Annotated in this window: 36 protein-coding genes and 2 pseudogenes; 26 read left to right on the top strand and 12 right to left on the bottom strand. The window is 44.3% G+C overall.

Annotated features, from left to right (window positions below; all coding sequences use genetic code 11):
- Positions 1-153, top strand: a pseudogene (locus tag H9653_RS08265) (IS982 family transposase); the annotation flags it as partial.
- 126 nt (positions 154-279) lie between these two features.
- Here the strand turns inward: H9653_RS08265 and H9653_RS08270 are convergent.
- Positions 280-942 (bottom strand): OmpW/AlkL family protein, encoded by a 663-nt coding sequence (locus H9653_RS08270; RefSeq protein WP_191691815.1) that lies wholly within the window; start codon positions 940-942, stop codon positions 280-282.
- 666 nt (positions 943-1,608) lie between these two features.
- Here H9653_RS08270 and H9653_RS08275 point away from each other — a divergent pair.
- Positions 1,609-2,589: an ion transporter gene (locus H9653_RS08275; RefSeq protein ID WP_191691816.1), complete on the top strand. Its 981-nt coding sequence runs from the start codon at positions 1,609-1,611 to the stop codon at positions 2,587-2,589.
- A gap of 130 nt (positions 2,590-2,719) precedes the next feature.
- Here the strand turns inward: H9653_RS08275 and H9653_RS08280 are convergent, their stop codons facing one another.
- The 3 genes from H9653_RS08280 to H9653_RS08290 form a co-directional block, all read right to left on the bottom strand.
- On the bottom strand, positions 2,720-3,385 hold the full coding sequence (locus H9653_RS08280; protein ID WP_191691817.1) for a TerD family protein: 666 nt from the start codon (positions 3,383-3,385) through the stop codon (positions 2,720-2,722).
- A gap of 135 nt (positions 3,386-3,520) precedes the next feature.
- On the bottom strand, positions 3,521-4,687 hold the full coding sequence (locus tag H9653_RS08285) for a helix-turn-helix transcriptional regulator (protein ID WP_225211671.1): 1,167 nt from the start codon (positions 4,685-4,687) through the stop codon (positions 3,521-3,523).
- 118 nt (positions 4,688-4,805) lie between these two features.
- Entirely contained in the window at positions 4,806-7,628 is a 2,823-nt protein-coding gene (locus H9653_RS08290) for an ATP-binding protein (RefSeq protein ID WP_191691819.1), read from the bottom strand.
- Positions 7,629-8,000: 372 nt separating this feature from the next.
- Here H9653_RS08290 and rsmG point away from each other — a divergent pair, with 372 nt between their 5' ends.
- The 10 genes and pseudogenes from rsmG to H9653_RS08340 all read left to right on the top strand — a co-directional run bounded on the left by rsmG (position 8,001) and on the right by H9653_RS08340 (position 17,889).
- Entirely contained in the window at positions 8,001-8,717 is a 717-nt protein-coding gene (gene rsmG, locus H9653_RS08295) for a 16S rRNA (guanine(527)-N(7))-methyltransferase RsmG (protein WP_191691821.1), read from the top strand.
- A 180-nt stretch (positions 8,718-8,897) separates the two neighbouring features.
- Entirely contained in the window at positions 8,898-9,683 is a 786-nt protein-coding gene (locus H9653_RS08300; protein ID WP_191691823.1) for a ParA family protein, read from the top strand.
- 103 nt (positions 9,684-9,786) lie between these two features.
- On the top strand, positions 9,787-10,908 hold the full coding sequence (locus H9653_RS08305; protein ID WP_191691825.1) for a ParB/RepB/Spo0J family partition protein: 1,122 nt from the start codon (positions 9,787-9,789) through the stop codon (positions 10,906-10,908).
- A gap of 70 nt (positions 10,909-10,978) precedes the next feature.
- Positions 10,979-11,711, top strand: a pseudogene (locus H9653_RS12655) (MotA/TolQ/ExbB proton channel family protein).
- Between the two features lie 58 nt (positions 11,712-11,769).
- On the top strand, positions 11,770-12,210 hold the full coding sequence (locus H9653_RS08315) for an ExbD/TolR family protein (protein WP_191691826.1): 441 nt from the start codon (positions 11,770-11,772) through the stop codon (positions 12,208-12,210).
- 143 nt (positions 12,211-12,353) lie between these two features.
- Positions 12,354-14,141 (top strand): lipid A export permease/ATP-binding protein MsbA, encoded by a 1,788-nt coding sequence (gene msbA, locus H9653_RS08320; RefSeq protein WP_225211674.1) that lies wholly within the window; start codon positions 12,354-12,356, stop codon positions 14,139-14,141.
- 89 nt (positions 14,142-14,230) lie between these two features.
- Positions 14,231-15,358 carry a tetraacyldisaccharide 4'-kinase gene (gene lpxK, locus H9653_RS08325; RefSeq protein ID WP_191691827.1) on the top strand — a complete coding sequence of 376 codons (1,128 nt, stop codon included), beginning with the start codon at positions 14,231-14,233 and terminating at the stop codon, positions 15,356-15,358.
- Between the two features lie 21 nt (positions 15,359-15,379).
- Positions 15,380-16,222 (top strand): 3-deoxy-manno-octulosonate cytidylyltransferase, encoded by an 843-nt coding sequence (kdsB, locus tag H9653_RS08330; protein ID WP_225211675.1) that lies wholly within the window; start codon positions 15,380-15,382, stop codon positions 16,220-16,222.
- Between the two features lie 146 nt (positions 16,223-16,368).
- On the top strand, positions 16,369-17,499 hold the full coding sequence (locus H9653_RS08335) for a DNA polymerase III subunit delta' (protein ID WP_191691828.1): 1,131 nt from the start codon (positions 16,369-16,371) through the stop codon (positions 17,497-17,499).
- A gap of 42 nt (positions 17,500-17,541) precedes the next feature.
- On the top strand, positions 17,542-17,889 hold the full coding sequence (locus tag H9653_RS08340) for a PilZ domain-containing protein (RefSeq protein ID WP_191691829.1): 348 nt from the start codon (positions 17,542-17,544) through the stop codon (positions 17,887-17,889).
- 137 nt (positions 17,890-18,026) lie between these two features.
- On the opposite strand, the gene ppk2 is transcribed toward H9653_RS08340, so the two are convergent.
- Positions 18,027-19,040, bottom strand: a complete 1,014-nt coding sequence (ppk2, locus tag H9653_RS08345) for a polyphosphate kinase 2 (RefSeq protein ID WP_263612369.1) — start codon at positions 19,038-19,040, stop codon at positions 18,027-18,029.
- A gap of 241 nt (positions 19,041-19,281) precedes the next feature.
- Positions 19,282-20,856: an acetyl-CoA C-acetyltransferase gene (locus H9653_RS08350; protein WP_225211676.1), complete on the bottom strand. Its 1,575-nt coding sequence runs from the start codon at positions 20,854-20,856 to the stop codon at positions 19,282-19,284.
- A gap of 628 nt (positions 20,857-21,484) precedes the next feature.
- On the opposite strand from H9653_RS08350, the gene H9653_RS08355 reads away from it, so the two are divergent.
- The 4 genes from H9653_RS08355 (at position 21,485) to H9653_RS08370 (ending at position 26,282) form a co-directional block, all read left to right on the top strand.
- Positions 21,485-22,885: a 3-oxoacyl-ACP reductase gene (locus H9653_RS08355; protein ID WP_191691832.1), complete on the top strand. Its 1,401-nt coding sequence runs from the start codon at positions 21,485-21,487 to the stop codon at positions 22,883-22,885.
- 318 nt (positions 22,886-23,203) lie between these two features.
- Positions 23,204-24,118 carry a MaoC family dehydratase gene (locus tag H9653_RS08360; RefSeq protein ID WP_068408242.1) on the top strand — a complete coding sequence of 305 codons (915 nt, stop codon included), beginning with the start codon at positions 23,204-23,206 and terminating at the stop codon, positions 24,116-24,118.
- A 48-nt stretch (positions 24,119-24,166) separates the two neighbouring features.
- The gene (locus H9653_RS08365; protein WP_068408240.1) at positions 24,167-24,694 is read left to right on the top strand and encodes a phosphatase domain-containing protein; all 528 of its coding nucleotides are present in this window, start codon (positions 24,167-24,169) and stop codon (positions 24,692-24,694) included.
- Positions 24,695-24,863: 169 nt separating this feature from the next.
- On the top strand, positions 24,864-26,282 hold the full coding sequence (locus tag H9653_RS08370; protein ID WP_191691835.1) for a serine hydrolase domain-containing protein: 1,419 nt from the start codon (positions 24,864-24,866) through the stop codon (positions 26,280-26,282).
- Between the two features lie 123 nt (positions 26,283-26,405).
- On the opposite strand, the gene H9653_RS08375 is transcribed toward H9653_RS08370, so the two are convergent.
- The 3 genes from H9653_RS08375 to H9653_RS08385 form a co-directional block, all read right to left on the bottom strand.
- On the bottom strand, positions 26,406-27,659 hold the full coding sequence (locus tag H9653_RS08375; RefSeq protein ID WP_191691837.1) for a cation:proton antiporter: 1,254 nt from the start codon (positions 27,657-27,659) through the stop codon (positions 26,406-26,408).
- Positions 27,660-27,871: 212 nt separating this feature from the next.
- Positions 27,872-29,782 carry a dihydroxy-acid dehydratase gene (ilvD, locus tag H9653_RS08380; protein ID WP_191691839.1) on the bottom strand — a complete coding sequence of 637 codons (1,911 nt, stop codon included), beginning with the start codon at positions 29,780-29,782 and terminating at the stop codon, positions 27,872-27,874.
- A 179-nt stretch (positions 29,783-29,961) separates the two neighbouring features.
- On the bottom strand, positions 29,962-30,738 hold the full coding sequence (locus H9653_RS08385; RefSeq protein WP_191691841.1) for a hypothetical protein: 777 nt from the start codon (positions 30,736-30,738) through the stop codon (positions 29,962-29,964).
- Positions 30,739-30,985: 247 nt separating this feature from the next.
- On the opposite strand from H9653_RS08385, the gene H9653_RS08390 reads away from it, so the two are divergent.
- The 6 genes from H9653_RS08390 (at position 30,986) to H9653_RS08415 (ending at position 39,290) form a co-directional block, all read left to right on the top strand.
- On the top strand, positions 30,986-31,423 hold the full coding sequence (locus H9653_RS08390) for an HIT family protein (RefSeq protein ID WP_191691843.1): 438 nt from the start codon (positions 30,986-30,988) through the stop codon (positions 31,421-31,423).
- A 298-nt stretch (positions 31,424-31,721) separates the two neighbouring features.
- Positions 31,722-33,767 carry a BCCT family transporter gene (locus H9653_RS08395; protein ID WP_191691845.1) on the top strand — a complete coding sequence of 682 codons (2,046 nt, stop codon included), beginning with the start codon at positions 31,722-31,724 and terminating at the stop codon, positions 33,765-33,767.
- A 229-nt stretch (positions 33,768-33,996) separates the two neighbouring features.
- Positions 33,997-36,036, top strand: coding sequence for a BCCT family transporter (locus tag H9653_RS08400; RefSeq protein WP_191691846.1), 2,040 nt, complete (start codon positions 33,997-33,999; stop codon positions 36,034-36,036).
- A 110-nt stretch (positions 36,037-36,146) separates the two neighbouring features.
- On the top strand, positions 36,147-37,184 hold the full coding sequence (gene dusB / locus H9653_RS08405; protein WP_191691848.1) for a tRNA dihydrouridine synthase DusB: 1,038 nt from the start codon (positions 36,147-36,149) through the stop codon (positions 37,182-37,184).
- Positions 37,185-37,348: 164 nt separating this feature from the next.
- Positions 37,349-38,236, top strand: a complete 888-nt coding sequence (locus H9653_RS08410; protein ID WP_191691850.1) for an SDR family NAD(P)-dependent oxidoreductase — start codon at positions 37,349-37,351, stop codon at positions 38,234-38,236.
- Between the two features lie 199 nt (positions 38,237-38,435).
- Positions 38,436-39,290 carry a patatin-like phospholipase family protein gene (locus H9653_RS08415; RefSeq protein ID WP_068408222.1) on the top strand — a complete coding sequence of 285 codons (855 nt, stop codon included), beginning with the start codon at positions 38,436-38,438 and terminating at the stop codon, positions 39,288-39,290.
- Between the two features lie 258 nt (positions 39,291-39,548).
- Here the strand turns inward: H9653_RS08415 and H9653_RS08420 are convergent, their stop codons facing one another.
- From H9653_RS08420 to H9653_RS08430, 3 genes are all read right to left on the bottom strand, one after another.
- Complete coding sequence (locus H9653_RS08420; RefSeq protein WP_068408220.1) at positions 39,549-40,013, bottom strand: hypothetical protein; 465 nt, start codon at positions 40,011-40,013, stop codon at positions 39,549-39,551.
- Positions 40,014-40,192: 179 nt separating this feature from the next.
- Positions 40,193-40,723 (bottom strand): inorganic diphosphatase, encoded by a 531-nt coding sequence (locus H9653_RS08425; protein ID WP_025651820.1) that lies wholly within the window; start codon positions 40,721-40,723, stop codon positions 40,193-40,195.
- Between the two features lie 195 nt (positions 40,724-40,918).
- Positions 40,919-41,776: a lipoyl protein ligase domain-containing protein gene (locus H9653_RS08430; RefSeq protein ID WP_191691852.1), complete on the bottom strand. Its 858-nt coding sequence runs from the start codon at positions 41,774-41,776 to the stop codon at positions 40,919-40,921.
- Positions 41,777-42,168: 392 nt separating this feature from the next.
- Here H9653_RS08430 and H9653_RS08435 point away from each other — a divergent pair, with 392 nt between their 5' ends.
- The 4 genes from H9653_RS08435 (at position 42,169) to msrAB (ending at position 49,143) form a co-directional block, all read left to right on the top strand.
- Positions 42,169-43,671 carry a coniferyl aldehyde dehydrogenase gene (locus H9653_RS08435; protein ID WP_191691854.1) on the top strand — a complete coding sequence of 501 codons (1,503 nt, stop codon included), beginning with the start codon at positions 42,169-42,171 and terminating at the stop codon, positions 43,669-43,671.
- Positions 43,672-43,987: 316 nt separating this feature from the next.
- Complete coding sequence (locus tag H9653_RS08440) at positions 43,988-45,946, top strand: glycine betaine ABC transporter substrate-binding protein (protein WP_191691857.1); 1,959 nt, start codon at positions 43,988-43,990, stop codon at positions 45,944-45,946.
- A gap of 34 nt (positions 45,947-45,980) precedes the next feature.
- Positions 45,981-46,892 (top strand): ATP-binding cassette domain-containing protein, encoded by a 912-nt coding sequence (locus H9653_RS08445; RefSeq protein WP_191691859.1) that lies wholly within the window; start codon positions 45,981-45,983, stop codon positions 46,890-46,892.
- 400 nt (positions 46,893-47,292) lie between these two features.
- A complete protein-coding gene (gene msrAB, locus H9653_RS08450; protein ID WP_068408212.1) occupies positions 47,293-49,143 on the top strand; it encodes a bifunctional peptide-methionine (S)-S-oxide reductase MsrA/peptide-methionine (R)-S-oxide reductase MsrB in 1,851 nt (616 codons plus the stop codon).
- Positions 49,144-49,337 lie beyond the last annotated feature (194 nt).

Raw genomic sequence — 49,337 nt, forward strand, 5'->3', positions numbered from 1 at the left:
CTTAAAAACTTGTGCCAAATCGAACACTCACGCCATCGTAGTGTCACGGGGTTTATCACAAACTTGCTGTCAGGTTTGATTGCTTATTGCTGGTTTCCCTATAAACCCACCATCAAAAACATGCCTCAGAAGGAGCAGGTAGCCACATTGTAAATAGTATCAATAAGTTACAATGTGGCTTATCCCGAACTGGGGTTAAGTAATAAAAGGCATTCACAAACACAAAGAAGCCAGCTATTAAGCTGGCTTCTTTTACTTATATTATAGCAATGGACTATATTAGAACTGTTTTACGAAAGCAACGCCATATACCCAAGGGCTGATATCAATTTCACCAAGCTCATAATTAACGCCCGCACCATTTACTACGGTAGCGTCTGTTTTGATGTCCATATAGCGGGCATCAATACGCAAAGACTCAGTAGGCGCAAATGGGATATCAAGACCGATATGACCAGCAACACCAACGCTATCATCAAGTTTTAACTCAAGACCTAAGTTGTTATTAAGTTTTTCTTTGAAGAAAGTTGTATAGTTCACACCAACACCAACAAAAGGTTTCACATTCATAGGCAGGTTATAGCCATCGAAGTGGTATTGTAGAGAAAGAGTAGGTGGTAAATGTTGAGTCTTGCCTGTAAAAATCTCTTTACCATCAGCATCATTTAAAGTGAAATCATGATGAAATGGAATCGCTGCTAGTAGTTCAATACCAACGTTATTGGCGATAAAGTATTCACCACTGATGGTTGGACGTACATCGCCATCAACATCGACATTAGCAACTAAATTAAGATCAGTGTTTGCTAGAGTACCGTTATCACTTTTTGGATCAACATAGTGAGCACCAGCAGCCACAGACCAAGTACCAGCAGGTACAGCGAAAGCAGTGGTCATAGTAAGTGCAGTTGCAGCAGCTAAAACTAGGGATTGTAGTTTCATCGTTAAGTTCCTCAACATAATAGATGTTATTGGTCAGTTTCTAATGAGAGATGGCATCAGTGACCATTAGATAACGTGAGAGTCAGGATATAACTCGTAACATTATTTCTCTATTATAGTACAAAAACCTTACGAGGAGTAAGGTTTTAAACAGGAAATTGGCTTAATTGTATTTTATGTTACAGTCGTGACGGATTTTATGGGTTAAATTACCCTTTCCATTTTTAAATGCTCGTCTTATGCTACATCTGCGTTTTTAAACATTAATATTAAACAATGACATGGATAGATTGGATATTATACTCGGTTATTGTAGTAACTCTCCGCTGCGCTGCGAAAATGCCCGCTCAATTAAGCTTTTAAACCAAATAGATGCCTGTTGTCCTAAATGCGGCTCGTTTTTATTACCAGCCCAAAACTTAAGCAATCAATTACGAGCGGATGAGCGTTTTTTACGTTTGGTCTTTTTTGTCACGGCGCTGCTATTGGTAATCACGACCTACATTTATTACATAAATTTTGTATAATCATAACGTCTGAAGCAAAAATTGCGATAAATTGTTTAAAAAACCCTCATTGAGTCTGCAAGCGCAACTGCCTTTTTGTTGATATCTCCCACCTGATTTTTAATAATATAAAACCGGTATTACACCACATAGGGACGGCATGCTATTCCAATCTATTCGGCGCTTGCGTCTTTTCGTCTATAATATTTTACAAAACGATGAGCATGACACGCTCTTTAGTCGCTATGTCGATTACTTTCTCATTTTTTTGATTATGGCGAACGTCACGGCGGTTATCGCTGAGTCGGTTGACAACTGGTATTACCCGTATCAAGCGTGTTTTACGTGGTTTGAAAACTTCTCTATCGTGATCTTTTCTATTGAGTATTTACTGAGGCTATGGAGTGTCGCTGAAGCCAAACCTGATAATACGACGTGGCGTCAGCGCTGGGATTGGCTAAAAAGTCCGTCGGCGTTGATTGATATCGTTGCCATTGCCCCCGCATTTTTGAATTTCTTTGTCAGTATCGATTTGCGCTTCTTACGTATTTTGCGCCTGTTTCGAATTTTGAAACTTACCCGCTATTTTGTCTCATTGCGTATTTTATTGGTGGTTATCAGTAAGGAAAAAGGCTCGTTTCAAGCGGTCATTTTTATCTTAATTATTATGATTGTGACAGCGTCGAGCGGCATTTATTTGGTCGAAAACCACGTCCAGCCCGAGGAGTTTGAGTCGATACCCAAAGCTATGTGGTGGTCGGTGGTCACCCTGACGACGGTAGGCTACGGCGATGTCACACCTATCACCAATGCTGGTAAGATACTAGGTGCACTTATCACCATACTAGGCGTTGGTCTTGCGGCTTTGCCAGCGGGTATTTTGGCGACGGGTTTGGCAAATGAGCTGAGTCAGCGCCGAGAAGAGCTCGAGCAAGATTTTCGTGAGCAACTGGTCGATAGTAATTTTGATTTGGTGCAAAATCAGATGATGATTGAAAAGATTCGCCGCGAGCTTGGATTGGATAAGGAGCAAGCACAAGAAATCGTACTGCAAGTACTGCGCGAAAAAGAGCTTGAGCGCCGAGAAAAGGAAGTGCGGCAAAAGAATTTTTGTCCGCATTGCGGTGAGCCGTTAGAATAAAGTAAGTATTTAAAATTTTTTGGATGAAAATGGAAAGGGTAAAACGTGAAATCTCAACAGCGTTTTGTCCTTTTTTAATTGATAGGTTTTTTAATTGGTAGCTAAAAACCAATCTAATACTGGTTATGCATCAGTTATACATAGTTGGCGTAATCGGTAGAGCGCGTGCCAATTCATGCGCCACTTCTTGCGCGGCGGTTGCTAAATCTTTTGCAGGTAGCGGTAGATTTTGCAGGGTCAAATGCCAATCATCCACTTCTCGCTGCAAGTGTGCCGCCCAAAGCGTTACACAGTCACGTGGTAGCTGCTTTAAATTAATCTCAAAAACGCGATTGCCTTCATCATCGCTTAAATGAATCTCGCCTTTTTTGACTCTGCTAAACGGTAGGTTGTGGTAAGAGTTAGCGATTAAGGCAATGTGGGTAATGTGCGCAGGTACTTTATCCAAATAAATTCTGATTTGCTCTTGGTCAAGGGGCGCAAGATACATCGCTTGTTCACCGCGGTCCTTACCGTTGAGACTATCGCCTTGATGTTTGACGGATTCTGCCTTATCCCGTAACTGTTTAAACCAAACGATATCGCTGATGGTGCAGTTGTCGTTATATAGTACGCAGGCCAAATCAATATCAATCGCGCCTTCATTTTTCTTAAAGCGTTTTTTTAGGTTTTTAAATAAGCCTTCTTGCTCAATCTTAGTAAATTCATAATTGAGCGCAAAAAATAATGTCCCCGTGTCTAAACCCAGCGCTCTTAAACTGTCTGAAAGTAACGGTGATGGGGTAGTGGCTGACATAATATTCCTTTTGGGTTTTTAATTTTGTATTAGGTTTTTAATTAAGATAAACGTTGGCTTATTGGCTACAGCGGTTAAATTTTTATCATCGTTAATAATTATCATAAATAATCATTCATCGTCTTTTTATTGCCGCTATGCATGATTGATGGGTTTGTCTAAAACCGCTTGATATAGGAGGGCGGGTTTGGCGTCTAATAGACCACTGCCAAAGCCACGTAGCCACCAAACCAGCTGTGAGGTTAAGTTGACGGTTGCGCGTATGGTTAGGGTTTCATCACTATTGATGGTCACGGTCTGGTCGTCACTCAGCTTGCTTTCCGTTAAGCTTTTCCCTGCTTGTTTGGTAAATTGTAGCTCAACTGCGGTATGTTTGCCACGATCGGGTAGCTGGCTAAATAGAGGATGGCTAAAGCCCATGCCACCTGCATCTAAATAGTTATCGAGGTGGAAATTATCAGGGGTTTGAGCCGCGCTTTCTAGTATCTCAACGCTTGCAAAGCGGTGGAGGGCAAAGGTACGAATAATCACGTCTGGGTCATCGGTACGCGTCGCCAATAAGTAAATAATCACCCCACGCTGAATGATAGCAATGGGATTTAGAATGTATTCGCTGGCTTGTGATTTATCGCTGCGAGTATAACTGGCTTTTATTTGTAGTTGATAAAACAACGCATGATAAATATTGTCTTTACTTTCCAAATCAATATGCGGCGCAATCAAAGGCTGCGAGGCAGGCTCGATACGTACCCTATCAATCCATGAATGGGTGACTTTGCTGTTTCTAAGTTGCCGGCGTGCCAAATCAAACCAAGGAAAAAGCTCATCTAAAATAACCGGCGGCAGCAGCTGGCTTAGATTGGCTTCGACCATATTAAAGGCAACCGCTTGCGATAAATTCATATGCGGCAGACTTTGTAGCGGCGCATCATCTTTCCAACGCCAGCCTTGTGGATTGGCATTGTTTTTTTCGATAGGAAAGCGTTTGGCAAGGGCATTTAAATCGCGTTGCACGGTGCGTAAACTGATATCAAAACCTGCCAATTTAAGCTGCTCGTAGACATGGGTGGTACCTACCCAACGATTGCGCTGCAACTGCGACAACACTTGCCATTGCCGCGCGGTTGTCGCGGCGCCATGACGATTATCTGCTGCTTCCTCAGACGCTTTATTATCTGTCACAACCTCGTCATTTTGCTCAGTAACTTTTTTAGGCACGTCTCCTAGCACTAGGGCAGTTGCTGACTCATCAACAGCTGATTGCGATTGAAGAGCATTGGCATCAGTAGAATGTACAGTCATTAAAGATAACCTTTATTCAGTCACGAGTTTAATTTTTATAAGGGTATTATTTATGAATACAGCTTATTAAAACAGCAAAGCGCAAAAAACTCATCATCGCAGAAAAGCATATCAGCGTCTAGAGTTGCTCTGGTGTATTTGGGCAGCAGTCATCTTGTTCTTTCTTGGCTTTTTTTTGCTTATCTTGTTTTTTTTGACGTTTGGCCTTACGCTTTTTTTTCTTCGATTTTTTATCATCGACTTCGTCATCAGCGTTTTGATTTTCATCCCAAAGCATCAACCGACTTAATACTTTACCAAATAGAGTGTCTTTACGGTAGCGACCTTTTTTATTCATGGTGTCGACAGACAGACCCGTCATTAAGGTCAAGGCTTCACTAAGCGTCTGCACGCCATAAATATGAAACTGGCCGGCTTTGACGGCGGCAATAATGTCGTCACGCAGCATTAATTGTTTGACGTTGGCCATCGGAATGACCACGCCTTGTTGTCCCGTCAGCTCTTGCTCACGGCAAGCGTCAAAGAAACCCGCGATTTTAGAATTGATACCGCCGACTGCTTGGACTTCGCCTAACTGATTCATTGAGCCGGTAATCGCAAAAGATTGATTGATCGGGATGTTTGCTAAAGCGGACAGCAGCGCGCAGCCTTCACTGACTGTGGCACTATCACCATCGATATGAGCGTAACTTTGCTCAAAAGCGAGTGAGGCGCTAAAGTTGAGCGCATGATGCTGACTAAATAAGGCGCGCAAATAGCTGGTCATAATCAGCATACCTTTTGCGTGTAAGCTGCCGCCCAAGTCCACATCGCGCTCGATATCGAGGATTTCACCCGCGCCAATATTTGGCTGAATGACGGCAGTCAGACGCGCAGGCATACCAAACTCGCTATCGGCATAGCTGACGACGGTGAGTGCATTGACTTGCCCGACCGCATCACCTTTGGTCTGAATCAGCTGTTGGCCATTTTTTAGTTCATCCCAATATAGGTCGCGCAAGTATCCTGAGCGCTCGTCCATATCGTCAATAGCGTGGGTCACGTGTATGGCGCTAACGATATTTTTACCGCTCAAACGTGCATGGCGGTTGGATTCATGCAACAGCTTAATCAATAAATCACTATGCAAACTCAAGCGGTCTTGGTCTTCGGCTTGTAAGCTTAAATGCTCAAGTAAGGTAGCTTGGGCGCTACTATCAAACGGATAAAGGCTGGCATAATCAATGATGTCTGCCATTTTTGCTACCAATGCCAATTCATGCTCAGGGCTACGTGTTACATCGTCGTGAAAGTCGGCACGAACTTTAAATACCGCATCAAATTCCGGCTCAAGCTCTAATAATTCGTAATATAAATCTGCTTCGCCAAGCAAAATCACCTTAATATCAAGGTCAATCGGTGCGGGCGCAAGCGACAAGCTGCCTGTCAAGGTTAGCATCTGCTCAAGGCTAGATAGTCTGATTTTACGTGATTGCAGGGCGCGCTTAAGGCCTTGCCAGGCGTAAGGGTGCTCAAGCAGATGACTGGCTTCTAATAACAAATAGCCGCCATTGGCACGGTGCAGGGCGCCGGCTCGAATCATACTGACATCGGTGGTTACTGTGCCCAATTGGGTGATTTGCTCGACATGACCCAATAGGTTTAAATGCGTCGGCAAATCTTCAAAGATGACGGGGGCGCCACTATCTGGCGTATGACTGACAATGACGTTGATCGCATAACGGCTCGGCGTTGTGGCAAGAACGGCCGTCACAAACTCCTCATCATCACCGTTAACGATGCGCTCGACATGCGTAACCATATCGGCAAATACGGTTTTTAGATACTCGACAACCAAGGGATGAGCAGCAAATTGCTCATAAATAGGCGCAAATAAAGGTTGTAGCGCACGGCGTGCAATATTGCGATGCAATGCTTCAATGGCATCATTGGCTTCGTCTTCTAATTGCTCTAAGGCGATGGTTAGCTGACTTAAGCGCTTTTGCATATGGTTTTTTTGGGCAAAATTATTCAGCTCAGCTTCATATTCGCTTTTGCCGTATTCGTTGCCATACTCGCTGTTAGCATTATCATCATCAAGATTATTTTTAGTAGGGTGCGCAGTCTTTTCTACTGTTGTTTGATTTTTTTGGCTACTAGAAATTTTTAAATGGTCAATGCTCTGATTGTTTTCTTCGGTAGATAACTTGCTAGGATGGACAAATACCGCTTTATTATCAAATGCGCGAAACGTCAGTGCCAAATCGTACTGTTTACCTTCGGTATTAAGGTCATCGTAAGCCTGACTTTCTTTTTGATGGGTGTCATTTTTAATCGCTTCGATTTTGCTTTGATACTGGTCGCTACGAAAACGTTGGCTAAGTCGTTTTTTTGCTTGCTGCCATAATTGGTTGACCTGCTGTTGCAATATCTGCCCTTGCCCGGCAGGTAGGCGCAGTGCTTGCGGTGTACGCGGATCAGTAAAATTGTGCACATAAACCCAATCATCAGGCGTCGGTGCATCAGCGGCAATGCGTTGTAGTAAGCGACTGATCACTGTGCGTTTGCCTAAACCATTTTCGCCCGCGGCAAAGACGTGATAGCCGCTGGCATGAATGTCTAGCGCCGTCTGCAAGGCTTTCAGGGCGCGCTGTTGCCCAAAGCCGACATCTAGATCAGGGGCAGTGCGGGTATCGGTCGGTAGCTCATCAGGATTGGTATAACGCTTAAGCTGCTCGGCACTAATAAGGCAGCGCTCATTAACCTCGATAAATACTGGATGAGGCGTACTAGGCGTATCTAAGGTGCGCTCTTGCTCATCAGTCTCGTTCGCCTTTATTGCTGTCGGCTTTGTATTGTCTGGCTTAGAAGCTTTTGTTACTGCTGAATTTTTAACAGGTGTTGCCATAGATTTGCTGTCTTTTGAGTCTTGATTTATAGGGGTGTTTTGCGGTTCGGTCATAGTTATATAGTAGGTCGTTTTAAAAGGGTGGAATGGTTATTGATTTTTTACTGTTTGCGCTTTAAGTTTAGGAATGTATTTTTAATCATGCTTACATTTATAATAGTAAATAAGAACATCTTACAAGATATCGGCGCGTTTTAGACAAGACATTCAGCGCAGTTTTGTATCATAGTAAAGTGAAAGTTTTAGCTTATTAGGCTGTAATAATAGAGATTTTATTACGTTGACTTGCTGGTTATTGAAGAAGATAAGCCCTCGACATAGGCGTAGATAGTATAAGATGGCGTACATTGGCGCAATCTGCAACTATTCAATGGGCAGAGCGCATGATAAAATAGACGGTTCACATGTTAAAACTGGATAACCCGTATGTCAGATTCTACTAAAACCTCTTCATCGTCTGCTAGCACGGGTAACAGTCATATTGACCCGACAGGCTTTGTAAAGCTCGGTGCGCAATTACCTAAGCTGGCCACTATGCTCGCGCAATCAATAGACGAGTTGGGTCTGACGTTAAGCGCACAGCAGCAGCGCACGTTATTATTGTATTTAGACCAGCTTTTATTATGGAATAAGGCGTATAATCTGACCGCGATTACCGATCCAGTCGAGGCCCTTATCAAACATATTATCGATTGTTTGGCTATTATAACGCATTTACCGTCAGGGTCGCTGCTTGATATTGGTACGGGGGCGGGCTTGCCAGCGGTGATTATTGCTATCTGTCAGCCTGAGCGCCAATGTACCGCCCTCGATAGCAATCAGAAAAAAATTCGTTTTATTAAGCAAATCAGTAGCGAGCTTGGTTTGAGTAACATGCACCCAATCGCCTCGCGTATTGAGGCGCATGAAGCCAGCTACGAGGTGGTAACCTCAAGAGCCTTTGCCAGTCTGATTGATTTTGTCGAAGTGGCTAAGCCGCGCTTGGCAGAAAATGGCTATTTATGCGCGATGAAAGGCAAGGCCCCAAGCGATGAAGAGCTACAGGCGCTAAGTGACGCTTGGCAGATAAGAACGATTGCATTAAAAGTACCGCGTTTACAAGATAGTCGTCATTTAATTGAATTATCTTATAAAAATGTCTAAGCTATGAGCACGTCACGCTATGTGAGGCAACAATTGTTCTTTAGTCATAAGTGGCGTGTACGCTGGTGTCTAAATAGACTTATAGGTAAGCGTCAGGTATTTGAGTAATATAATAAGCTTGAGCGGCAAAAATACTGTAGTAAAAATCAGTAACAGATTCTAATTAAATTGAGTGAGTGTATGGAAATCATAGCGATTGCGAATCAAAAAGGCGGCGTGGGGAAAACCACGACGGCAGTAAATTTGACCGCCAGCTTAGCGTCCAAGCGCAAGCATGTACTACTGATTGACTTAGACCCACAGGGCAATGCGACCAGTGGCGCAGGTGTCGACAAGAACGCCTTGGACTTGACCATCGCTGATGTACTGCTCGATGGCGTTGCGCTATCTGAGGCGATTGTGAGTAGTCCAGCTGGGTTTGATGTCATCGGCGCCAATCGTGATTTGGCAGGGATGGACATTACTTTAATGAGCAAAACCAATAGTCATGAGCTCTTTAAGACGGCAATGGCGCAGTTGGCCAAGGATCAAATCGCGACCAATAAATCTGCTTACGATTATGTCATTATCGATTGTGCACCAAGCTTAAATTTATTAACGATTAATGCATTAGTTGCCACCGATAGCGTTATTATTCCCATGCAGTGTGAATATTATGCCCTAGAAGGTTTGGCGGATTTGTCGCAGACGATTGAGCGTCTCACTGAACTTAATCCTAAGCTCTATATTCGCGGTGTGGTCAGAACCTTGTTCGATGCGCGCAATACCTTGGCGCGTGATGTCTCTGCTGAGTTAGAGGCGCACTTTGGTGATATTATGTATAAAACTCATATTCCAAGAAATATTCGTTTGGCTGAAGCACCCGCACATGGCTTGCCAGTTATTGCTTACGAAAGATGGTCAAAAGGTGCGCGCGCCTATCAAAAACTGGCGGCTGAGGTGATAAAGCAGAGCGCATCATTATAAGTTCATGTTGCAAGTTAATAAAAGAACAGCAAATTATATTTATCAGTAAGCCGGTATTTAGCAATATTTGGCTTTTTATTTTAGCGTTAGAGGATAGGTAATCATGGCAAAGAAAAGAGGGTTGGCTGCCAATCGAGGCTTAGATGCCTTATTAGGGTCAATCAAAAAAGAAAAGCAAATTGCCGCCTCTGCCTTACAAGATGACACGGTAGTGCGTGAGCATACTGAGTCAACCAAAATACCACAACCTATTGAGCAAGAAGATAGCGCAGCTGCGGCTGTTAACAAGCCTTCTGCCTTGCCAGTGTCTGAACAAACCAATGACAATAATAATCGTAAAGCGCGGACGATAAAAAAAGCCCCTGTTAATAAAGCGCGCGCGAACGCCACAGAAAATAGCGCTTCTGAAGACCAAATCAGCTTGGTGCAAATCGATGTCACGCGTCTGCAAGCAGGTAAGTATCAGCCGCGCCGTGATATGAGCGAAACGGCGCTGGCAGAATTGGCTTCTTCTATTGAGCAGCATGGCGTCATGCAGCCGATTGTTATTCGTCCATTACTGGCGAATGAAGATAAAAGCGAAGCCTTGGTGACGCATGAGATTATCGCTGGCGAGCGCCGCTGGCGTGCGGCAAAAATGGCGGGTAAATCGGTTATACCAGCGATTGAACGTGCACTATCTGATGAATTGGCCATAGCATTAGCCTTGATTGAAAATATTCAGCGCGAAGATTTATCGGTGATTGAGCAGGCGGCTGCCCTGCAGCGCTTTCATACAGAATTTGGTATGAGCCATGCCATGATTGCCGAAGTCGTTGGTAAAGCGCGTACCACGGTATCGAATCTTTTGCGCTTGAATCAGCTGCACGATACAGTTAAAGATCATTTGGCAAATAGTGCTTTAGATATGGGACATGCGCGTACCCTGTTGGCGCTATCATCAGAACAGCAGCCTATTATTGCGCAAAAAATCATTGATGCAGGCATGACAGTGCGCGAGGCTGAGAAATTGGTTAAGTCAATCTTGCAGCCAGCACCAAAAGCCAATCGCACCGAGCAAGTACAGTCTCGCGATGTTGAGCGCTTAACCCAGCGTTTAACTGATATGTTAGGCGCAGAAGTAAAGCTTAAGCATAAAAAAGATGGGCAGGGTAGTGTTGAGATATTTTTTCACAGCCAAGATCAGCTAGCGGCTTTGATTAAGCATATAGAAGCGCAGGCTTAATATTTTTATTAAAAATACAAACGTAAAACCATCTTTTGACGACTTTATAAAAACATAGAAGAGAGTGCGTATGTGGGAGCTGGTAAAAGCAGGTGGTTGGCTGATGACACCTATCGTGGTGTGCTCAATATTGGCATTGGTGATTATTATCGAGCGCAGCCATACGTTGCAGTTTAATAAAATTGTACCTAATAGATTGCGCGAACAGCTGATAACCCGCCTACGTGAAAACGGTGATATTGGCCGTACGCAGCTGATGAATGTCAAAGAAAAAACTCCTTTAGGCGATATTTTGGCAACTGGCCTGCTGTATCGTCAATACGGCCTCGACTCAATGACAATGCATATGCAAAACCGCGCCAGTGTACAAGTGCATCAGTTAGAAAAAAAATATCAATATGCTCGGCACCATTGGGGCGATTGCGCCGCTGCTTGGTTTGCTAGGTACGGTATTGGGTATTATCTCGTCGTTTTTGGCGATTACTGATGGCGCGATGCAAGACCCAACGATGCTAGCTGCTGGCGTGTCACAAGCATTGATTACCACGGCGGCTGGTATGATTGTGGCTATCCCAGCTCTGGTTGCTTATCGTTATTTTCAGCGCCGTATTATCGATATCAATGCACAGTTTGAGACGCAAGCGGGACTGATGATTCAAGAATTGTATGATTATCAATTGCTGGACAATACGCAAGCCTCTACCATCTCTCTACCTACTAATGGTGCAGAAACAACTAAAACTAAAGGTTATGAGCTTTCACTTGATACCTCAGATTTAGAGACAGCCGCTACAGCAACTTAATTGTGTGATGTCACTTATTTGTTGAATCTGTACATTGCAGCCCATTAAAGAGAGCGATATGCGTTTTAGAAAACCGACCGTTGAGCCACTTGAAATCAATCTGACGCCGATGATTGATTGTTTATTATTTTTAATCGTATTTTTACTGCTTGCTACTTCGTTTAATCACTTTAGCCGCTTAAATATTATTCTTCCTGAAGCGGAAGGGGTAGCATTAACAGAAGAGAAAAACAGTATTGAAGTCGCTGTAGAAGATGGCAGTTATCTTGTTAATGGCATCACCCTTGCGAGTAGCGATGAGGCCGAGCTGACCAGCATGCTTCAGCAAGAAGCGGGAAGCAATCGTGATATGCTATTTGTCATTGCTGCTGATGCAAATGCCACTCATCAATCGGTGGTACGGGTCATGGATATCGCTGGTAAACTGGGTTTTTTAAATCTCAATATCAGTACGGTTGTGCCACTTGGGCAGCCTTTACCAGAATCTGCGCCGCAGTAAATTTTAGGGCGTTTGATATATTGCTACAGTAAAAGCATCAAACGCCACTATCATTACCCTTGAGGCTTTTACTGCTGTATTTTATGTTCACTTGCCACTGCTGCATTTGTGTCATTTCTTTTTATACCTAAATTGAGGCTTTTATGAGCCAAGCTTATCAACCTGACTCTAAAAAAAATTCTGCTAAAAAGTTGTCAGCAGCGCCATCAAATACGCCCAGGCATAGGACTTTATTGCGGCTATTAAGCTACCTTAAACCTTATTGGTGGGCGCTAATCTTGGTCATAATAGGCTTTGCGATTAATGCGGCAACAGAGATTTGGATTGCCAAGTTATTGCAATATATCACTGATGCCATCAATCAAAACGATCAAAGCAAACAGGACTTATTTCCATTTATTATCGTGGCGCTGTTTTTTGTCCGCGGCGTGGGCAGTTTTTTGGGTAATTACTATACGGCTTTGGTATCGCGCAATCTTGTTTATGAGTTACGCGTTCAAGTGTTCAATAAGCTTTTGCGTTTGCCAAGCTCGTTCTATCTGGCAAATCCAGCAGGGACCATTTCATCCAAGCTTATTTTTGATGTTGAACAGGTGACTGCCGCCAGTACTGATTCAATGAAAACCTTGTTGCGCGATGGTTTGACCGTGGTGGCTTTGATAGGTTTTTTGCTTTATAGCAACTGGCGTTTAACTTTGATTTTATTTGTGGTGCTACCGCCGATTTTATGGCTGATACGGGTGGCCTCAAAGCGTTATCTAAAGCTGTCTAAAGGCATTCAAGAAACCATGGGTAGTGTCAGCCACATCACCAATGAGGTCATCGGCGGCTATCAGGTAGTGAAAAATTATGGCGGACAAGCGTATGAAGCCAAGCGTTTTGATATAACCTCAAAGAAAAACTTGCGCCAAGGGATGAAGGTCGTGGTGACCAATAGCATCAATACCCCAGCGGTGCAGTTATTGATGGCGATGGCGATGGCGGTCGTTGTATGGCTCGCGCTGCGTCCTGCGGTAATAGATAATATCTCGGCAGGTGAGTTTATCTCCTATATTGCTGCCGCAGGATTATTAAGTAAGCCGGTGCGCTCACTCACTGATATCAATCAAAAATTGCAAAAAGGGCTTGCCGCGGGCGAGTCAATCTTTACTTTGTTGGATGAGCCAGAAGAACAAGACACAGGCATACTTAGCCCGACTTTAGCAGGTGACATTCAGTTCGATAATGTCAGTTTGGTTTATCCTGATTCAACAGTAGCGCTGCGTGATTTTACTTTGGATGTGCGTGCAGGCGAGACGATAGCACTGGTCGGCCGTAGCGGCGCTGGTAAGTCTTCACTCGTTAACTTACTCACGCGTATTTTAAATACGTCCTCGGGGCAAATCACTCTTGACGGTATGCCAATTGACGACATCAAGCTTGAAAGCTTGCGCGCGCAGATTGCGATGGTCAATCAGCAAGTGGTACTGTTTAATACCACCGTGTTTAATAATATTGCCTATGGCAGCCTAGCAAATAAAACCCAAGCTGAGGTCGAGCGCGCTGCAAAAGACGCTTTTGCCCATGATTTTATTATGAAAATGCCAAATGGCTATCAAAGTGAGATTGGCGCTGAAGGCTTGCAGCTGTCAGGCGGTCAACGTCAGCGTATCTCGATTGCGCGTGCGTTATTGAAAGACGCACCGATTTTGATTTTAGATGAAGCCACCAGTGCCTTAGATAATGAGTCAGAATACTATATTCAAAAAGCACTCGATAACGTCATGAAAGATAGGACGACACTGGTGATTGCCCATCGTTTAACAACGATTGAATCAGCTGACCGTATTGCGGTGTTAGATAGTGGTCAAATTGTCGAATTAGGCACCCATGAAGAGCTAATGCAACTACATGGCCATTATGCGCAAATGTACGCGCGTGATTTTGAATAAAGCTACTGTTTGATTAAAGCCACTGCAAGCCGTGATGGTACTTTGTAGTATAAAGATGGCTGCATAACTAGGATAAATAACACATCATCATGAGTATTGAAACCACAATGACGCGTGCCTGGCAACGTCAGGCTGCTTGGCTCTGGCTGCTACTGCCTGTCAGCTGGTTGTATGGATTCATTACGATGGTGCGCCGTCAGGCTTATAAGATAGGCCTATTTTCCAGTTATCGTGCGCCTGTTGCAGTGATGGTAATTGGTAATATCACGGTAGGCGGCAGCGGTAAGACACCGTTGATTATTGCCTTGGTTACTCATCTGCAAAAACAAGGCATAAAAGTAGGCGTTATCAGCCGCGGTTATGGCGGTGATAGCAGCAAAATGCCCGCTTTGGTGCATGCCGATAGCTTACCAAGCATCGTAGGGGACGAGCCATGTTTAATCGTCAATATGACAGGCGCGGCGATGGCCGTTTGCCCCAATCGTAAGCAGGCTATTACCATCTTATTAAATGCTTATCCTGACTTACAACTGATTATTGCTGATGATGGTTTGCAGCATTATGCGCTGCAACGTGATATCGAATGGATTGTGGTCGATGCGTCGCGCGGCTTTGGTAATCAGCAATTGCTACCAACCGGTTTTTTACGTGAACCTATGTCGCGCTTGCAAGGTGCCAATGTGGTTTACCATGAAAAAACCGATAGGACGACCGAAGATAGTAAGCAAGCTCAAGCTAAGCGTTTAACGATGCATCTACAAGCGGATAAATTGCAGCCTTTATGGCCTTCTGCTGTTGAGATAGATGGTTTAAGTGTCGCAGCAAAAACGTCTATGCCACTTATGCCACCTATACCAAATGGTCGGGTACATGCGGTAAGCGGTATCGGTTATCCGCAACGTTTTTTTGATACTTTATTGTCGCTTGGCTTTGATGTCATTGGGCACGCTTATCCCGATCATTATGATTTTAGCTTGACTGAGCTTTTACAATATAGCGAGCTGCCGATCATTGTCACCAGTAAAGACGCGGTCAAAATCAGAGCGTTACTAATAGATACGTCTAGCCGCCAACCACTTAACGATGAATATCAAGAACTCGTTAATCGCTTATGGGTATTGCCAGTGACTGCGGTGTTATCAGACAGTTGCTATGTCAACTTACAGCAGCAATTAAAAGCTTTAAATATTAATTTATCTAAAAGCACAAAAGCGTAAATGATTTTATAGGAATAAACCATGTCGTCAGACTTAATATCAGCTGAAACAATGCCAATTGAAGCTGCGCCAGCCAAAACTCATATTGTTATTCCTGCGCGCTTTAAAAGCACGCGCTTACCCGGTAAGCCATTATTAAAGATTCATGGCAAACCAATGATACTGTGGGTGGCCGAAAAAGCACAGTTGGCTGATTTTGCTGATGACATGTGTATTGCGACTGATGATGAGGCGATTGCTAAAGTTTGCACAGAGGCAGGTTTTGATGTGGTGATGACCAGTAATGAGCATGCGTCAGGGACCGACCGTTTGGCGGAAGTTGCCGCTATCAAAGGCTGGGCTGAGCATGATATCGTGGTCAATATGCAGGGTGATGAACCTCTGGTACCGCCGTTATTATTACAGCAAGTCAAAGCACTGCTAGTGCAAGATAGCGACAGTGTGATGGCGACTTTATGTGAGCCTATCGAGGACTACGAGACTTTTATGCGCCCATCGGTCGTAAAAGTTGTCAGTCAGACGTCAAACCATTTACAGCGCGCATTATATTTTAGCCGTGCACCGATTCCGTGCGACCGTGATGTGGTTTTGGCAAACGATAAAAATATACAGCAGCAAGCACCAAAAAACGCTTATCGTCATTTGGGGTTATACGCTTACAGAGTTAGCTTGTTACAGCAGTTTGTGCATTGGCCGCAAACGCCGCTCGAGATATCAGAAAGCCTAGAGCAATTACGAGTTTTAGAAAATGGTGGTCATATTGCTATTGCCACTGCAAGCTGTCATCTACCAGCCGGCGTCGATACCCAAGAAGATTTAGATCGGCTAAATGCCATGAGCTTAGTCGATTTTCAAAATTGCTGATACAATATAATTAGTAATAGCCTAAGTAAACTAGTCGGTATGATCAATTATTCAAATATTTTACGTGTATTAGCGTGTATAGCATACTAAAGGTATTGAGCGGCGACTAGGCGATTATGAGTAAGATAACTGAAATGACAACTGAAATGACAACTGAAATGACCAGCGCATTGCCTTTGACGGATAATATATATTTTGCACCACTATTACCATGGCAAAACGAGCTATGGTTACAGCTGACCAAGCGGGTGTTGATGCCGCAGCAATCTTTGCCGCATGCGCTTTTAGCCGCTGGTATGCAAGGTATGGGCAAGCGTGCTTTTGTTTGGCGTTTGGTGGCGTGGTTATTATGCCGAGAGCGCGAGCACAATCCGCTTGGCGCTTGCGGTATTTGCGAGAGTTGTCAATGGCTCAGATCAGGGACGCATCCAAGCTTACAAGTTCTGCCACTTATTAGTATGCCAGTCAGTGCCGAACATGCTGATGCTAAACAAGCAGCAACTAACAGCGCAAAAGACAAAAAATCTGCCAAAGCTGCTAATAATGCTGCGTTAAAAATAAAAGTTGATGATATCCGTGCTTTGCAGCCATTTATTTATCAAGGCGGGCAGGGCATGCGGATTTGTGTGCTCGATTACGCAGAGCAAATGACGGTTGCTGCTGCTAATGCGTTGCTCAAAACCTTGGAAGAGCCGCAAGCCCAAGTACATTTATTCCTCATCAGTGATACTCCAGTGCAGTTACTGCCAACCATAAAAAGCCGTGTTCAGCAGTTGGCACTACAGACCATTGAACCTGCCGTTGCAGTTGACTATGTGACTCATGCTTTAGGTAGTATGGTCAATCGTGAGGCGGTCGGCACAGCGGCCATTGAGCAGCTGATACAGTTGGCAAATGGCGCGCCTTTAGCCGCGGTCGCCCTTGCGCAAGCACCATGGTATAGCAAGCGCGCACTATGGCTGACAACGTGGCAAGCGCTGTGTAGCGGCAAGCGTAGTAGCATAGCGGCAAGCGACTATTGGCAGACCCAGCTTAGTATAAGCGAGTTTATTCAATTGTCGGAGCTAATGCTCGTTGATATACGCCGCGTATGCTTGGGTCTTGATGCGCTGCAAAAGGATATTGATTTACCAGCGTCTTTACACAGTCATCAACCTACTGAAAACGGGTTAGAGGTCTTTATAAATAGTATGCAAGAAATAAAAACCGCTCTACAACAAAATGTGCAAGAAAAATTCGCTTATGATAAGCTGATGCAAGAATTGGCTTATTTATAAATCAGATTAAAAAATAAACCTCACTTATAAAGGAAGCGGGCTATGGCAATGCCAGGACGTGGCAGGATTTTAACCTGTCATATTGAAGATATGGAAACGTTATACGCAAGCTATTTATCCTTTGTGAGCAATGGCGCGTTATTTGTGCCGTCTGACAAAACCCAAAAGCTGGGCGATGAGGTGTTTATTGCTGTCACTTTACCCAATTCTAGCGAACGCTTACCGATGAATGGTAAAGTGGTTTGGATCAATTCAAAAAGCCAAAGCGGCCGTCCAGCGGGTTTTGCGGTGCAAATAGGCACTGATGTCGCTGGGCTAAGAATCAAAAACGAGGTCGAGCGCTTATTGGCCGGTAAGCTTGATAGCTTGCAGTCGACTTATACGATGTAGTGTTTTTACAGAGCTTGAAATGTATTTGCTATTAGCATAATAAATTTAGCGAAAAAATGAAAAAAGCAGCCTTCTATATTGATGAGGCTGCTTTTTTATGCGCCGTATTTTGTTAAATAATACTTGCATACATTTGGCTAATAGCGCGGTGGCACGTACATATCATCGGGAATTGGCTCGCGGTAATATTCATCATCGCGCTTGCGTTCGGGCAATTCAATCTCATCGCGCGGTACTTCTTTATAGGGGATTTGCTCAAGCAAATGAGCAATACAGTTTAGCCGAGCGCGTTTTTTATTATTGCCTTCGACCACCCACCACGGCGCTTCAGGGATATGGGTGCGCTCAAACATGGTCTCTTTGGCTTTGGTATAATCCTCCCAGCGCCGACGTGATTGTAAGTCCATCGCTGACAGCTTCCACTGCTTAAGTGGGTCATGAATCCGGCTCATAAAACGCGAATGCTGCTCGTCATCGGTAATCGAAAACCAGTATTTAACCAAGCGAATACCTGAGCGCACCAGCATACGCTCAAATTCAGGCACCGATTGAAAGAACTCTTCGTACTGGGCATCAGTACAAAATCCCATGACGCGTTCAACGCCCACACGGTTATACCAGCTGCGATCAAACAAGACAATCTCGCCAGCGGCGGGCAAGTGCGCTACATAACGCTGGAAATACCACTGCGACTGTTCGCGTTCGGTTGGTGCGGGTAGCGCAGCAACGCGGCAAACACGGGGGTTTAGACGCTGAGTGATACGCTTGATAGCGCCACCTTTACCCGCAGAATCGCGCCCTTCAAATATCACCACAATGCGCTCGCCGTATTCGACCACCCAATCTTGCAGTTTGATAAGCTCTCGCTGTAGTCGCAGTAATTCTTCAAAATAAGTACGCCGATCGAGCTTTTCTTGCTCGCTCATCGCGCGGCCATCAAAACGAAAGTCGCGCACGTAATCGTCTATCTCATTCTCCAGCTCTTCGTCATAACTGTCGATCAAATCTTGATGCATTTTGCGTCGCAGCTCATCGCCAAACACTTCTTTATCCATACGGGTAATAAAACTGTCTTGTTCGAGTGCTGACCGCGCTTGCCGCTTTGAGGTATTTAAGGTTTGTCGGTCAATCGATGAGGGTCCTTTGCTCATAATAAGCTCCTAAGCAATATTTTTATGGTTATTATTCATTATGATAGTTCTATATGTGGTTTATTACTCTAGCACATTTACAATAACGCTATGAGTATGCCGTGTTTACTTGTTGCAGTCTTTTTAATATTTTTTCAGCCCCAAAAAAAACACCCTTTAATCGTTGGATTAAAGGGCGTATTAAAAGCTTAACGCTATTTATTTAACTAATGGCTTATTGCTAATTACATCAGTGAGAATTTTATTTCTCTAAGATGCAAGTAACGCCTTGACCGCCAGCGGCGCAGATTGAGATAAGCGCGCGACCTGAACCTTTTTGGTCTAACAATTTGGCAGCAGTGGCTAGGATACGACCACCGGTTGCAGCAAATGGATGACCTGCGGCAAGTGATGAGCCATTGACGTTTAGCTTGCTACGATCGATAGAGCCTAGTGGCGCATCAAGACCCAAACGCTCTTGACAGAACTTCTCATCTTCCCAAGCTGCTAGCGTTGATAACACTTGTGAGGCAAACGCTTCATGAATTTCATAGAAGTCAAAATCTTGCAGCGTTAAACCAGCGCGCTCAAGCATACGCGGTACCGCATAAGCTGGCGCCATGAGTAAACCTTCTTTATCGCCAGATTTACCGATAAAGTCAACGGCAGCCGTTTCTTGATGAACGATGTATGCTAGTGGTTTAAGACCACGCTCTTTGGCCCATTCGTCATTGGCCAATAGCACACAAGAGGCGCCATCGGTTAGCGGCGTCGAGTTAGCGGCTGTCATGGTTGGGTTGGCGTTCTTTTTACCAAACACGGGTTTGAGTTTAGCAAGCTTGTCTAACGTCGTATCTGGGCGCAAGTTGTTATCGCGCGTCAAACCTTTGTATGGCGTGATGAGGTCGTCAAAGAAACCTTCGTCATACGCGCGTGCTAGATTCTTATGGCTGTTAAAGGCAAGCTCATCCTGATCTTCACGGCTGATGTTCCACTCAAGGGTGGTAATCGCTTGATGGTCACCCATGGATAAACCCGTACGCGGCTCGCCATTTTGTGGTGAGTCGATCAAATCTTTAGGATTTAAACCCATTAGCGCTTTTAGACGTTGTTTGTTGTCTTTAGCCGCGCCCAATTTGATTAGCACTTTACGTAAGCCATCGCCAACCGCGATAGGGGCGTCAGAGGTGGTATCCACACCGCCAGTAATCGCCGAATCAATGATACCAAGGGCGATTTTATTAGCAGAAGCAAAGGTTGCTTGTAAGCCAGTACCGCAAGCTTGTGAGATATCGTACGTTGGTGTATGTGGGTTCAAGGCAGTACTTAGCGTTGCTTCACGCGTCAAGTTGATATCACGGCTCAATTTCATCACCGCACCAGCAACGACTTCACCGACTTTTTCGTCCTGTAAGTTAAAACGTTCAACCAAACCATCTAATGCTGCAGTTAGCATGTCAGTATTGCTGTCATCAGAATAAGCACCGTTTGAGCGCGCAAACGGGATACGGTTGCCACCTAGGATAGCGACGCGATGTTGACCCGAGCTCAGGCCAGTTTTGCTCGATTCTTTAGCGGTCGTAGCAGTTGTTTTTGTACTAGCTGTGTCAGTCTTTTTATTGGCATCTTTAGCCGCACTATCATCTTTAGTAGCGGTAGTGCTTCTGCTGTCTTTTGAGCTTTTTTCAGCGGTGCTCTCCTTTTTTGAATCATCTTTTTTAGACTCGTCTTTCTTAGAATTATCTTTATTAGAGCTGTCTGTTTTCGTATCCGCTGCTTTTGTATCAGACTTTTTATCGTCCGCTTTTTTTGGCTCAGCCGCTTTTGAATTTGCCATTGTGTCAAAAACATTTGGCTGCTTGGCGTCTTCAGTTGTTGCTTTTTTAGTTGCTGCGTCAGTCGCTGTTTCGGTATTTTGGCTATCACCAGCTTTTACGACGGTCGTTTCAACAACAGGGCTATCAGGGTGATTGTTTTTAGTACTCATAATATTATCCTTAAAAAATATGGGTAGAAGATAAAAGGGAAAAACAAAATAAAAATAAAAGAGAAAAACATAGTACACGGCAGAGAAGGTTAGCATAAGGCGCTTTTTACGCGCTTACTGTATCTCTTTAGCAAACGATGTGACGCTAATTTTAAGCTCATGCCTTCAATGCTAACTATCAAACGCTACTGATTATACTGGTTAGTATTGATTAATAACATTGCATAACGGCGCTTTTGATAATATATTGTTATCTATAAATGCATTTGCCATAACTTATACGTTAGATTTTAACATAAGTGGGGTGTTTTTAAGGCGAGAAAAAGTTGCTATCTTGTATACTGGCTTGTCTACAGATTATGATAGACAGGCGCGGCTTTTGGACTTGTTTTGCATGGAAGTGTATAGTTAGAGCAGTTTTTAACCTGTTTACTCATATTAATAATTTTTTTCTTCTCATTAATTATAGGATTATATTATGTCAGACCGTTATGGTAATTTTGTGCAGTCTTCTATTGGCCGAAAAGTGGCAAAAAATCTAGGCTTGCCGATGCCAGTAGAGCTAGACCGTTTTGATAGTGGTCAGCCGTCAGTACGCGGTAGTGTATTGGTTGGCCGTGCTGATGGCGACAATACTGCCATCAGCGAATCAGTTGCTCGTATTTTGTCAGACCTGCACGCTGATGTATTTGTAAACAGCCGTGATGCGGTAAAAGACGCGCTGGCTGATGCAGGCGTGAAAGCCAAAGCCAATACCGGCGGCGATGACAAATTTAAAGTTTTATTGTTTGATGCCAGCAATATCAGTAATGCTGATGAGCTCAAACAAGTGTATGAGTTCTTTCATGCAGTAGCGCGCCGCGTCGAAAAATCAGGTCGTGTTATCGTTATCGGTCGTCCACCAGAAGATCTAAAAGATATTGAAGCGGCATTGGCACAGCGCTCGCTTGAAGGTTTTGTGAAATCTGTTGGTAAAGAGTTTAAGCGCGGTATCACCGCCCAGCTTATCTACGTGGCAGAAGGCGCTGAAAAGAACCTAGACTCAACGTTACGCTTCTTTGCCTCAGCGCGCTCAGCTTATGTGTCAGGACAAGTGGTACGTGTTACTAATGGCGCCAACGTTGATGTCGATTGGACGCAGCCTTTAGGCGGTAAAACCATGCTCGTCACTGGCGCAAGTCGCGGTATCGGTGAAGCCATCGCTCGTGTGTTGGCACGCGAAGGCGCTCATGTTATCTGTCTTGATGTACCGCAGCAGCAAGCGGACTTACAAAAAGTCGCCAGCGAAATCAGTGGTTCAGTATTAACCGTCGATATCACCAGTGAAGATGCGGGCAAAGAAATCGCAGAAGCGGCGCAAAAGCGTGGCGGTTTAGATGCCGTTATTCATAATGCTGGCGTGACCCGTGACAAGACACTGGCAAAAATGGATGAGAAAAAGTGGGACATGGTTATCAACATCAACTTGGGCAGTATTGCCAAGCTAAACCGCTACTTGCTAGATAATGATGTACTAAAAGACCATGCACGTATCGTCTGCGTTTCATCTATCTCAGGTATCGCTGGTAATCTAGGTCAAAGTAACTATGCTACTTCTAAAGCGGGCGTTATCGGTTTGGTAAACGCGACTGCTAAGCAATTAGAAGACGGTTCTAAAGGCATGACTATCAACGCTGTAGCGCCAGGATTTATCGAAACGCAAATGACAGAAGCGATTCCGTTCGCCATTCGTGAAGCCGGTCGCCGTATGAACTCAATGAGCCAAGGCGGTTTACCAATCGACGTTGCTGAAACCATTGCATGGCTTGCGTCACCAGCTTCTGGTGGTCTAAATGGCAATATTGTACGTGTTTGTGGTCAAAGCTTGTTGGGTGCATAATTGAGAGAATATAGATAAAATATTGCTCGATAAATGACTAAATCATAGTGAGCAAGCCTATGTTAAGTAAGTAGGGTGTATGAGGTTTTTAAATGGACCTCACATATGCTTACGAAAAATTGCTGATAAATTGTAATAAAGCTGCCCGAGGGTGGCTTTTTTATGATAAAAACAGGTATGAATAAAAGCATGTGCCAGTAAATGAACCAGTAAACCAACCAGTAAACAAATAAGCCGACAAACGAATGCTTCACTGTTTACAAGTAGCCAGATAATTTGCTCCAGCCTCAGTTAGCTCAACCCCATTTAGGATTTATTATGTCAGACAAACATTATGATGCGTTGCCAAAAGCGCATACCACCTACGCCAATATCGTCAAGAGTCTATTGCCTATTGGTAATAACGAAAAGGTCAGCCGCGATCAGTTGCCACAAGCGACGTATTATGTAGATAATTTGCACATCGACCAAAATAATCTTGACGATTATCGTAAGATTTGTGGTTTCGCCGACAATGGCAAAATACCGATTACCTATTTTTCTGTTTTATCACAGACGTTACAAATGAATATGATGGTCAAAGAGCCATTTCCCTTTGCTATGCTAGGTTTGGTGCATGTGGATAATAGCGTGACGCAGTATCGTCCTATCGGTGAGCGTGAAACGGTAGCGATGGCGGTGAAGTTTGATAATCTACGCGACCATGCGCAAGGCCAGCAGTTTGATTTTGTCACCACCGTTAAGTCAGATGACGAGGTAATTTGGGAAGGCACTTCTACTTATTTGTCACGTGGAAAAAAATCAGGTAGCAAAGATAAAAAAAGCACACCGCGTCCAGTGACCGTTAAGCCTTTGGTGAATGAAGAAGGCGTGCACAGTATCTTTGAAGTACCAGAAGATATCGGCCGTCGTTATGCGTTTGTTTCAGGGGATTTTAACCTCATCCATCTCCATCCATTATCGGCACGCGCATTTGGTTTTCCAAAAGCCATCGCCCACGGCATGTGGTCAAAAGCTAAATGTCTAGCGCTGGTGGATGAGCTACCAGATGCTTGCACGGTCAATGTATCATTTAAGCTGCCTATCTTTTTGCCAGCTGAAGTAGAGCTGATCGCTGAGCCGATAGCGCAGTTAAAGAGCCCAACCGACACTTGCGAGTTTGGCTTATTTAGTGCTAAAAACGACAAGCCGCATCTTGCTGGTGTGATCAAACTGCAAAGCGAAAATCAATAGATTGCGCCATATTTTTAACCTTTATATTTTATTAACCAATTATTCATTATGACTTTACATGACAATGCAACAAGCGTAGCTGCGCCCGATAACTCAGCTACCATAGATGAATCTACTGCTAAAGATAACGGTATCGATTTGGAAAATATGTTTGAGCCGTATTTTCGCCCTGATGACAACACCATCGTGTGCGGCGCCCTCGACGACGAAAAGGTCGCTACTTTAGCGGCGGCTGGCGTTGAGTTGGTGCTTAACTTGCAGCCAGATGATGAGCTAAATTTTGATGAGCGCGCGGCGGTAGAGCGCGCTGGTATGCATTATGAGCAGCTGCCTATCAGCGGGGCCAAGGATTTAAAACAGTTAAATATATTGGCGTTTGATAACATCTTGCGTCAGTACCATGGCAAAAAAACCGTCTTGCACTGTGGTTCTGGTAATCGCGCTGGTGCAGCGGTAGCATTGCGTGCGGGCTGGTTACGCGGACGCAAAATGGATACGGCAATGGAGCGCGGGCGCAGTCATGGTTTGACGAAGCTAGAAGAAGAGGTTCATAATCGTTTATTGGTTCCACGCTAGACTCATGGCATACTAAGCATGTATGGCAAACTGTAGGCGTTACATATGAGCGACATGCAACAAAAAAGGCGACCAATAGGTTGCCTTTTTTATGAGCAAATTTCGTGATTAATTAGCTAATGAATTTTTTGACTATAAAAAATGTTTTTATAAATAAAGCGAGTGAATAATGAAAAATAATAATGAGAAAGCTGATAATCAAAACGTCTATACGTCTATTAATCCTGTTATTCAGCAAAAATTACAACAATTGCTAACATATTTGCAGCTTGATGACGCACCAGCTGGCGGTGCCTTGGTGGTTTATCAAGCGGGGCAATGTATTGCTCAGGCTAGTGTGGGAATGGCGCGCGCGGATTTGTCATGGAGCCCCGATACCCTATCGCTGAATTTTTCAACAGGGAAAGGGGTGTTGGCGACATTGGTGCATGTGTTGGTCTCCGAGCATATGCTTGATTATGACCGAGCGATTGCGGATTATTGGCCTGCTTTTGCCGCGCAAGGAAAAGAACAGATTACTTTACGTAGCGTCATGTCGCATCAAGGCAACTTGTTTTCGATTCAAAGTATCGATGTCGATAATGACATGGTGCTCGATTGGCAGCTCATGCTAGAAAAGGTTGCTGCTATGCCAGTAACAGCGCCTGAAGACAGCGCCTTATATGAGAGCGCTTATAGCGCCTTGGTTTACGGTTGGGTACTGGGCGGCGTGATAGAAGCCGTTACCCATATGTCATTAGCCACAGCGCTGCGTCACTATTTGACTGAGCCGCTAGGAATTGCAGACAGCTGTTATTTTGGGGTGCCAGACGATAAAGTAGATGAAGTGGCTCATTTGGTTAAATATTTCCAAACAGACGAACACACAGCCCAGCAAATAAGCAATCAGGAGCTGTCGCAAGCGCGACCTCGCCGCAGCAAACCCGTGTTAAGAGCGGATTCTGAAAATACTTTGCGTATTTATTCAAGCCTACCAAGCTATACTTGTTGGCAAAAAAGAGCGCTAACCAATCAAGCAGGCGCAAATGAAAGCGCAATGGCAGATGAGCTGCCTAATTTGGATACAGCAAAAATTAACCGTTTATACTTTAATAACAGCCAGCTTAATCTAAAAAACTATAAATCGGCTCTTGTGTTGGCTAATAAACAACCTATCGATTATTACGATAAACGGACGCTACAAGCCATCATTCCCGCTGCCAACGGCGTGGCATCAGCGCAAGCATTAGCAACTATTTATGCCATGCTAGCCAATGGCGGTACATGGCAGGGGCAGACATTAATTGACGACGCAACATTTAAGCAGCTTTCAACCCCGCAAACCACTGGCATGGACGCGGTAATGCCGGCGAAAATGAACTGGCGCTTGGGCTATCATCGCAGGTTTAGCATTTGTCAAAGTGAAGCTTCTAATATGAGCGCGCAAGGTTTTGGGCACATGGGTTATAACGGTTCGGTTGCGTGGTGTGATCCTGCGCGGCAATTGTCGTTTACCTTTATCCATAATTTTGATGTAACAATGCTCAATGATGTCCGCCAGTTTGCGCTGACGGAAGCGGTATTAGATTTGATTGACGCTGGAATCTAGTAGACGTGACTCTTGAACTTACCTCAATATTCTTGTTGCCAGTATGAAAAACAGAAATACAGGTGCTTAAAGGATAAGTAGCAATATTATAACTAACAAAAGTATTGAGGTAGTCGTCCGAAATTATCCATGGCGCGGCTTATTAGGCGTGAGTTTAAGCAACCTTGGGGAAATCAAACCATGGATAAAGATAGAGGCCAAAATGACAATTGAGCAGACTATCCAAAGTTTAACAGCGTCTACTTCATCAAAGAAGCCTTGATTGAGGGCGTAAGACAGATAATATAAGGTGCCAATACCGCGTATACCGAGCGCAGAAATGGCATACTTTTCAGTATAGGGCAGCTTTAATCCTGATAGAGCAATCAATCCGCCAATCGGTCGAATCAATAATAAAAAGGTAAAGCTGACGATATAGACGCGCCATGTCAGCTCAACGCCCGCTTGCAGTCCTTGACCTAAAAACATGCCAAAAACCACAAGAACTAAGGACATCAGTAAGCCTTCTGACTGCTCAGCAAAATCGTGCAGCTTTTGGTGATAACTGTGTTCACGCTCCGAGCGTCGAAAGGCAAAGGCGGCGACAAATACTGCAATGAAGCCATAGCTGTGCACATATTCTGCCAAACCATAGGCCAGCAAGGTGAGAGCTATCACCACATAACCTTGAGAGATGGAGGTATTGTGGCTGTATTTTGAAAAGACCAATTTTGCTAGTAATTTACCAACCACAATCCCGACCACCAAACCTGCGCCAATTTTCCACAGCACATCAGTCGTAAACCATTGCCACAGCATCTCACCTGTGAACTGCTGCCCGCCGCTATAAGCTTCCGCGACCTTAATCGCCAGATAGACAAACGGGAACGCTAAGCCGTCATTTAACCCTGCTTCTGAGGTCAAGGTAAAGCGCGGTGTATCCTCGCCGCCAGTATTGGGCGGTCCGACTTGGATACTAGAGGCTAGCACAGGATCGGTCGGAGCCAGTACCGCACCGAGCAAGATGGCCGCGCCTAATGTCAAACCAAAAGCATAATAGCCTAAGAGCGCCATGGCAAAAATACCAATCGGCATGGTGATAAGTAGTAAGCGCACAGTCGGGCGCCATAAGTGCCACGACAGCTCAGTATCTATCTTGATACCTGCACCAACCAGCGAAACCAATACCACGATTTCGGTCAGTTTTTCGATAATTAAACCGTTATCTATCGGATTTAAAAAAGATAAACTGGTCCACCAATAGCCCATGAATAGACCAAAGCTTACTTGCAGCATGGGCAGCGAGATGGGCGTACGTTTAAAAAGAATAGGAAACAGTGCCCCGAATAAAAAGGCAATACCGCAGACCAATAAGAATAAATTATAGTTTTCAATCATAAGTTTGGTGCACGCTATTTTTTGGTTTTAAAAAGATAAAGTTACAAGAGGTTTAATCGCTATTAATAATGAGCGCAAATGCTTTTTATTACCGCAAAAAAACGTTAACAGAACGGCGGTAGCGTTGTTTTTTGGTGAAAAAAAGCCTGCATGGCGCAGGCTTTGGGTAATTCTATAAGGTTAGTGATAAATCATTGCGTTTACAGATTTATTTAACGCTCAACTTGGCTCACATCACGGACGGCACCCGTATCAGCACTGGTAGTCATAGCTGCATAAGCACGCAGCGCAGGCGAGACGTGACGCTCACGGCTCACAGGCTTCCATGCGTTACGTCCACGCGCTTCCATCTCTTCGCGGCGCGCAGCAAGCTCGGTATCGCTGACTTGCATATTGATGGTACGGTTCGGGATATCAATATGAATGGTATCGCCTTCTTGTACTAAACCAATCGCGCCACCTTCAGCTGCTTCTGGGCTGGCGTGACCAATGGATAAGCCTGAGGTGCCGCCAGAGAAACGACCATCTGTGAGCAGCGCACACTCTTTGCCCAAACCTTTAGACTTAAGATAAGTGGTTGGATAAAGCATTTCTTGCATACCAGGCCCACCTTTTGGGCCTTCATAGCGAATGATGACCACATCGCCGGCGACAATTTGGTCATCAAGCACGGCGGCTACGGCAGCGTCTTGTGATTCAAAGATACGTGCGCGTCCGGTAAAGACTAAGATGCTTTCATCGACGCCTGCGGTTTTAACCACGCAGCCGCGCTCAGCAATATTGCCGTACAGTACTGCTAAGCCGCCATCGGTTGAATAGGCATGCTGAGCACTACGAATACAGCCCGACTCACGATTGACGTCAAGGTTTGGCCACTCTTTTGATTGCGAGAAGGCCTGCGTGGTACGGACGCCACCAGGAGCGGCAATATAGCGCGCACGTGCCTCAGTATTATCAGGATTCATGATATCCCATTTATCGATAGCATCTCTCATGCTTGCGCTATGAATGGTTGGGATATCGGTGGTCAGTAAACTGGCACGGTCAAGCTCGGCAAGTAACGCCATCACACCACCAGCACGGTGGACATCTTCCATATGATATTTTTGTGAAGCAGGAGCGACTTTCGACAGGCAAGGGACACTACGGCTTAGGCGGTCAATATCATGCATTTTAAAATCAACTTCCGCTTCATTGGCGGCGGCAAGTAGATGCAAGATAGTATTGGTCGAGCCACCCATCGCAATATCTAAGCTCATCGCATTTTCAAAAGCGGCTTTGGTAGCGATAGAGCGCGGTAATACCGAATCATCATCTTGCTCATAACGGCGCTTGGCCAATGATACAATCGTGCGACCCGCTTCTAAAAACAACTCGCGGCGTAACGAATGCGTGGCCAATAGCGAGCCATTACCCGGCAATGATAAGCCTAATGCTTCGGTCAAGCAGTTCATTGAGTTGGCGGTAAACATTCCAGAGCATGAGCCACAAGTTGGGCAAGCCGAGCTTTCAATCGCTAAGACATCTTCATCGCTGATATTATCGTCGGCGGCGTCCATCATGGCATCGACCAAATCAAGCTTACGAATGGCATTGCCTTTACTGTCAGTGGTATGGACGTCGCTACCGCCATCATTATTATGGCTATGAGCGACAGTACTAGCGATGACCTTGCCAGCTTCCATCGGGCCGCCAGAGACGAAAACAACAGGGATATTGAGGCGCATGGCTGCCATCAGCATACCAGGGGTGATTTTATCGCAGTTAGAAATACAGACTAGGGCGTCGGCGCAGTGGGCGTTGACCATATACTCAACCGAGTCCGCAATCAAATCACGGCTTGGTAATGAATACAACATCCCGCTATGACCCATGGCAATACCGTCATCGACCGCAATGGTATTAAACTCTTTTGCCACGCCGCCCGCTTTTTCAATCTCACGCGCCACCAGTTGCCCCAAGTCTTTTAGATGCACGTGACCGGGGACAAACTGGGTAAAGGAGTTGGCAATGGCGATAATCGGTTTGCCAAAGTCGCCATCTGTCATACCCGTCGCACGCCATAGGGCACGAGCACCTGCCATATTACGACCACCAGTAGAAGTTTTTGAGCGATAATCCATGTGATATTCCTTACAAATAAGCGAGATTTATAAACGTCTGCAGCATCCGCTGTCATACGGATAGTTTGCTTTTTATGCTATGAGAGTACTAGTGAATAATACTAAGGCGTTACCATACCATTAGATATGGATAACTGAAAATCATTAACCAATAATCATAAAGACTTGAGGGTCAATATTTAAACGAGGCGCTCTAAAATAGCGCTCTCAAACCAAGGCAAATCGGCTTTATCGGTTTCAAGTTTGGCGATGACGACTAAGGCGTGAGGCGCTGGCAAGAATTGATAGTCAGGACTGGCAGCAATAGTCAGTAGCTGTTTATCGTTTTCGGCTTGCTCATCAATACTGATAAGTGTTTGCTTAGTATTCTTATAAAGCACATCAATACGACCAAAAAACTGCCACTCTTTAAAAGCAGCAGTAAGCGCATCGGCTTCATCTTTGGTATAAATTTGCTGGGTGTCTTTACCAGTATTGGTCCAATGCAGGCGTACGGCCAATTGCAGCGCTTCGCTAAACACCACCAATGAGCCAATCACTTTGACATGCCAAGGGCTGGTGATCAGCGCCTTATCAATACCGATAAGTTTCGCTGCCTCGTCAGCTGTCATGGGGGTATTAAACTGGGCAAGTAGGGCAGGTGTTAATGAATAAGTCTGTTTAATGCTGTCATCTAAACTGTCGTAATGATACAAAAAGGGCAGTGGCATATCCTGCGTCATGATTTTTTTGCTGATTTTACAATTATGGATGCGCCAACTGATCGTTTTATCAGTCAATGCTTCAGCTAAAATAATGGCGTTTGGCTCAATGCTTGACAAGGTTGACGGTGCGCTATCTTCAAGCGTTTCATTAACCGCAGTATGATTTCTCATAGTGTCATAAGCGTGGTCGCTATGAGCGTCAGTAGTGTTTGATGATTGGGGTAATTGGGTTGGCAAGGCAGTCAAATCCATAAACCTGAGGTGATTAAAATAGAGGATTAATATAACATTTAAAGCGCACGGCTCGCCAATAAATTAATCGTATCACTTATAGAATTGTTGGTAGCAAAACTCAGTAAAATTGAAAGTGGCTAGTGAATGTATCAGCCACTTGTACTCAATCCAAATTTCGTCCACTATATTTGCTGAGCTATTTACCCTTTAGTACTGATAACCACGTAATGATAAATAATTAATGACCACCAATTAAGGAATAAAAATGAGTCAAGATAATCAAACCAAATACGATGATAATAATATCTTTGCCAAAATGTTAAACGGTGATATTCCTTATCATAAAGTGTTCGAGGATGACAAAACCCTTGCCTTTATGGATATCATGCCGCAAGCAAAGGGTCATGTATTGGTGATTCCTAAGCAAAAAGCCGTTGATTTGGCCGATCTTGAGCCAGAATACGCCGCCGCTGTGTTAATGACGTCCAAAAAAGTCATGCAAGCGCAGCGTCAAGTATTCGAGCGTGAGGGTATTATTCAAATGCAGTTAAATGGCGCACAAGCCGGACAAACTGTTTTTCATTACCATGTGCATCTGATTCCATCGAGCATTCATGAGCTAGGTCGTCATGCGGTCACGCAAGCAGATCAAAGTGAGCTTGCTGAGATGGCGAAACAGTTAGCAGGCGCTATTAATCCTTAATGTCTTAAATTGAGCATTCATAATGCAATCATCAAAAAAAAGGCAGCTAACAAGTTGCCTTTTTTATTGCTGAGTAATAGTCATGTAACAAACGTTAAAATAGTGTTACGAGTCAGGCACTTGCCTAGGGTTTTTGCAGAGAGTGTGATAAAAATTATATTTGCTTAATAAGCGGTTTGATAAGAGCCGAACGAGATACTGCCTTTATTCGTACAAATTCATAAAGTGGGCAGTGCTACCTTTTCTTGTTGTATTTAGCTTTTTTATTGATTGTTATTTTTTGAGGACATCATTTTTTATGAGTAAATTACCTCGCTCCACTATTTTGTTACCCGTCTTTGTGCCCGCCGCCACCATTATGTTGTTATTGGTGATTGGTACAGCCATTAATCCTGAGGCAGCTGGTGAGTTGTTTAGTAAGGTATTGGCATTTACCACCGATACGTTCGGCTGGTTTTATATGTTGGCAGTTGCCATATTTTTGATGTTTATTATTGCCTTAGCCTTCTCGCCGTATGGCAGTATTAAGTTGGGCCCTGACCACGCGGATGCTGAATATAACTTCCTTGAATGGTTTGCCATGCTATTCTCAGCGGGGTATGGCATTGCCTTACTGTTTTATGGCGTTGCAGAGCCAGTATTACATTTCGCCAGTCCACCCCTGTCCACACCGCAAACTATTGCGGCGGCAAAAGAGGCGATGCAAATTGCTTATTTTCACTGGGGTTTTCATATTTGGGCGATTTATGGTGTGGTTGGCTTGTCACTGGCGTACTTCTCGTTTCGGCATGGTCTGCCATTGTCCGTGCGCTCAACGCTCTATCCACTAATCGGTGACAAAATCCATGGCCCCATTGGGCATACCGTCGATGTGTTTGCGATTGTCGGTACTATGTTTGGTATCGCCACCAGTTTGGGATTGTCAGTCGCGCAAATTAATGCAGGTTTAAATTATCTGTTGCCAAATACGGTGCCAGTCAGTACCACGGTACAAGTGATTATTATTGCCTTGGTGACGGCGGCGGCACTCGTTTCTGTACTAGCAGGTATGGACAAAGGGGTAAAGCGCTTATCTATCTTAAACATGGTGCTCGCCACTGCCTTGATGCTATTTGTATTTGTTGTCGGACCTTCAGTATTTATTCTAAATGCCTTTATGGAAAACACAGGCAGTTATTTGGGTAATATCGTCGAGCGTACCTTTAGTTTACAAGCCTATCAATCGAGCGATTGGATCGGTAGCTGGACGCTATTTATTTTTGCATGGACCATTGCTTGGGCGCCTTTTGTTGGGCTATTTATCGCCAAGATTAGTCGTGGACGTACCATTCGTGAGTTTGTTCTTGGTGTAATGCTGGTGCCAACGTTGTTTACCTTTTTCTGGTTCTCGGTATTCGGTGATACTGCGCTACACATGATTATGGTCGATGGTTATGAGGCACTGATTAGCGAGGTACAAAACAACCAAGCCATTGCGTTATTTAAGCTTTTAGAGCAACTACCATTTACTCAGATTGTCTCGTCATTGACCGTGCTATTGATCATTACCTTTTTTGTGACTTCGTCAGATTCAGGCTCATTGGTGATTGACTCGCTCGCGGCGGGTGGACGTAGCGATACGCCTTGGTGGCAGCGTACGTTTTGGGTTGTCACTGAGGGTGCTGTCGCGGCGGTGCTACTTATCGCAGGTGGTTTGAGTGCATTACAAACTGCCGCTATCGTCAGTGCCTTGCCGTTTGCGGTGATTATTTTGATTTCGACCTTTGGTATGTGGCGAGCGCTGCGTATCGAAGGCCATCGTAACGAGAGTTTGGTCAACGACAATCATTTACCGCCGCATCTGTTAAAACTAGACGCTTGGCGTGACCGTATTGATTATATGACCAATCAGCCAACGCGCGATAAGGTGCTGGGTTATATTAAAGGTACAGTGCTATCGTCGATGCAAGAGGTGGCAGAGAAATTTGCCGAAACCGGCTGGTTACCTGAGGTTAACTATGATGAGATTAATAATCGCGCCGTACTAGAACTAAGACGCGGGGATAATGTGGAATTCTGGTACGAAGTGCGCTTGTCAGAGCACGAGGTGCCTGATTATTATACCGAAGACATGGCCAATGAATTACCACAAGAGCATCATCACCGTGCCGAAGTCTATCTGCGCCGCGGTGGTCAGACCTATGATTTATATGGCTATCAGTCTGAATCGGTGATTAATGATATTATCGATCAATTTGAAAAGTATCTACACTTTGTCAATGTTTCGCCAAATATCTTGCCATGGCGTATGCAGCAACATGATGATGACATCACGCTGGAGCAAGGCAGTGTGTTTGATAAGTAAATGTGTATTCGTGTGATAAAAAAGGCAGCTAAGCAGCTGTCTTTTTTCGTTAAATAGCGATGTTTTTCAATATTAATAAAAAAGCAATGTTAATGAATAAAGCAATATTTTTTATCATTATTAGGTAATGTAACTATTGGCTCGGTGATTTAAAATTTATTTGAATAACTGGGCGTTATATAACAATATTAGACGCATACCCAAATTTAAGATTTTTTGAGAATTTTTTATGAGTAAACCTCGCTCTACTATTTTGATGCCAGTATTTATACCGACGGCCATTGTCATGTTATTGCTGGTAGTGGGGACATCGGTCAACCCACAGCTGGCGAGTGATTTGTTTGTCCAAGTACTAGAGTTTACCACCGAGACATTCGGCTGGTTTTATATGCTAGCAACCGCGCTGTTTTTGATGTTTGTGGTGGTGCTCGCATTTTCGCCTTATGGCAGTATCAAACTAGGGCCTGACCATGGTGAGGCACAGTACAATTTTATTGAATGGTTTGCGATGTTGTTTTCGGCAGGGTACGGGATTGCTTTGCTATTTTATGGGGTAGCGGAGCCAGTGACGCATTTTGCCTCGCCGCCGCTATCAGAGCCACAAACTGTAGCTGCGGCAAAAGAAGCCATGCAAATTGCTTATTTTCATTGGGGTTTTCATATTTGGGCAATTAATGGCGTGGTCGCTTTAACCTTGGCGTATTTTGCTTTTCGGCACGGTTTGCCGCTATCGATGCGCTCGACGCTGTATCCCATCATCGGTGAAAAAATTCATGGACCTATTGGTCATGCGGTTGATGTGTTCGCCATTTTGGGTACTTTATTTGGTTTGGCCACCAGTCTTGGCATTTCAGTGTCGCAGATAAATACGGGACTCCATTACCTATTACCAAGTATTCCAGTCAATACAACCGTGCAAGTAATCGCCATTGTTTTGATTACGGGACTGGCCTTGATATCAGTGCTTGCAGGTATGGACAAAGGAGTCAAACGTTTATCTATCTTAAATATGATACTGGCAACGGCGCTGATGCTGTTTGTATTTGCGGTAGGGCCGACGATATTTATTCTCAACGCCTTTATGGAAAACACGGGTAGTTATCTAGGTAATATTGTCGAGCGTACCTTTAGTCTGCAGGCGTATCAGCAAGGCGATTGGATTACCAGTTGGACGCTATTTATTTTTGCGTGGACGATTTCTTGGTCGCCTTTCGTCGGTATTTTTATTGCCAAGATTAGTCGTGGTCGTACCATTCGCGAGTTTATCGTTGGCGTGATGCTAGTACCTACCATCTTTACTTTCTTTTGGTTTGCGGTGTTTGGTGATACAGCACTAAATATGATTATGATTCAAGGCTATGAATCGCTGATTACTGAAGTGCAAAATAACCAAGCGATTGCTTTATTTAAACTGCTTGAGAACCTACCGTTTACCCAAGTGGTATCTGTACTGGCTGTGGTACTTATCATTACCTTTTTTATCACCTCATCCGATTCAGGTTCATTGGTGATTGACTCGCTCGCAGCGGGCGGGCGCAGTGATACGCCGGCATGGCAGCGTACGTTTTGGGTATTGATACTTGGCGTTGTTGCCTCTGCGCTGCTCTTAGCAGGTGGCCTGCAAGCGCTGCAAACAGCGGCAATTGTTAGCGCCTTGCCCTTTACGATTATTATTTTGATTGCGATGTTTGGTATGTGGCGAGCGCTGCGTATCGAAGGTCATCGCAATCAAAGCCTGGCCAGTGACAATCACCTGCCGCCACATCTGTTGAAACTAGATGCTTGGCGTGACCGCATTGACTATATGACCCAGCAACCAACGCGCGATAAAGTTTTGGGTTATATTAAAGGAACGGTTTTATCGTCGATGCATGAGGTTGCCGAAAAGTTTGCCGAAACGGGTTGGTTGCCTGAGGTGAATTTTGATGAAGTCAATGACCGCGTGGTATTTGAGCTCAGGGGCGGCGATAACGTCGAGTTTTGGTACGAAGTGCGTTTATCAGAGCATGAAGTGCCAGATTATTATACGGAAGAGATGGCGAGTAAACTGCCGCAAGAGCATCATTATCGGGCGGAAGTTTATCTACGCCGCGGCGGGCAAACCTATGACTTATATGGCTATCAATCAGATTCAGTGATTAACGATATTATTGATCAGTTTGAAAAATATTTGCACTTTATTAATATATCTCCTGACATTTTGCCGTGGCGTATGCAAGTACATGATAATGATATTACCTTAGAGCAGGGCAGTGTTTTTGATAAATAGGCATTTTTTCCTTGACGTGCGCTAAGCAAATGATTGCCTCTATCACTTGCAATAAAGTTAAGAACCCTTAGAATAACGGCTTGTTTTCACTACGAATCAAGCCGTTTTTTATGCTTATAAATAATATAGAGTCCGATCAAGCATCAGCAGAAGCTAATAATGATCATCCCTTATTACAACCATTGGTCATTGGTGGCTTGACGATTGAAAACCGTCTGATGGTCGCCCCGATGGCTGGCGTGACCGACAATCCGTTTCGTAGACTGTGCAAATCCTTTGGCGCGGGTCACGCGGTGAGTGAAATGATTATCGCTGATACCGCGCTTTATGCGCGCAAAAAATCGCTCTATCGTGCCAATTTTGATAATGAGATTGCACCGATTTCGGCACAAATTGCCGGCGCAGAACCGGATAAACTGGCAGAAGCGGCGCGCTATCAGATTGATAATGGCGCGCAGATTATTGATATCAACATGGGCTGTCCTGCCAAAAAAGTGTGCCGTAAGTTGGCAGGATCTGCGCTCTTACAAGACGAAGATTTGGTCGCGCGCTTACTGGATGCGGCGGTAGGAGCCGTTGATGCGCCTGTGACTTTAAAAACGCGTTTGGGGTTTGAAAATGGCCGCGAAAATATTTTGCGCGTGGCCAAGCGAGCAGAGCAAGCGGGTATTGCTGCGATTGCCATTCATGGTCGAACGCGTGAGGATATGTATACTGGGGAAGCGCGTTATGAGCTGATTCGCGAAGTCAAAGAAAGCATTAATATTCCTGTGATTGCTAATGGCGATATTGATAGTGCCCAAAAAGCGCAGCGTGTCTATGAGCTGACAGGATGTGATGCGGTAATGATTGGACGCGCCGCGCAAGGGCAGCCGTGGATATTTCGCGATATCGAACATTTCTTGCGGACTGGCGCACGCCTTGACGCGCCAAGTGTCAGCGAGATAAAAGAGATTGTCCTAGCGCATTTACAGGAGCTATATGGGTTTTATGGCGAATACTCAGGTTGCCGTATTGCTCGCAAGCATATTGCGTGGTATACCACCGGCATTCCCAATTCCAACGCCTTTCGCCAAGCTATGTATGGCGAGGAGAGCACCGCTGGACAGTTTCGCGTGGTCGAAGACTTTTTACATACTCATCAATAGGTAGTGAAAGTCAACTGCCGAGCATAAATTGTTCAACAATTCAGTAAATAAAAGTATCCGACGAGTTAAAGTGTTTTTATTGCTGATTTATTCCCTTTATTCTATATTTCTTTGCTATGATTTAGACAAATATTAACGAAAGTCTAATTTTAAAAGGATTTTTTATGGCTAACCCTTCAAAAAAAGCAATCAGAAAAGCGGTTAAAGACAAAAACGTGATTATCACAGGAGCATCCAGCGGTATCGGCGAGCGTACAGCCTATCTGCTCAGTGAATGCGGCGCGCATGTTATCTTGTTGGCGCGTACCGAAGACAAATTAAAGGCTGTTAAAGACAGTATCGAGGAGTTTGGTGGTAAGGCTACTTACTATCCTTGTGACTTGACCAATATGGATGCTATCGAATCAGTTAGCGCACAAATTTTGGCAGATTTCGGTCATGTAGACGTCTTGGTCAATAACGCGGGTCGCTCAATTCGTCGCTCGGTGCACGAGTCTATAGATCGTTTCCATGATTTTGAGCGTACCATGGATATCAATTACTTTGGCGCCGTTAAAATAGTGCTTGGATTTTTGCCGACCATGATTGAACGCCAAACTGGACAAATCGTTAACATCTCATCGATTGGCGTCTTGGCGAACAGTCCGCGATTTGCCGCTTATGTTGCATCAAAATCAGCACTTGATGCTTTTAGCCGTTGCCTAGCTGCCGAAGTCAAAGGTGACAATATTACAATCACTAATATATTTATGCCCCTAGTTCGTACACCGATGATTGAGCCTACTAAGTTATACCGCTACATGCCTGCGCTGATGCCTGATGAAGCGGCGATGATGGTCGCCAAAGCGATTGTCCATAAACCAAACAGTATTGCCAGTAACATGGGCAAATTTGCGTCGGCGACTTATTCATTAGCACCAGCCATTAACGTTGGTATTCAATCGATGGGTTACCGTATTTTCCCAAGCACCCGTGCTGGATTGACTAGCAATAAAAAACCAAACCTTGCTCAGCGTGCCTTTGCTAGAATTTTACCGGGTGAGCATCATTAGAGTAGGTTTATTTCACCTTGACCTAAAATGGAAAAAGGATACTGCGGTGTCCTTTTTTAACGCTCTAAAAAGTATGAATGCTTATATCAATGAGTAAAGCAGGGGTTTTTATTGACGCTAACGCTGCTTGTAATATTTTTTGATAGGTTGGCTTAGCGTACTCAATAGGGTATTTATAATGATTAACTCGAGGTTTTCAATGCTTAAACACCAACGGCAAGCACTAGTAGTAGAGGGTGGTGGAATGCGCGGCGCATTTACCAGTGGCGTTTTAGACGCATTTTTACAACAACATTTCAACCCTTTTGATCTTTGTGTGGGCGTGTCCTCAGGCTCTACCAATGTTGCTAACTATTTAGCTGAACAACAAGGTCGCACCCTGCATATTTATCTAGATCATTCACTGCGATCTGAGTTTATTCATTATGGCCGTTTTTTTAAAGGCGGTGATTTACTGGATTTGAAATGGATGTGGAACGTGGTGGAACAAGAATATCCACTGAATCAGGCACAATTATTGACTAATAATGCTGAATTTTACATGGTGCTAACACACGCTGTTTCAGGTGAAGCGACCTATATAAAAGCTTGTGAGGACAATATTTTGGATGGTCTAAGAGCATCAAGTTCTATTCCCGTGCTCACCCGACAAGCAGTAGAAATATCTGGCGAGCCATATTTTGATGGGGGCGTGGCCGATGCTTTACCTGTACATTGGGCTGCTCAACAAGAGGGGGTTGCTAAGCTGATGGTTATCCGTACTCGTCCTAAAGATTACTATAAAGCAAGTCACAAAGGTGATCAGTTATTGGCCAAGTATTTTTCTAAGCAACGCCAGGGTTTTGCCCAAAGCTTGTTGGCACGAACAGAACGTTATAATGCGGCTGTACAATTTTTACATTCTGCATCCTCACAAAAAATCGTAGAGGTTTGCCCACCTGACTTAAAAAATATGGCAAGTCGATTGTCCAAAAACAAAGCTAAGATCCGTTATAGCTACGATGTGGGATTGGAAGCAGGTTACAAAGCCATTGAAGATTGGCACAAAGTTTAATCTGCTCAAGGCGTGGGAGTTCGAAATGACTGGCTGTCTTAAAAAACGTTTCTCAGTTTAAGAAAAGGCCTGTTAATACTCATGCTTATAAGGGTGTAGGATTGATACAGCTCCCTAATTAAGACTTGAGCCTTTAGCTATGGGCAAGCCATTCCCAATCCTCCATACGGCAATATACATTTAGCCGTGCAGGAAGATATTCCCAACGAAACCAGTCCTTTCACTCTTCAAACCTATTAATAGACCACTTATAACAGACTAGCCAAACACACGCCACATTATCCAAAATAACCCTGCCATCACCGCAGCAATGACCAATAGCCGCTTTGCCCAATAAGGAATTAACGGCTTTTTATAGCCCAAATCATTGAGCTGACTGTCGACACCATCTTGTAGACTTTGGAAGCCTTGCTCCGTTGGCGTGGTTTTAACGCGAGTCTTTGTCAGACGCTCTGTCTCTTCTTCAACTTGTTCTCTATCAAAGCTAAAGGCTTGGCTTGGGATACCTTGTTTGTTGGCGATAGTCGTGAGGGTTTGCTGCTGCTGGTTCTTTAGCGCAAGCTCATAAGCATCTATGCGAGATTTGGCGGCATCCATACTGATATTTTCATCAGCGGCCAAGGTTTTAATTGCCTGCACCAAATTGCCTTTTTCGACCATCATCATAACGGCTTTTGGCAGTTTTTTATTGGCGGGCGTTGAGCCTGAATCAGAGTCAAACATGACAGTCCTTATTTGGGTGTGATACTAGGTAGGTGAGGGTATTATAACCATTTTATCGGCGCAAAATTCAAGCAAAAAAATACCGCAACCATTATCATGTCTGCGGTATTTTCATGGCGCTTATCCTATTTTAATAAAAAAATGGCAATAAACGCTTCTTATAAATTATCTAGGACAATTTATAGGTCTTTCCAGCGTTGGATAGACTCTTTGATGACTTCTTTAGCTTCTGCAACGTCACCCCAAGATTCGACCACCGTTGTACCGGCTTTTTTAAGGTCTTTATAGTGGCTAAAATGGAATTGTAATTGGTTGATCAGCTGCTTTGGTAAGTCTTCTAGGCTGTTGTAAGCATTGCCTGTATCACGGTCGTCAGCAGGTACGACGACGATTTTGTCATCGACTTCGCCATCATCAACGAATTTCATCACGCCGATAACTTTCGCTTTTAAGAAAATGCCAGTAGGCAAAGGCTGTTCTGTGATGATAAGCGCATCTAACTCATCGCCATCTTCATCAAGGGTTTGCGGGATAAAACCGTAGTTACAAGGTTTGGCGAAAATCTGTGGGTCAACACGGTCAAGCTCAAATACCGCCAATTCGCGGTTCCACTCAATTTTATGGCTGCTACCAGTTGGGATTTCTACGACCACATTAATGATGCCACCATCGACGTCGCCTGCGTCCAAAATTTTATTAAAATCTGCCATAAATTGCTCCAAGGTGCTTTTGTTATGAATGCTTCAATGATAAAGGGTTAGATGTTGGCGCGCTAAGGTTTTTGCTGCGCCCAATTTGTGCGCCTGCGATTATAACAAGTTTGACTCAAATTTTCTCACAATGCTTAAGTCTAAGCGTGCACGATATTATGCAAAAAAGGATTATGCAAAAACAGTAATTAAAAACTATTTAGGAGCGAGGGCACGTAATTGGATATGTCCAGCATGACGCTTGGCAATATTAGAGATAAGTTTTTGCGTCACTTGTTCATAGCTTAAACAGTTGGTCATTGCTGGCATAGATTGCTCTGCTGCCTGCGCTGCCAGTTGTTTATCCTGCGCTTGCTTATCCATGGCGGCAAAGTCAGCCAGTCGTAACATTTGCATGCCCGCATAGCCGCAAGGGTTAATGGCATTAAAGGCCGATAAATCACAATCTAAATTAATCGCGACCCCATGATAACTAAAACCATGCTTGATTTTAAAGCCAAGTGAAGCGATTTTACCCAGCATAATGGCGTCATCAATCGGAAGCTCAGTGACTGGTTGAGCCTTGTCATTGCTGGCAGTATTCAGATGGCTATATAAATAAACCCCGGGCGCATCGCGGCGGGCATGGGCGCTGATAAGACTGCTATTAGACGCGTGGCTTTTTAGGCAGTCATTGACCACATCTTCAATCGCTTGCTCGGCGTGCGATACCATGTTACGCACACTCCAGCCCAGACTTTCCAAATCAAACAACCAATAGATAACCAACTGTCCATGCCCGTGCCATGTCACCTGACCGCCGCGGTCGGTCTTGATAATCGGGGTATTGGTACGTTGTAGGATATGCTCTTCTTTACCGGCTTGTCCAAGCGTATAGACATCATTGTGATCGACAATCCAAAGCTCGTCAGGCGTGCGTAGACCTTGCTCTTTTTTGAGCGCGATACGTGCTAACGTACGCGATAGCATAGCATCAAGGGTAGGGACGTAATCAGCAGCTGAGAGTGATTTGCTGACCAGCATATCATTGAGTGGTTGCGCGGTATTTTGCATGAGAGTGATTGTCTTATGGTTTTGTTATTAAAAAAGGGGCTTCTTATTGATATTTAGTGTAGCAGTTTTAGCTTTTGTGCCCAAATCTAAATTTTGCTGTTTAATGTATGAATTAATTGTCCGAGCTGCGTTAAAAATACGGTTAAATTGCGGCAATATAACCCTTGCCTGACACGTATTTCATACAAACCCAGTAGTCAATCAAAGGTGCTGTTCATTGATTGGACAATGCGCTACATTAAACGGCATTGAATAAAATACTGTTTAGCAGCATTGAATGGAATCTCAGGCGCTTTTCGTACTTTAGAGACTGCTTATTTTAACGACCATAGATTCAGAGTCCTAAATCGATAATAGCGTACTGACTCTAACGCTCATAACAAGGAAGACAAATGACTGATAGTAATCAAAATACACCCTCTCAAAATGAGCCTACGCCAACCAATCAAACTCAAAAACCAAATCATGCTCATAATGCAGATGAGTCTCTTAGTATCATTAAAACGGTCGCTGATATGCAAGCGCAATTTGCGCGCTTACAAAAGCTGAGCCGCACGCAGCCTATCAATGATTGGACCACGCGTGAAAATCAACTCGATAATTTAGAGGTGATGCTAAGCGACAACCAAGCGCTACTTGCCAAAGCGATTAGTGCCGATTTTGGCTATCGCAGTGAGTCCGAAACACAGTTTGCTGAGCTATTTCCAAGCTTTACCGGTATTAGCCATGCAAAAAAGAATGGTAAAAAATGGATGAAGCCGCAGCGGGTATCGATTTCAGCGCTTTATATGCCAGCTCATAATGAGATTCAGCCGCAGCCGCTTGGCGTGGTCGGTATTATGGTGCCTTGGAATTACCCGCTATTTTTAGCAGTCGGACCGATGATTGATGCGCTGGTAGCGGGCAATCGCATTATGATTAAGATGAGCGAGGCGGCACCGCAATTTGCTCAAACCTTTGCTGAGACTATTTCGCGTTATTTTTCACCGGATATGGTTTCTGTGGTGATTGGCGAAGTTGAGATTGCCGAAGCCTTTAGTAAACTGCCTTTTGACCATTTATTGTATACCGGCTCGACTGCGGTCGGCAAAAAAGTCATGGCGGCGGCGGCACCGAACTTAACGCCAGTCACCCTTGAGCTGGGTGGTAAGTCGCCGGTTATCGTTTTAGAAGGTGCTAATTTAGAAAACGCTGTTAATCGCGTGATGATGGGTAAAACGCTTAATGCGGGTCAAACCTGTATTGCGCCTGATTATGTATTGGTTCAACGTCAATATCATGAGGAATTTACCCGTCTGGCAAAAGAGTGGATGGAAAAGCATTATCCCAATATTTCAGACAATCCTGATTACTCGCACATCATCAACGGCGAGCAGTTTAAACGCGTCAAAGGCTATCTCGATGATCTAGAAGATGACCATGTCCATCAGTTGACGGATGCAGATGCTGATCACGACAGCCGCCTGATGCCGCCAGTGATTGTCAAAGAGCCTGCGCCTGATAGTGAGCTGATGCAAAACGAGATTTTTGCGCCGATTTTGCCCTTGATGCACTATGACACTCTCGATGATGCTATTGATTTTATCAATGAGCGTCCACGCCCGTTGGCACTTTATGTCTTTGGTGACAACAGCAGCGAGATAGATCAGGTGCGTAACAATACGGTGTCAGGCGGTCTGTGTATCAATGAAGTCATTATGCATGTGGCGCAGCATGACTTGCCGTTCGGCGGGGTTGGGCACTCAGGTACGGGCGCTTACCACGGTAAAGCTGGTTTTGAGCGTCTTAGTCATATGAAGCCGGTATTCATACAATCGAAGCTCAATGGTCTTAATATTTTATTGCCGCCGTATGGTGGTGTATTTAAAAAAGCCATGGCACTGTTTTTAAAATAACAATACGCTCTAAATAAGTAGCGTTATAAAAAATAGCATCTACTCAGGTAGGTGCTATTTTTTATCTAAAAGTTAATCCATTACCTTCAGAACATTCAAAATAAGTAGTTAAAAACCGCTTTTTAGAATGAATGAGCATTTGTCATCTTATCTATAAATCGCTACATTTTGTAGACCACCTAAACAAAATGGTGCTATTTTTTAGACGCACTCTAAGTAAATAAATTAATAATAAACAACAGACTTTAGGTGTAAAAATAAGCTTTACTAAACTTAGAGATAATTTCAAGAATAATAACGATAAATAGGATCTGCCGTGCGCCAATGGATTGCTTTTAGCTTATTGTTAATAAGCTCACTCATATTGTCGTTGCCCGTATCTGCTGCTGTATCAAGTTGTGATGCGCCGATTAAATTTGGCGCGCTTACGTGGGAGAGTGGGCAATTTACCACTGGGGTGTTGAAATATATCACTGAAAACGGCTATGGCTGCCAAGTGACTGAGGTACCGGGTGCTGGTCCGGCGCTTGAAAATGCCCTGCTGCAAGATGATATCCAAGTAATCGGCGAACAGTGGATAGGGCGCTCGCCGATTTTAGAGCAAGCGATCGAGGACAAAAAGGTGGCCATTATTGGCGATACGCTTGAGGGCGGTGCGACTCAAGGTTGGTATGTGCCCAAATATGTCCTAGAGGAAAATCCGGGTCTGCGTCGTTATCAAGATTTGCCCAAATACGCTGAGCTATTTAAAGATCCTGAAGACCCGAGTAAGTCGCGCTTTATGAACTGTCCGTCAGGATGGGCATGTGAGATTTTTAATACCCGTTTATTAAAAAATACCGGTTTAGATAAGACTTTTAACAGTGTCCACCCCGGTACAGGCGCTGCGCTCGATGCCGAAATATCCTCTGCTTTTGAACAGCATAAACCCTTATTGTTTTATTACTGGCAACCGACTGGGCTCATGGCAAAATACGACTTTGTGCCTTTAGAGTTCCCTGCGCACGATGATGCCTGTTGGCAAGATTTATTAATAGCTGATGGTACTTCTGATTGCATCTCAGGCTTTCCTGTTTCTCCTTTGAGTATCGCGGTATCAACGCCTTTTATACAATCTAATCCTGAGCTGACTGATTTTTTTAAACAAGTTAACTTTACCTCTGACCAGCTCAACGGCGCTATTTTAGAGATGAATGAAAACAAGCGCAGCGGTGATGAGCAAGCGCTGGTATTTTTACATCAAAATCCTCATATTTGGCAGACGTGGATAACGCCAGAAGCGGTAGATAATGTGGCAGCGAAACTTGGCATTAGTCTGAACGGTAGTGCTTTATCAAATAACGCTGCATCAGATAGGTTAGAAAACAATAATAGAGCCAATTTATTCGGTTTGTCTTCAAGCTTTCCTTCGTGGTCGCTTGAAACCTCGCTCAACAAGGCTTTAGCAGCTGTAGTCAGAAACTATGGCGAAGTTTTCCGTGGTATCAGTAGCGCTGCCTTGACCTATTTATTGTTACCGATTGAACGCTTTTTAACCATTATACCGCCATGGCTAATCATTGCGCTGGTGACTGTATTGGCGTGGTTTGGCGTTCGTAAAATATGGTTTGCGCTGGCATGCGGCGTCGGATTATTTTTAATTGGTGCGTTTGGACTATGGGGCGCGCTGATTGATACTTTTGCGCTGCTTATCGTATCAGTATTGGTCACGGTGGTGGTTGGTATTCCAATCGGTATCGCAATGTCTGGTAGTAAAATCTTGCGTAAAATTATCACACCGATACTCGATGTGATGCAGACCATGCCAAGCTTTGTCTATTTGATACCCGTGCTTATGTTATTCGGCATTGGTAAAGTACCTGCGCTATTTGCCACCATTATTTATGCCTTGCCGCCGCTGATTCGTCTGACCACTTTGGGAATTACCCAGGTCAACCATGAAATGGTCGAAGCAGGGCGCTCATTTGGTAGCACGCATTTGCAACTGCTGATTTGGATTAAATTACCGCAAGCGCTGCCAAGCATCATGGCAGGTATCAATCAAGCGGTAATGATGTCGCTCTCCATGGTGGTGCTGGCTTCTATGATTGGCGCGCCGGGTCTTGGTGAAGATGTGCTGCAATCGATTCAAACGCTCAATATCGGTCAAGGCTTACAAGCAGGTACTGCTATTGTCATCGTCGCCATCGTTATTGACCGTATTACGCAGGCCTTTGGGCAAGGAAAACGCGCGCGGCAAAAAACCATTGATGCGGGCAGACGCCCAATTGGTTAATGATGAATCATAAAAATAGAAAATGAGAGCCACAATGAACCATATTCAATTAGAAAATATCAGCAAGATTTATAATGCCAATAGCTCGCAAGCGCAGTCCGCCTTGGCATTATTGGCAGAAGGTATGGACAGCATTGCCGTCAAAAAGCAGACTGGCTATTCGGTCGGGCTTTATGATATCAATTTAAGCGTTAGAGCGGGCGAGCTGCATTGTATTATGGGTTTGTCAGGCTCTGGTAAATCAACCTTGATACGCCATATCAATCGTTTGATTGACCCAACTAGCGGAAAAATTTGGGTGGATACCGCTATTAACGCGAAAGAATATACAGCGGGAACCGTCTCTAATTCAGCGGTCGCAAGCGAAAAGCAATTACGGGCTAGAAACGAAAAGTCTTCTGCTATTAATATCCTAGCACTCAATGATAAAGAGCTACAGCACTATCGCCAGCAAACGGTCAGCATGGTGTTTCAGCATTTTGGTTTGGTGCCTCATATGACGGTGCTACAAAACGTCGCTTACGGTTTGCGTGTGCGTAAAATGAGTACCAAGGAGCGCCATGAAGTGGCAAGTTATTGGCTCAATGAAGTTGGGCTACCCAATTTAGAACGCAGCTATCCTGATGAACTGTCTGGCGGTATGCAGCAGCGGGTCGGGCTGGCACGGGCGTTGGCGACCGACAATCCAATATTGCTGATGGATGAGGCATTCTCCGCACTTGATCCCCTTATTCGCGCGCAACTACAAGACCAGTTGCTTGATTTACAAGAACGGCTTAATAAAACCATCGTCTTTATTACCCATGATATCGATGAGGCGGTCAAAGTTGGTCAACGTATCAGTATTTTAAATGGTGGGCGGCTGGTACAAACTGGTAGCGCAACTGAGTTACGCAACAATCCCGCTGATGATTATGTGGCGCAATTTATGGGTGCTAAAAGTTAACTACCTTATATTCTTAATCTAACTGATATTAACTATTAAATGTCTTATTAAGTGATTGATTGGCCTAGTAATATTGATTTTTCACTATTTTATCCTCATATAAATATAATCGCCCATTAATAATTGCTCACATCATTTCTTTGTAGCCACTTGTGTATATCACTACTCTTACGGCGTTGTTAAAAAAGTGTAGCAACCACTTATTTACTATTAAAGTAAACTCCACTAGCGATGTATACTATTAAGATAGACTAATGTCGTTATCATTCTTTTTATTTTCATATATCTCGCAATCTATTTGCTTTCACTAACATTCATTCTGCTTTATTGCTGTTGAATACGCTTAATAACTATTAATCATTAAGCGGGTGCTCGCAAGATTTTGTGAAAAGGATTCTTCATGCTACCTGATAAACAAGATAATAAGTCTCATAATATCAATCGCTCTGATAAGGGCAGCAACACTCATGATTTAGTGACACAGTCACCGCGAGCAGCTGCACGCTGGTTAAAAAATGTCAGTGCTTTTGGGGTAACGACGGTGTTAAGTGCAGGGATTTTGGTTGCTTGCGGACAAATGAGTAGCGCAGAAAACAATGCTAAGAACAATGCTAAGAGCAATGCTAATGCCAGTAGCCAAAACAGCGGCGTAAAAAGTTCACGGGATATGCTGCCATCTGATATGCTCGGGCAAATGCAGGCGTTACCGCAATTAACCAAGGGTTTGGGCAACACAGGTGCGGCGGTTATTGACCCCAATAAACCTACCTTGATTAAGTTTTGGGCAAGCTGGTGCCCGTTATGTCTAGGCACGCTTGCAGAAACCGAAGAGTGGCGTACCGATCCTAAGTTTGCCGGTTTAAACCTTGTTACCGTTGCCAGTCCCGGTCATCTCAATGAAAAAGCAGAGAGCGATTTTAGGACTTGGTATGCAGGCGTGCAAGCTGATTATCCTAAACTACCCGTATTGTCCGACGCTTCGGGTGAGCTGATTAATAAGCTCGGCGTGCAAGTGTATCCAAGTTGGGCGATACTCGATAAAAAAGGCAACTTGGTGCATTTGGTCAAAGGTAATATATCAGCAGAGCAAGCCTATGCCCTTGCTGAAAATGCTGATAATGACTTTGCCGAGCTAAAAGCGGGTAATGCCAAACCGGCAAACGCCCAAGCATTGAATAACAACAGTAAAATTGAAACCATCAAGCAAAAAGATGGCGTTTATTATAACGATAAAGGTAAGGCGATTAATACGCGCTCAATCTATTTAGCAGGTGGCTGCTTCTGGGGCGTTGAAGCTTATATGGAGCGTGTCGAAGGTGTGGTCGATGCAGTCTCAGGCTATGCCAATGGCGACACGGCCAATCCAAGCTATGAGCAAGTGATTCGCGGCTCAGGTCATGCCGAGACGGTTAAGGTTACTTACGATGCCGATAAAACCGATCTTGATACGATTCTAAAATACTACTTGCGCGTGATAGATCCAACCAGCCTCAATAAGCAAGGCAATGATCGCGGCGTCCAGTATCGTTCGGGCGTTTATTACACTGATAAAGCAGACAAAGCGGTGATTGATGCGGCGCTCAAACGTATCCAAAGCCAGTATAAACAAAAAGTCGTGGTAGAAAATAAGCCTTTAGATAACTTTTATCTGGCTGAGATGTATCATCAAGATTATTTGGCAAAAAATCCAAATGGCTATTGTCATGTCGATTTAAGCCTTGCCGATGATAAACCAGAAGGCACTGCGCGAACCAAGCTTGCACCGGTCAGCACGGTTGCTGAAACTTTAGATCCCAAACGCTATGCAAACTTTGATAAAGGTGCGCTAAAAAACACTCTAACCAAAGCCCAGTACAATATCACTCAAGAGGCGGCGACAGAACGTGCGTTTAGTCATGAGTATGATAATTTATTTGCGCCAGGGATTTACGTCGATGTGGTGAGCGGTGAGCCGTTATTTTTATCCACCGATAAATACCAATCTGGCTGCGGTTGGCCAAGTTTCACCAAGCCGATCGATAAGCAAGTGATTACTCAGCATGAGGATACTGCCTTTAACATGGTGCGTACTGAGATTCGCTCACGGGTAGCAGACTCGCATTTGGGGCATGTATTCCCTGATGGCCCAAAAGACCGCGGCGGACTGCGCTATTGTATCAATGGCGGTGCACTACAATTTATCCCAGTCAGCGTGATGCCGCAGTCAGGCTATGCGCCGTTGGTAAAATTGGTAAAGCCTGCAAAACCTTAATGATTGATATTGATGATTAAACTCATAAAGAGACGTTAAGCTGATGCTTGGCGTCTTTTTTATCAAAAAGCGCCTTAAAACCATGTCCCTTCTAGGGCGTGGATATCAGGCGTCAGTTATTGTCGCTCAGCCTTAAAACAGACTTGTCAACCAAACTCATTGAGGTCATAATCACTCTATGAAAACGCTCAAGT

It is taken from the genome of Psychrobacter communis (assembly GCF_014836505.1).
Lineage (GTDB): Bacteria > Pseudomonadota > Gammaproteobacteria > Pseudomonadales > Moraxellaceae > Psychrobacter > Psychrobacter faecalis.

Bases quoted from the DNA above. Each gene is read 5' to 3' on its own strand.
- H9653_RS08270 (WP_191691815.1), bottom strand. From the start codon at position 942: ATGAAACTACAATCCCTAGTTTTAGCTGCTGCAACTGCACTTACTATG.
- H9653_RS08275 (WP_191691816.1), top strand. From the start codon at position 1,609: ATGCTATTCCAATCTATTCGGCGCTTGCGTCTTTTCGTCTATAATATT.
- H9653_RS08280 (WP_191691817.1), bottom strand. From the start codon at position 3,385: ATGTCAGCCACTACCCCATCACCGTTACTTTCAGACAGTTTAAGAGCG.
- H9653_RS08285 (WP_225211671.1), bottom strand. From the start codon at position 4,687: ATGACTGTACATTCTACTGATGCCAATGCTCTTCAATCGCAATCAGCT.
- H9653_RS08290 (WP_191691819.1), bottom strand. From the start codon at position 7,628: ATGACCGAACCGCAAAACACCCCTATAAATCAAGACTCAAAAGACAGC.
- rsmG (WP_191691821.1), top strand. From the start codon at position 8,001: ATGTCAGATTCTACTAAAACCTCTTCATCGTCTGCTAGCACGGGTAAC.
- H9653_RS08300 (WP_191691823.1), top strand. From the start codon at position 8,898: ATGGAAATCATAGCGATTGCGAATCAAAAAGGCGGCGTGGGGAAAACC.
- H9653_RS08305 (WP_191691825.1), top strand. From the start codon at position 9,787: ATGGCAAAGAAAAGAGGGTTGGCTGCCAATCGAGGCTTAGATGCCTTA.
- H9653_RS08315 (WP_191691826.1), top strand. From the start codon at position 11,770: ATGCGTTTTAGAAAACCGACCGTTGAGCCACTTGAAATCAATCTGACG.
- msbA (WP_225211674.1), top strand. From the start codon at position 12,354: ATGAGCCAAGCTTATCAACCTGACTCTAAAAAAAATTCTGCTAAAAAG.
- lpxK (WP_191691827.1), top strand. From the start codon at position 14,231: ATGAGTATTGAAACCACAATGACGCGTGCCTGGCAACGTCAGGCTGCT.
- kdsB (WP_225211675.1), top strand. From the start codon at position 15,380: ATGTCGTCAGACTTAATATCAGCTGAAACAATGCCAATTGAAGCTGCG.
- H9653_RS08335 (WP_191691828.1), top strand. From the start codon at position 16,369: ATGACAACTGAAATGACCAGCGCATTGCCTTTGACGGATAATATATAT.
- H9653_RS08340 (WP_191691829.1), top strand. From the start codon at position 17,542: ATGGCAATGCCAGGACGTGGCAGGATTTTAACCTGTCATATTGAAGAT.
- ppk2 (WP_263612369.1), bottom strand. From the start codon at position 19,040: ATGAGCAAAGGACCCTCATCGATTGACCGACAAACCTTAAATACCTCA.
- H9653_RS08350 (WP_225211676.1), bottom strand. From the start codon at position 20,856: ATGGCAAATTCAAAAGCGGCTGAGCCAAAAAAAGCGGACGATAAAAAG.
- H9653_RS08355 (WP_191691832.1), top strand. From the start codon at position 21,485: ATGTCAGACCGTTATGGTAATTTTGTGCAGTCTTCTATTGGCCGAAAA.
- H9653_RS08360 (WP_068408242.1), top strand. From the start codon at position 23,204: ATGTCAGACAAACATTATGATGCGTTGCCAAAAGCGCATACCACCTAC.
- H9653_RS08365 (WP_068408240.1), top strand. From the start codon at position 24,167: ATGACTTTACATGACAATGCAACAAGCGTAGCTGCGCCCGATAACTCA.
- H9653_RS08370 (WP_191691835.1), top strand. From the start codon at position 24,864: ATGAAAAATAATAATGAGAAAGCTGATAATCAAAACGTCTATACGTCT.
- H9653_RS08375 (WP_191691837.1), bottom strand. From the start codon at position 27,659: ATGATTGAAAACTATAATTTATTCTTATTGGTCTGCGGTATTGCCTTT.
- ilvD (WP_191691839.1), bottom strand. From the start codon at position 29,782: ATGGATTATCGCTCAAAAACTTCTACTGGTGGTCGTAATATGGCAGGT.
- H9653_RS08385 (WP_191691841.1), bottom strand. From the start codon at position 30,738: ATGGATTTGACTGCCTTGCCAACCCAATTACCCCAATCATCAAACACT.
- H9653_RS08390 (WP_191691843.1), top strand. From the start codon at position 30,986: ATGAGTCAAGATAATCAAACCAAATACGATGATAATAATATCTTTGCC.
- H9653_RS08395 (WP_191691845.1), top strand. From the start codon at position 31,722: ATGAGTAAATTACCTCGCTCCACTATTTTGTTACCCGTCTTTGTGCCC.
- H9653_RS08400 (WP_191691846.1), top strand. From the start codon at position 33,997: ATGAGTAAACCTCGCTCTACTATTTTGATGCCAGTATTTATACCGACG.
- dusB (WP_191691848.1), top strand. From the start codon at position 36,147: ATGCTTATAAATAATATAGAGTCCGATCAAGCATCAGCAGAAGCTAAT.
- H9653_RS08410 (WP_191691850.1), top strand. From the start codon at position 37,349: ATGGCTAACCCTTCAAAAAAAGCAATCAGAAAAGCGGTTAAAGACAAA.
- H9653_RS08415 (WP_068408222.1), top strand. From the start codon at position 38,436: ATGCTTAAACACCAACGGCAAGCACTAGTAGTAGAGGGTGGTGGAATG.
- H9653_RS08420 (WP_068408220.1), bottom strand. From the start codon at position 40,013: ATGTTTGACTCTGATTCAGGCTCAACGCCCGCCAATAAAAAACTGCCA.
- H9653_RS08425 (WP_025651820.1), bottom strand. From the start codon at position 40,723: ATGGCAGATTTTAATAAAATTTTGGACGCAGGCGACGTCGATGGTGGC.
- H9653_RS08430 (WP_191691852.1), bottom strand. From the start codon at position 41,776: ATGCAAAATACCGCGCAACCACTCAATGATATGCTGGTCAGCAAATCA.
- H9653_RS08435 (WP_191691854.1), top strand. From the start codon at position 42,169: ATGACTGATAGTAATCAAAATACACCCTCTCAAAATGAGCCTACGCCA.
- H9653_RS08445 (WP_191691859.1), top strand. From the start codon at position 45,981: ATGAACCATATTCAATTAGAAAATATCAGCAAGATTTATAATGCCAAT.
- msrAB (WP_068408212.1), top strand. From the start codon at position 47,293: ATGCTACCTGATAAACAAGATAATAAGTCTCATAATATCAATCGCTCT.